The following is a 57,237-nucleotide window of genomic DNA, read 5'->3' as shown; positions in this document are numbered from 1 at the left end:
CCATCGGCCAGCGCCATGATGAAGTGCTGGCCCATCCGGCCCCAACTGGCCAGCAGCGGATTGTCCTGCTCGATCCAGTAATCGCCTGCGCCGGCGCTTTCCAGCCCGGCCAGTTCCTCTTCTCGGCGCTGCTGGATCTCCGCCACCGTGTTGCCCAGGCCACCCCAGTACTCACGGCAGGGATCGGGGACGTACATCGCCATCAGCCGGTGGCGGGCCGCGGCGCGGATCACCGCCAACTCGGACGGCGCCAGATGACTGACGCCAAAGACATGCAGCGCATCACCGCCACCGTCGTTGCGGTCCTGCAGTCGGTCGATGAGGCTGGCGACGACGTCGCCGCGGTGCGGCCCCAGCTGCGCGCGCAGATGCCGCCAAAGCGGCGCCAGCAGGCGCTGCTCGGTGGAACTCATGCGGGGATCGCCACCCTGACCGGTGACCGCGTCCAGGCGCCCGTGCTCCCAGGCGTTGAGCCAGTCCGGTCGGTAGACCAGGTACTGGGAATAGATCCGCGCCATGCGGTCGGCGAGCTGGAACCGGCGCCGCGCCACGTCAGCGCCGGCATGCCGCGCGTCGGCGTCCGCCGGCTGGAGGTAGGACGCGATGCGCGCATCGGTGACACCAATCGTATCCAGCCCGCTGCCGAGCAGTTCATGGATGTTCCAGCGCAGGTGCTCGCGCTGATAGCGCGGCAGCGACACCGCCTGCTGGCCCAGCTGCCGCTCCGCCAGGTTGCCGATCCACGTGCTCGGCAGCTGGATGTCGAGGTTGGCCACAATGCCTCCCGGTCCGTAGGCGCGGGCCAGCGCGCCGTTCAGCCACTGCTTCATGCCCGGATGCGCGGCGATGATGGTCTGCGGGGCCAGCACATTGGCCGGGCGGGTCACCGCCAGCAACTCGCGCAGCGGACCGAGCAGCATTTCCAGCCGGCTGGCACGGTAGATCACCAGACCGGTGGTCTGCGCCGCCCCCTCCACTTCCCGCAACTGTCCGCGCTTGTCGACTGACGTCACCGCACCGCCCCCCGGTCATGAGGCTCGAAGGATAGCGTCCGACGGTCGCAGCGGCTGAGACCTGGGTGGGCGGGCGTGACCTGTATACCTTCCCGGCGAATGTCCCCCGGCTTCCGCCTGCGGCGGATGCCTCCTCCTTTATTTCGCCCGGAAGATATACAGGCCCCGCCCGTGCTGGTCGGTTTGCGCTTTTACAAACTACCGCCACATCGGATCGGGGGTGAATGCCCTTGACGGCGAAATAAAGGAGGAGGCACCGGCTTCACCGGTGCCGGGGGACATTCGCAGGCAAGGGCATTCACCCCCGGCGCCCCGCTCACCCAATACCCCGCAGATGAGGCGGTCGGCACGCGAATCGCACAAGAAAAAACCCGGACCGACGTGGCAGCCCGGGTTTATGCAAGCGATGCGTCAGTAACCAACGCATCGCAATGCCAGGATCACCAGATGCGGACGCGATCCTCGGGCGCGATCCACAGCGCATCGCCCTGCTTGACGTCAAACGCGTCGTACCAGGCATCGATGTTGCGCAGCGGCGCGAACGCGCGGATGTGGCCCGGCGAGTGCGTGCCGTTGACCAGCTGCTGGCGCAGCGCATCGTCGCGCCACAGCGTCCGCCAGACCTGCGCCCAGCCCATGAAGAAGCGCTGCTCGCCGGTAAAGCCATCGATCACCGGTGCTTCCTTCCCATCCAGCGAGCGCCGGTAGGCTTCCAGCGCGATGGTCAGGCCACCCAGGTCACCGATGTTCTCGCCCATCGCGACCTTGCTGTTGATGTGCATGCCGGGCAATTGCGGGAACTCGTAGGACTCGTACTGCGCGCCGAGCTTGGCCGCCTGGGCCTCGAACTTCGCCGCATCCTCCGACGTCCACCAGTCGCGGAGCAGGCCGCTGCCGTCGGACTTGCGTCCCTGGTCGTCGAAGCCGTGGATGATCTCGTGGCCGATGACACCACCGATGCCGCCGTAGTTCACCGCCGGATCGGCGTCCGGATCAAAGAACGGTGGCTGCAGGATCGCGGCCGGGAACACGATCTCGTTCTTGACCGAGTTGTAGTAGGCGTTGACGGTGTGCGGGGTCATGCCCCACTCCGCCTTGTCGACCGGCTTGCCGATGCGCACGCGTCGGTAGTCCCACTCGAACTGCGCGGCGCGCACGGCATTACCCAGAACATCACCCTTGGCAACCTTGAGGTCGCTGTAGTCGCGCCATTCGTCGGGGTGGCCTATCTTCAGCCCGAAGCCCTTGAGCTTGGAGTGCGCTTCGGCCTTGGTGGCCGGGCTCATCCAGTCGAGCTGGTCCAGACGCGCACCCATGGCGGCCTTCACGTTGGCGACCAGCGCGTCCATCTTGGCCTTGGCGTCGGCGGGGAAATACAGCTTGACGTAGTCGCGCCCGATCGCCTCGCCCATCGCCGAGGACGTGTAGCTCACCGCCCGCTTCCAGCGCGCCGCCTGCTCGGGCTGGCCGGACAGGAACTTGCTGCGGAACTCGAACTCGGCGTCGGCAAACCGGCTCGACAGCATCGGTGCGGCGTTGTCGATGGTGTGGAACGCCTGCCAGGCCTTCAGCGTGTCCAGATCGCTGTCGGCAAAGATCTTCGCGATCTTCGGCAGCGCGGTGTCCTGGCGGATCACGCCGTCGGTCGCGTAGTCCAGGCCGGCGGCCGTCAGGTAGGTCTGCCAGGGGAAGCCGGCGGCGACGGTGTCGAGCTTGTCCAGTTCGACCGGGTTGTAGGTCTTGTCGCGGTCACGGCTTTCCGCGCGCGTCCAGTGGGCCTTGGCGATCTCGGTCTCCATCTTCATGATCGCGTCGGCATTCGCCTTGGGATCGGCCCAGCCGCCCAGCTCCAGCAGCTGTGCGATGTATTGGACATAGCGCTCGCGCTGCGGCGCGAACTTCTCGCCCAAGTACATTTCCCTGTCACCCAGGCCGAGGCCGGACTGGCTGAAGTACAGGGTGTAGACGTCGGGGTTGCGCTGGTCATCGGAGACGTAGCTGCCGAAGAAGCTGCGGCCCAGGCTGGCGCTGCTCTCGCCCATCAGGCGCGCAATCGCATCCTTGTCCCTGGCGTTGCGGACCGCGTCCAGATACGGCTGCAGCGGCTTGTCGTCGAGCGCCTCGACGGTCTTCTCGTCCAGGTAACCCTGATACAGCGCGGCCAGCTTGGCCGCGTCGCCGCCGGTGGCCGGATCGGCTTGGGGGTAGCTCTCCAGCAACTGGTGCACACGCTTCTCGGACAGGTCGCGCAGGCCCAGGAACGAGCCGTACATCGACTTGTCGGCCGGGATTTCGGTCTCTTCGGCCCACTTGCCACTGACGTAGCCGAAGAAGTCATCGCCCGGACGCAGATCGGTGTTCATGCCGTCGGTGTCGATGCCCCAGGTACCAAAACGACTCGCCGAGACGGCCGCCGTGTCGGCGCTGCCACCGGCGTTGGCGGGCGCGGCATACAGCGCGCGCAGGTCGCAGTTGGCGTCAAGGCAGCGGTCGGTGGCGTTGGCGGCCAGCGGCGCGCCCAGGGTCAGGGCGACAGCGGTCGCCGCAAAAAGCAGGGTCTTTTTCAAGGAGATCTCCGTAAATGAATTCAGATGACGCAAAAAGCCATGCCCCGTTCTAACCGACGAGGCCCGCAAACGTCAGTGCCAAAGGCTGGGGGCCGAGCCGTCCAGTGAGCCTGGAGGAGTGCCCGCTGGGCAGGAGCTCGCTCAGAACGCGTCTGCGGGTACCCTCACCCGGCCTTCCATCAACACGCGCGCGCTGCGGCTCATGATGGCCTTGGTGACCTGCCACTTGCCGTCCACCTGCACCGCTTCGGCGCCGACCCGGAGCGTTCCCGACGGATGGCCGAAGGTCACCGCCGTCCGATCGCCGCCGCCCGCCGCGAGGTTCACCAGGGTGCCCGGAACCGCTGCCGCGGTGCCAATGGCGACCGCCGCCGTGCCCATCATCGCGTGGTGCAGCTTGCCCATCGACATCGCGCGCACGTTGAGGTCGATGGCGTCGGCGGCGATGCCTTTGCCGCTGGACGCGGTATAGGCGGCCGGTGGTGCGACGATCGCGACCTTGGGCGTGTGCTGCCGGCCTGCAGCCTCGTCGATGCGCGCGATGAGGCCCATCCGCACCGCGCCGTAAGCACGGATGGTCTCGAACATGGCCAATGCCTTCGGGTCGCCATTGACCGCGTCCTGCAGCTCGGTGCCGGTGTAGCCGATCGAGTCGGCGTTGATGAAGATGGTCGGGATACCGGCGTTGATCAGTGTGGCCGGGAACGTGCCGACGCCGGGAACCTCCAGCTCATCGACGACGTTGCCGGTGGGGAACATCGCCCCGCCCTCTTCGCCGTCATCGGCCGGATCGAGGAACTCCACCGCGACCTCCGCCGCCGGGAAGGTCACCCCGTCCAGCTCGAAGTCGCCGGTCTCCTGCACCTCGCCCGCCGTCATCGGCACGTGGGCGATGATGGTTTTGCGGATGTTGGCCTGCCAGATGCGCACCGTGCAGATGCCGTCCGCCGGCACCCGGGCCGCATCCACGAGTCCGTTGCTGATCGCGAACGATCCGACCGCGGCGGTGAGGTTGCCGCAGTTGCCGCTCCAGTCGACAAACGGCTTGTCGATCGCGACCTGGCCAAAGAGGTAATCGACATCGTGATCCGGACGCGTGCTGGCGCTGACGATCACCGTCTTGCTGGTGCTAGAGGTCGCCCCGCCCATACCGTCGGTCTGCTTGCCGTAGGGATCGGGACTGCCGATCACCCGCAAAAGCAACGCGTCGCGGGCTGCGCCGGGCACACGTGCGACCTCCGGCAGGTCGTCAAGCCGGAAGAACACACCTTTGGAAGTGCCGCCACGCATGTAGGTGGCAGGAATGCGGATCTGGGATTCGTGGCTCATGGACGATTCCGGCTACTGGCGAGGAAGGAGGATGACCGGACCGGGGTCAGGCGTTTGCGGTGCTTACCGCTTCCGCGCTCTTGCCAGCGCTGCCGCCGGACGACGCCAGGAAGTCCTGGGCAAACCGCTGCAGCACCCCGCCCGCCTCGTAGATCAGCAACTCGTCATCGCTGTCCAGACGGCACATCACCGGCACTTCGATCCGGCCGCCGTTGGCGCGATGAATGACCAGCACCAACTCCGCGCCGGGCGCCGGCGCACCCATGACGTCAAACGTCTCGGTGCCATCGATCCCCAGCGTGTTGCGGTCGGTGCCGGGCTGGAACTGCAGCGGCAGCACGCCCATGCCGACCAGGTTGGTGCGGTGGATGCGCTCGAAGCCTTCGGCGACGATCACTTCCACGCCGGCCAGCCGCACGCCCTTGGCCGCCCAGTCGCGCGAGCTGCCCTGGCCGTAGTCGGCACCGGCGATGATGATCAGCGGCTGCTTGCGCTCCATATAGGTCTCGATGACGTCCCACATGCGCATCACCTTGCCTTCCGGCTCGAGCCGGGCCAGCGAGCCCTGGCGCACCGAGCCGTCCTCGTTGCGCACCATCTCGTTGAACAGCTTGGGGTTGGCGAACGTCGCGCGCTGCGCGGTCAGGTGGTCGCCGCGGTGGGTGGCGTACGAGTTGTAGTCCTCCTCGGGCACGCCCATCTTGGTCAGGTACTCGCCGGCCGCGCTGCTGGCCATGATCGCGTTGGATGGGGACAGGTGGTCGGTGGTGATGTTGTCGCCCAGCACCGCCAGCGGCCGCATTCCGGTCATGCTGCGCTCGCCGGCCAGCGCGCCTTCCCAGTACGGCGGACGACGGATGTAGGTGCTCATCGGGCGCCAGTCGTACAGCGGGTCGACCTGCAGCCCGGCTAGGCCGCTGCGCGCGAACATCGGGTCGTAGACCTGGCGGAACTGCTCGGGCTTGACGCTGGCAGCGACGATCGCATCGATCTCGGCATCGTCGGGCCACAGATCCTTGAGGGTGACCGCCACGCCGTCCTTGTCGATACCCAGCACATCCTTCTCGATGTCGAAACGAATGGTGCCGGCAATGGCGTAGGCGACCACCAGCGGCGGCGAGGCCAGGAACGCCTGCTTGGCATAGGGGTGGATGCGGCCGTCGAAGTTGCGGTTGCCCGACAGCACGGCGACCGAGTACAGGTCGCGCTCGATCAGTTCCTTCTGGATCACCGGGTCAAGCGCGCCGCTCATGCCGTTGCAGGTGGTGCATGCGAAGCCGACGATGCCGAACCCGAGCTGCTCCAGCTCCGGCAGAAGTTTGGAGTCCTCCAGATACAGCTGTACCGCCTTGGAACCCGGGGCCAGCGAGGATTTCACCCACGGTTTGCGGGTCAGCCCGCGGCGGTTCGCGTTGCGCGCTATGAGGCCGGCGGCGATGACGTTGCGCGGGTTTGAGGTGTTGGTGCAGCTGGTGATGGCGGCGATGATGACCGCGCCATCGGGCAGCAGGCCGTCGGCTTCCTGCGCCTGGGCCTTGTCCAGGTCCACCGCGATGCCGCGCGCGGCCAGATCCGACGTGGGCAGGCGCTTGTGCGGGTTGGACGGGCCGGCCATGGTCCGCACCACCACGGACAGGTCGAAAGTCAGCTTCCGCTCGTACTCGGCGGTCACCAGATCATCCGCCCACAGGCCCGTGTGGCGCGCGTAGGTTTCCACCAGCTTGACCTGCTCGTCGGCGCGGCCGGTCAGCTTCAGGTAGTCGATGGTCTGCTGGTCGATGTTGAACATCGCCGCGGTCGCCCCGAACTCCGGGGTCATGTTGGAGATCGTCGCGCGGTCGCCCAGCGTCAACGCCGTCGCGCCGTCGCCGAAGAACTCCAGATAGGCGCCGACCACGCGCTCGTTGCGCAGGAACTCGGTCAGCGCCAGCACGATATCGGTGGCGGTGATGCCCGGCTGCGGCTTGCCGGTCAGCTCGACGCCGATGATGTCCGGCAGGCGCATCCACGACGGCCGGCCCAGCATCACGCTCTCGGCTTCCAGACCGCCGACGCCGATCGCGATCACGCCCAGCGCGTTCACGTGCGGGGTGTGGCTGTCGGTGCCGACCAGCGTATCCGGCGAGGCCACGCCATCGACGGCCTGGATCACCGGCGACATCCGCTCCAGGTTGATCTGATGCATGATCCCGTTGCCCGGCGGGATCACATCGATGTTCTTGAACGCCTTCTTGGTCCAGTTGATGAAGTGGAACCGGTCAAAGTTGCGGCGGTCCTCGATCGCGCGGTTCTTGGCAAACGCGTCGCGGTCGAACCCGGCGTGCTCCACCGCCAGCGAGTGATCGACGATCAGCTGCGTCGGCACCACCGGATTGACCTGCGCGGGATCACCGCCCTGCTCTGCGATCGCATCGCGCAGGCCGGCCAGGTCCACTAGCGCGGTCTGGCCGAGGATGTCGTGGCAGACCACGCGCGAGGGAAACCACGGGAAATCCAGATCACTGCGTCGCTCGATCAGCTGCAGCAACGACGCGTCCAGGGTCTTCGGATCACAGCGCCGCACCAGGTTTTCCGCGAACACGCGCGAGCAGTACGGCAGCCGGGCGTAGGCACCGGGGCGCAGCGCATCCACGGCGGCGCGCGCATCGAAGTAGTCCAGATCGGTGCCCGGCAGGGGCTTGCGGTTGGCTGTGTTCATGGTCGGCGTTGGGGTCCTCGTTGGCGGATGGCGTATCGACGTCCGCGTGGCGCGCGGGACGGGTCGATGAACACCCGACAGTATAGTTGGCCTGCCCTGTATGGCCGGGGCCGGGACTTCCGGGCTCGGCTCCGCTTGGTCGTTCACGCCCTCTGGTGGTGGTCGATGACACCTTGGACCGCACCTTTCCTCATCGGGCAACCCTCATGCGCGCAATCGCCTACGCCATCGCTGCTGCCATGGTTCTGGCTCCGGGCGCCGGCAAGACCCAGACATCGACCTCCGCCGGAACAGGCGCACCATTGGAGAACGTCCCGGTCACGGCGTTGGAGCTGGATCGATACCTCGGCCAGTGGCACGAGATCGCCCACCTGCCAATGTTTTTCCAGCGCAAATGCGTGGCCGACACCACCGCCACCTACACGCTGAAGGAGAACGACCGGATCGAGGTCCGCAACGCGTGCCGAACCAGGGACGATTCCCGGACCGAATCGGTCGGTGAGGCAAGGACCGTCGACGGCAGCCCAGGCGCGCTCAAAGTGCGATTCGCGCCCGCGTGGCTGGGCTGGGTCCCCGGTATCTGGGCCGACTACTGGGTCCTGGATGTCGATCCGGAGTACCGCTGGGCGGTGGTCGGCGGTCCCAGCCGGAAGTACCTGTGGATCCTGTCGCGCGAACCGTCGATGGACGCGGCGCTGTTCAATCGGCTGAAAGCGGATGCGACGGCACGTGGCTACGAGCTCGATGACTTGGTAGTTGGCGCGCCGATCAAGTGACCCACCCGCATCACGATGCCGGCATGAGTGTTCCACGCACCGACGCCGCGGCGGATCTTTCTTCCTGGCTGGAAAATTACCGCTCGGTCTTCGTGCTCACCGGCGCCGGCGTCAGCACCAATTCGGGTATCCCCGACTATCGCGGAGCCGATGGCCAGTGGAAGGGCCGCTCTCCGATCACCTATCAGCAGTTCGTTGGCGATCCGGCCATGCGCGCGCGGTATTGGGCGCGCAGCTTTGTCGGTTGGCCTGCGGTTGCGCGGGCGCAGCCCAACGGTGCGCATACGGCGCTGGCGACCTTGGAATCGCGCGGCGTCCTCTCCTCCCTGGTCACCCAGAACGTGGACGGGCTGCACGCCCGCGCCGGTCACCGCACCGTGGTCGACCTGCACGGCCGGCTCGGCGTGGTCGCCTGCCTGCAGTGCGATCGACGAATGGACCGGGCGCTGGTCCAACAGGACCTGAAAGCCCGTTACCCGCACTGGAGCCGCCACACGGCGGCCACTGCACCGGACGGGGACGCAGATCTGGAAGGCGTGGACCTGAGCGGATTCGAGCCGTCTGCCTGCCCCCATTGCGGCGGCATGCTCAAGCCTGACGTCGTATTTTTCGGCGAGAACGTCCCCCGGCAGCGGCTTGCGCGCGCCGTGGAAGCCCTCGAGCAGTCCGACGCGGTGCTCGTGGTCGGATCATCACTGATGGTCTATTCCGGGTTCCGTTTTGCGCGCATGGCCCACGAACGCGCATTGCCGTTGGCAATCCTGACCCGCGGGGTCACCCGCGCCGACGAGCTGGCCACCCTGAAGCTGGATGCGGACACCGGGGCGACCTTGGTAAATGCCGTCGGTTGAGCCTGGGAGTCCTCTAGCCGACCCTGAAGCGCATATCCGATCTGCACGCTCCGGTTGTTTCTCCGGAATGTCCGGATACCCCGTGCAGCGGCGTGCATTGGGGCAGTGAAGGAATGCTTCCTTCCGGTTTTGCATGTGCTTTCAGTCAACCAACTACCTACCGGGAAGACCAACATGATTCATAACTCACGTCGCCGCTTCGCGTCCGCACGCCCTATTGCTGCTACCCGCACTCCGATCGCCCTGGCCTTGGCAGTGTTGCTGAGCGCGCCGTTTTCCGTCTGGGCAGCTGACCCTGTGTGCCTTAATCCCGACGGGTCGCAAAACCCAGGGCAAAGCACAGATCAGGGCGCTGAAAACAGCGGCCACGACAACTCCACCTGCTCTCCCGATTCCGTGGCGTTTGGCAAGAAAAATTACTCCAACGGCGGCAACGCAATTGGTTCGAACAACCGAGCTACCGAAAATTTCAGCACGGCAGTAGGCAATCAAAACCAAGCTACAGCCGCGTACAGCACCGCTGTTGGCGCATTCAATATCACTTCGGGCGCAGGCAGTAGCACCTTCGGCTACTTTAACCGCGCGTCTGGCTACCGATCTTCGGCCATGGGCTTCAACAGCGACGCGAGCGGAGATAGCAGCGTCGCCGTCGGCGTCTGGGGGGACATCAATGGCAATGGCGCAGTGGATCCCGGCGAAACTACCCGCGCCGATGGTTTTCAATCCAGTGCCTTCGGAGTTGCGTCCGAGGCTCTGGGCGACTTCAGCAGTGCCGCGGGCCACACGAACAGTGCACGGGGTGAGTCCAGCAGCGCTTATGGGTATGGAAATAGCGCGACTGGCGAGAGCAGCAGCGCTGTGGGCAGTAGCAACAGCTCCAGTGCGGTGCGCAGTAGCGCAATCGGGGTTGGCAACGACGCTGACGGCCGGGGGAGCAGCGCACTTGGCTACTACAACACCGCAACTGGCAACGTCAGCGTTGCAGTGGGGAACTCCAATACTGCAATCGGCAGCAGTGCCAATGCGTTGGGATATTTCAACGACGCGGCCGGTGACAATAGCGCTGCGATCGGCTATCGCAACACGGCAGTGGGTGCAGACAGCAGCGCGATCGGGGTTCATAACCAGACAATCGGGCAACACAGCGTCGCGTTTGGCATCGCGAACCGCGCTGAAGGCGACCAGTCAGCCGCACTCGGCGTTCTGAGCCTTGCAAGCGGTCCGGACAGCATCGCAATAGGCACCTGGCTTGATGACAACGGTGATGGCATCCCCGACGCCAACGAAATTACACTTGCAAGCGGCGCCAACGCCAACGCGTTCGGCAGCGGCGCGCAGGCGAAGGGTGACCACAGCAGCGCGATTGGCACGGGAACCCTGGCCACCGGCAATGCCAGTGCAGCGTTCGGCCCGCAAGCCATCGCAAGCGGCGGCCTCAGCGCCGCAATCGGCCCGGCTTCCATCGCCAGCGCTCTGCAAAGTTCCGCATTTGGCTCCGGCGCCCAGGCCAGCGCCGCTGGCAGCAGTGCGATCGGCAGCTCGGCGCGCGCGAGCGTCGCTGACAGCGTCGCGCTGGGTTCGAACTCCGTCGCCGACCGGGTGAACACGGTGTCCGTCGGCAGCCTCGGCAGCGAGCGCCAGATCGTCAACGTCGCCGACGCGACCGCCGATACCGATGCCGTCAACCTGCGCCAGATGCAGGCGGCGTTAGGCGGCGTGGGCGGGATCACCATGGCCCAGGTCCAGGCCGTCGCGGACGCAGGCGATGCGTTGACCCTGTCGGATGCGAACGCGTACACCGATGCGCAGATCATTGCCGCTGGGAGCATCACCCCGGCACAGGTGCAGGCGATCGCCGATGCCGGCGACGCGCAGACGCTGACTGACGCGAATGCCTACACCGACGCCAGTTCCACGCAAACGCTCTTGGATGCGAACGCCTATACCGATTCGCAGATCATCGCCGCGGGCAGCATCACGCCCGGGCACGTCCAGGCGATTGCAGATGCGGGGGATGCACAGACGCTTGCCGACGCAAACGCCTACTCGGATGCTGGCGACACGCAGACCCTTGCCAGTGCGAACGCCTACTCCAATGCCGGCGACGCCCGCACCCTGACCGACGCCCGGGCCTACACGACCAGCACCGCTACGCAGACACTGCAGACGGCCAACACCTACGCAGACACCGGCGATGCCGCCACGCTGCGGTCTGCGAACGCGTACACGGATCAGCAGGTGGCCCGCTTCAACTACGGGCTGGATGAGTTCCGCATGGAAATGGACGATCGCTTCCACACGCTGGACCGCCGTATCGATCGCATGGGCGCCACCAGCGCCGCCTACGCCGGGCTCGCGGCCAACACGGCAGGACTGGGCGGCGCCAACAACATCGGCGTGGGCATCGGGTCCCAGGGTGGCCAGCAGGCTTTGGCTATCGGCTATCGCCGCGCCATCGGCGCTCGCGCGAGCGTGTCGCTGGGCGGCGCCATTGCCGGCGGTGAGAGCAGCGTGTCCGCAGGTGCCGGCTTCAGCTGGTAAGCCTCGACCCAGGCACGCGCCAGGCGCCCCGCATCCAACCCAGGTTGGTGCGGGGCGCTTTTGCCTGTAGTCCGAGCAGGCGCGAGAGGCAGGGCTCGGCACCCGATCGAAGACGTTACCTGCACGTTAGGCGAACTTGTGCTATTATACGGGGCTCACCGCCCTAAAGCCTGCCACTGCATGGCTTGATCAACTTGAGCAACGTTGATCCGGGGACGGGGTTCACGGCATCGGCATCACCGCAGCCCGCGGTGGCGCGCCGCTATCTGCCGGCTGTGCCGTCCCGCGTCGGACGGCCCACTTCCAGGAGAAGCAATGTCAAGCACGTCGACCAAGCCCGCCAGCACCACCACCCGCACTCCCAGCCGCGCGGCAAGCGCGCCGCTGCGCCGCCGTTCCACCGGTAGCGCCAAGAACGCCAACAATGGCATCACCAGCGAGAGCATCGCCGCCGACCTCGCTGCGTTTCGCAAGCAAGGTGGCCGCGTCGAGGTCCTCGGCAACACGCCGATCCGGCCCCGTGTCAACGCGACAGCTTTCCGTTCGCGCGGCAACACGGCGCGCAAGGCGGCCACCAAGACCGCTGGCAGTGGCACCAAGGGCTGACATCGCCGACACCCTCTTCGTGATCGGACGGCGCAATCGCGTCGTCCGCTCCTAGAAGTTTTCGACCAACAGGCCTTTGGCGCACGCGATCCAGCGCTGGTCCAGATCCTCGACGCGCATGCCGCCGGTGAAGGCCGAAAAAGCGGGCAGCACCATCTGATCCAGCGCAAGCACGAACGCCGGATAGCGCCCTGGCAAACCGGGCAGGTTCACCACAGGATGCAGATGCCCGCACAGCACGTAGTCCTGGGCGTCACCCCCGGGGGTACGCGGATGGTGGCGGAACCGGAACGGACCATCGCAAACGTCCTCCTGAAGCAGTTCCACCCCCAGCGCGTCGGGAACCAGGGCGCGATCGTGGTTGCCACCGACCACGCTCACGCCAACAAGCGGATGCCCCGCCAGCAGCGCTCTCCACGCGCTCTCGACGGCCACACTCCGCCTGCCGTGCAGGAAGTCGCCAAGAACCCACAGCTCCGCGGCGCCAGTCGCGCGTAGCAGCGTGTCCAGCCGCGCCAGGTCATGCGCGGTGCCGCCGGTGGGCACCGGGATTCCCGCCGCCCGCATCACGTCGCCCTTGCCCAGGTGGAGGTCGGCGATCAGCAGGCGCTTGCGTGATGGCCAGAACACCGCGCGATCCGCGTGGAAGTGCAGCGCCTCACCCGCCACCTCGCGTTCAAGCATTCCGGGCATGCCGCTGCTCCAGCTGTTGCGCGACGCGCTTCACACGGGTGCGCCAGTCCTCGGTGCTGAGCTGGCCGCGGATGGCCTCGGCCCATAGCGGGAACCCGAGCGGCGTCAGGCTGCGCGGACGCCGAAATGCCAGCGGCCGTTCACCGCATCGGGTCAGGACGGCGCGCAGGTGCTGGACGTCGAGTTGCGCCTCCATCACCTCGCGCTCAGCCTGGGCCAGCAGCACGTGGCCCGGATCATGCTGGCGCAAGACGTCAAACAGCAGGCTGCTTGAGGCCTGCAGTTGCCGCAGCGACCGGGCCGCACGCCCCGGAAGGGAGGGCGGCAGCAGGCCCGCCACCCGGGCAATCTCGCGGAACTGCCGACGCGCCAGTTCGGCAATATTGAGGCTCGCCAGCAAATCATCCAGCAAGCCCTCCGGCGCCAGCAGGCGCTGCATGAGCGGCGCATCCGGCCACGCCTCGGACTGCGCCGTCAGTACCAGCCCATAGTCGTTTACCGCCCAGCTGAAGGTGTTCGGCCTTTCGCGCCCCCAGCGCAGCGCCAGCAATGCGGCCAATCCCTCGTGTACGCCGCGTCCGGCGAACGGATAGACGAACAGGTGCCAGCCCTGGCGTGTCTTGATCGACTCGACCAGCAGGCTGTCGGGCCCCGGCAGTTCCGAAAGCTTCGCCTGCAACTGCAGCAAGGGTTGCAGCGCGCGCATCTCCGGGCTTTCGGCCGGCTCGTGCAGGATGGCTTCGACCTCGGCACCCAACTCGCTGGACAGCGGCATGCGCCCACCCTGCCAGCGCGGCACCCTGCCCTCACCGGCCTTGGCGATGCGCACAAACGCGGTCATGTCGCGCAGCTGGACCAGCTCCAGTGTCTTGCCGGCGAACTGGAAGCGCTCGCGCGGGCGCAGCCGGCTGATGAACGCCTCCTCCACCGAGCCCAGCCAGCCGCCTTTCATGTAGCGCACCTGCACGCTGCCATCGCTGGTGATGGTGCCGATCGATAGCCGGTGCCGGAACGCTACGCGGCGGTCGTGGACGCGATAGCAGCCGTCATCGTCGCGGATCACGCGGCGGTAATCGGGGTAGCTTTCCAGCGCGCTGCCGCCGCGGACGATGAAGTCGAGCACCGCGGTCCAGGCTTGCTCACGCAATGCCGCGAATGCGTCGGTGCCGCGGACCTCCTCCAGCAATTGCGCAGGTTCGAAGCCGCCGCCCAGCGCGAGGGTGACGCAGTGCTGCGCGAGCACGTCCAGCGACAGCCGCAAAGGGGGCCGCGACTCGACCCGCCCGTGGGCGAGCGCCACGCGCGCGGCCGCGTACTCGGCCAGCTCCAGCGCATGCGTCGGCACGCAGATCACCTTCCCCGCCTCGCCGGGACGATGGCGCGCGCGCCCGCCGCGTTGCCACAACCTCGCCATCCCCTTCGGGCTGCCAACCTGCAGGACCTGATCGACCGCGGGGAAATCCACGCCCAGGTCAAGGCTTGAGGTCGCGACCACGCAGCGGACGGTGCCATCCCGCAGGCCGGCCTCGGCGGCCGCACGCAGCGATGCGTCCAGGGATCCGTGGTGCAACGCGAGGGTTTTCGGGTCGTCCAGCCAGACCGATTGCAGCGCCCGGTGCCACAGCTCCGCCTGCGAACGGGTGTTGGTGAACAACAGGCTGGACCGCGCCTTCTGCAGCACCGCGGCGACGCGCGCCAGCTGCGAGAGGCCAAGATGCCCGGCCCAGGGAAAGCGTTCGCCTTCGTTGGGCAGCAGGGTCTGCAAGGTCATCCGCCGGCGGCGCGCAGACTGCAGGATCGGCGCGTCGGGGCGATGCGGCAGCAGCACATCGCGCGCCTCCTCCAGATTGCCCAGGGTGGCCGACAGACCCCAGACGGGCGCAGCCGGCACGATGCCGCGCAGCCGCGCGAGACACAACTGCAACAGCACCCCGCGTTTGTTGCCCAACAGCTCATGCCATTCATCGACCACCGCCCCGCGTACGCCGGCGAGCAGTTGCGCGGCGTCGGGGTAGGACAGCATCAGTGCGAACGATTCCGGCGTTGTGACCAGCACGTCCGACAGGCCTTTGCGGGCGAGGCGCTTGTCGCGTGCGCTGGCGTCGCCGGTGCGCATCGCGACCGTCCAGGGCACGCCGAGGGCAGCGATCGGTTCCTGCATCGAGCGCACGGTGTCGGCGGCCAGCGCGCGCAACGGGGTGATCCACAGCAGGCGCAGGCGCGGCGCGACAGCGACACCGCGCCTCGCTTTCGCCGGCGCATCGCCCAGCGCCAGTGCCTGCAGCAGCGGGCCGCCCAGAGCGGCGAGCGTCTTGCCACTCCCGGTCGGCGTCACCAGCAGGCCGGACTCGCCGGCCAGGTAGCGTCGCCAGGCCTCGCGCTGGAAAGGTGCTGGACGCCATCCGCGCGCTGCAAACCAGTCGGTCAGCGCTGCGTCACTGGCTCGCCGCCGGGGGCGCGCGGGCGCGTCGCTCACCGGGCAAGTGCCCGCAAGGTATCGACCCGGTCCGCCTCGGCGGCAGGCTTGTCGGTGCGCCATCGCACGATCCGCGGGAAGCGCACGGCAATCCCTGACTTGTGCCGGGTGGACACATTCACGCCCTCGAAGGCGATCTCGAACACCTGCTCGGCCGGTACCGAGCGCACCGGGCCGAACCGCTGCAGCGTGTTGCCGCGGATCCACCGGTCCAACTGCAGGATTTCCTTGTCGGTGAGTCCGGAATACGCCTTGGCAACCGGAACCAACGTGTCGCCGTCCCACAGGGCGAAGGTGTAGTCGGTGTACAACGTGCTGCGCCGGCCGGAGCCCGACTGCGCGTAGATCAGCACCGCATCCACGGAGAGCGGATCGACCTTCCACTTCCACCAGTCGCCGCGCTTGCGGCCGTGGCGATAGGGCGAACTGCGGCGCTTCAGCATCAGCCCTTCGACACCGAGTTCGCGGGATTGCTCGCGCAGCGCGGCAGCGTGCTCCCAATCGGCAGCCTCAACCGCAGAGGAAAGCTGCAACACCGGGTGGTCGACCGCATCAATGAGCTCTTCAAGCAGGGCTCGCCGCTCGTCCAGCGGGCGCTCGCGCAGGTCTTCGCCGTCCAGCTCGAGCAGGTCGTAGGCCGTCACCCGGACCGGGGTCGTGGCAAGCACCTTCGGTCCCGGCTTGAGGCGCTGGATCCGGGTCTGCAGGGCGGAGAACGGCAACGGCATGTCCTCGCCCGGTCGCCAGGCCAGCAGCTCCGCATCGATGACCGCATCGCGCGGCAGTTCGGCTGCGGCGGCTTCGATTTCCGGGAAGCGGCCGTCCATGCGCTCCTCACCGCGCGACCACAGCGCGATGTCGGGGCCGCGGCGGATCAGCTGCAGGCGGATGCCGTCCCACTTCCATTCCAGAAGCCAGTCCTCGACCGGACCCATATCCTCGGGAGGTCCTTCCAGCGGCGAGGCCAGGAAGAACGGGTACGGCAGCGCCGCGTCCCCGGGCTGGACTTCGTCGGAGAGCAGCTTTTCGAGGAAGTCCGCCGATGGCGTCCACCGCCCGAGCATGCGCTGCGCTATCCGCGCCACATCCAGCCCGGACGACTCCGCCAGCGCCTTCTGCACCAAGCCGGCAGAGACGCCCACCCGCAACGCTCCGGTCAGCAGCTTGTTGAACGCCAGACGTTCGCGGAAACACAGGCTGCGCCACGCATCCACCACCACCTCGCGGCGCGTCTCCGGGTCGGCATTGGCCACCGGCACCAGCCGCTGCTCGATCCATTCGGCCAGCCCGATATCGCCATCGGGCTGCGCGGGGTCGTCGAGGAGCAGAGCCAGCGTTTCCGCCAGATCACCTACGGCGTGGTGGCTCGCCTCGACAAGCCAGTCGGGATTGCCGCTTTCCTCGGCGACCCACGCACGCAGCTCGCCGGTGGTGGCGATACGGGCGCGGGTACCGCCGATTTTGCCTCCAGCCAGCAGCCACAGCGCCCATGCGGCATCGTGCGGCGGCGCAGCGCGGAAGTAATCCGCCAGCGCCGCGCGCTTGTCGGTGGTGCCGGTGGTCCGGTCGAGGCGCTCATACAGCGCTGCAAAACGCCGCATCAGTCCTCCTCGCCGTAGGCAGTCTGGAAGCCGCCGGCGTCGATGCCGGACTCACGCAGCACGCGCACCAAGGCATCGGTATCACCGTGCGTCGCGATCACGCGCCGTGCGCCGGTCTCGCGCACGGTACGCAGCAGGGACGGCCAATCGGCGTGGTCGGACAGCACGAAGCCGCGGTCGTAGTTGCGTCGGCGGCGGTTGCCACGGATCCGCATCCAGCCCGACGCGAATCCCTGCTGCGCGCGGCGGAAGCGCCGCGTCCACGCACTTCCCGCGGCAGACGGCGGAGCGATGATCAGCTCACCGGCGAAGTCGGTCCCGCGCGCCTCGTCCGCGACTTTTCTGGTGTCCAGCATCGGCACGCCCGCCGCGCGGTAGACCTGCACGCCCGCATCGATGGCGCCGTGCAGCCATGCGGGCCGGTCGGTGTGGGCCATCAGCTCAGCCAACACCCGCTGCGCCTTGCCCAGCGCATAGCAGTAGAGGATCGCAACCTCGCCGTTGGCGGCGCACTCCTCGCGCCACGCGACAATGTCGCGCGCCACATCCGACGCTGGTGGCCAGCGGAACACCGGCAGCCCGAACGTGGATTCGGTGACGAAGACATCGCAGGGCACCACCTCGAACGGCAGGCAGGTCGGGTCCGGATCGCGCTTGAAATCGCCCGACAGCACCCAAGTCTGTCCATCCGCCTCGATACGGACCTGAGTCGAGCCGAGTACGTGCCCCGCCGGGTGGAAGGACAGCGTGGCGCCGCCCAGTTGGAAGCGCTCGCCATGCGCTTGGACCCGGTAATCCTGATCACCGAGCCGCCATTGCAGGATCGGCAAACCCGCGTCGACCACGTGGTAGCAGCCCATGCCCCCGCGCGCGTGGTCGCCATGGCCGTGCGTGATCACCGCTCGGTCGACGGGTCGCCAGGGGTCGATATGGAAATCGCCGGTTGGGCAGTACAGCCCGTCGGGCGTATTGACCACCAGTTCGGACGCGCTTGCCAGAAACCACCCCGCTCCACGATGCCCTCGGGCAGAGGACCCAGTGGAGCAGTGGGGGCGTCATCGCGATGTCATCGGATGCAGCAGAGCGCGGGGACCCGACGTCCCGCGTTGACCTCAGGCTTGCTGGGCCAGCGCGTAATCAATGGCAGCACGAACCGCGGCGACCTGGGCATCGTTGCACTGCTGCGGCGTCGCCCGCGGGCTGTCGGGATACACCTCGGTGGTGGTGCGATAGCGCGCGTTGCTGACACCCGCGCACAGGCCCAGCGACTTGACCGGATAGTTGATCACTCCTGGAGCCACCATCTTCGTGCCAATGATCTCGCCACTCGCATCGGCCGGGGCGATATGGGTGACCTCGGCCACCGCGTCGATGATGGCCTGCTGGAACCCGGGTTGGGGATCCTCGCTGTCGCCGACCAGGTAAAAGCCGTCGGGAATCTCGCCAGGCTCGGAGGACTTGCCGTCGCGCGCCGCCAACGCGGGCCGGAATTCCGACTCGTCGGTGTCCGTGGTTTCGTGCAGGTCGACGTGCACGAGCAGCTTGTCACGCAGGGGTGCGACAAGTTCCATCACCGCCGCCGACTCGCCCGACGCACTGTCTTTGACGAACGAGCGATTGGGATCCACCGCATCCACGTTCCAGCGCTGGATCCGCTCGTAGGCCCACGGACTCACGCAGGGTGCCACCAGCAGGTTTACGCGGCCCGCGTACTCAGCGGCATGGCGATCGAGAAACTGCAACGCGCCGTGGACCCCGCTGGTCTCGTAGCCATGCACGCCGCCGGTCACCAGCACGCTGGGGAGTTGATCGTCCCAGTTGCGGCTGCGGACCGCGTAGAGCGGAAACGGGTCGGTGCCGTAGTCCAGTTGGCCATACTGCTCAACCTCGAACCGCTCGCGCAGCCGTTCGATGTTGCTCACCACGTCCTCTGCATAACTGCGCTGGACCTGCTGCTGCGCGCGCCACTGGTCGACCTCGGCCGGTCCCCAGGGCGTTCCGGGCGTCCCGATCGGATAGAACGGTTCTGCGTTCATGGCTGAGTTTCTCCTGCCGTTTCGGCCCACGTCATGCGTGTCCGATCCGCCCGCCATCAGGCCCGGTCACGCGACCGGCCTTGTCGACGAACCACGCGCGCGCCAGCGGGTACTCGGACAGCAACGGGCTCCGGTTCGCCGGCGGCACGATCGACAGCGTCGTGGAAAGCCCGTCCGCCAGTGTCGCGCGCGGGGCGGTGACGGAAACGGATCGATAGTGGTTGGCGCTGCGGCCGCTGTGCGGATCCATCAGGTGATGTACCCGGGGATCGGTGCCGAAGCGCGTGCCGTAGCCGCCGGAGGTTGCCAGCGCCGGGCTCTGACCTTGATCACTGCCGAGCCGCAGCTCGAACAGGCTGCGGTCCGGGTTGGCCGGGTCGGCCACCGCAGCGCGCCATGGCTGTCCATCCGGACCCCGCCCCAGCGCACGCCCTTCCCCAAGGTCAATCAACACGTTGCCAAAGCCATTGGCCAGCAACAGGTCGGCCACCCGGTCGGTGACAAACCCCTGCGCCACGCCGTTGAGGGTGATGGCCGCTCCTGGCCTTCCCAGGCGGATCCGTCGCCGGCCCACTTCGACATCGGCGAAACCGATGCGTTGGCGTGCCTGTGCAATGGCGTCCGCGGACGGGCCGGACGGCGATGCACCCGGCTTGGCAAAATGCGCAAAGTACAGGCTCAGCAGCGGCTGGACGGTGGGGTCGAAGGCACCATGGCTCGTCTGCGCCAGGGAAAGGCTGAAGGACACGAGCTCGACCAGTTCGGACGGCGGCTCCGCGAGCACGCCCGTGGCGTTGAGGCGTGACAGGGCGGAATCGGGGCGATACAGGCTGAACACCGATTCAAGCCGGTCAATTTCGGCCACGCACTGCTCGATCATGGCCTGCGCCAGTGGGCGGTCAGGATGGACCAGCGTCATCGACGCCAGCGCTCCCATCGCCGAGCCCTTCCAGACGACGGGCGACGGCGACGGCGACGAGTTCCCGCCCGCCAGTGCCAGCCGAACCGGCATCGAACCCATCGCGGCACAGGTGGCGGCAATCGTGAGAAAACGTCGGCGATTCACCATGGGGATGTCCTCAATGCTCAGGATGCGTCGGGTGCGCGTGCGCTTCCGCCGCGTCGTGGCCGTCAGCGCCGTGCATCTCAACCTCGTGGCCGTCAACGGCGCGATCCTTGCCGGCCGGATCGGGTTCATGCCCATCCATGCCGGGCATGGGGGATGAGAGGTCCACGGGCCCGAGCACGTAGGCATCGGGAATGTCGCCGAGGCGGGCGATGCTGCCGCCGTGCTTGGCGCGGAACGCCTCCGCCGCGGCTTCGGTCGAGAATGGCACAGCTTCGTTCGCGCCCATTCCGCCGCGCATGGCGCTGTCGAGAACGAACCACGCCGCGTTCGCATCGATCCAGGTGCCTGCTTCAGGCTCATCCCAGTGTTGCGCCTTGCCCATGTCGTTGACGTAGACGGCGGCAACATCCTTGGCCTCCTCGGGCAGGCGCAGGAACGCGATCGTGTCGCGCACCGACGAGAACCACAGCGGATCCGTGCGGCTGGCAAGGTGGATCTGGCCCTTCGGTCCCTCGTGATCGGCCAGCAGCATGCCGCAGTAATGCCCGGTCGCCTCGTCGGAGACCTCGGCGGGCGCCGGCGGCGGCACGTCGGGCGCGGCCTTGTTGCACCCTGCCAACATCAGGATGGCCAGGCCGATCGCGGCCCACGTTGTCCGACCGAATGTCATACCGATTTCCTCCTGAAGGCCAGCACGGCCAGCGCCAGCGGCGCCACGACCCAGGCGGCCAGCACCGCAAACAGCACGCCCGGGGACAGGGTGGCCGCGTTGCCGGGACCGGCCAGACCACTATAGATGGCCACGCCGTCGTTCGCGGTCATGTTGAATATCCGGTAGACGTCCGCCGGATTGAGCAGCAGCACCAGGTCCAGCGCGCCTTGGGTTACGTGCTTGCCCTGGTCGGCGACCAGGATGCCCAGCAGCGCGGTGTCGTAAAGCAGCACGAAGAACAGCCAGATTCCGACGGCCAGGCCCGCGGCGGTGGCGCGCTCGCGCACGATGGCGCTCGCCAGCACCCCCATCGATACGAACGCGGCCCCGAGCATGATCGAGGTCAGCACCATCCCGACGAAGGCGCCCCACGCCGGTGCGCCGATTTCGCTCTTGAGCGACAACGCGCCGGCCGCGACCCCGTAGCCGAGCAGCGTGGCGATCCCCAAAATGCAGATCTGTCCCAGCGCCTTGCCGAGGATGACCTCCCATCGCGAAACGGGGTAGGACAACAGCAGCATCAGGGTCCCGCGCTCCTGCTCGCCCACGATTGCATCAAACGACAACAGCAGCGCGATCAGCGGCACCAGGAAGATCGTCAGGCTGGCCAGACTGACCACGACCACCGCCAGCGGGTCGGCCTTGACGACGCCGGTCGGCGCGCTGCCCAGCAACACCAGCGACAGCGCGAGTGCGGCCAGCAGGAGCGTGGTGGCCACCACCCAGCGGTTGCGGAATCCGGCGCGTATTTCCTGCATTGCGAGCTTGAAGACGTTCATGCCGCGCTCGCCTCCTGCTGGACCAGCCGCCGGTACAGGTCCTCCAGCCCGGCGGTCACGGTGCGGATGTCCTCCACCGACTCGCCCAGCGATGCCAGGGCGCGCAGCGCCGCCATCTTGTCCGCGGCCGGCACGCCGAGCATGAGGGTGTCTTCGGTGCGGTCGGTGCATCGGATCCCGGGCGGAAGTGCGGCCAGCAGACGTTCCGTTTCGCAGTTGCGCACGCGCACCCGCAGCCCGACGTCCGGCACCACGCCCTGGCGCAAGTCCTCCAGTGTGCCTGCCGCCAGGAGATTGCCGCGATGCATGACCGCGACCCGGTCCACGCGGTTCTCGACTTCAGCCAACGCATGGGTACTGACCAGCACCGTCGCACCGCTGCCGCGGAGCATGTCGATCGTGTTGAACACATCAATCCGCGACGCCGGGTCCAGGCCACTGGTCGGCTCGTCGAACAGCAACAGGCGGGGCTCGCCGATCAAGGCCTGGGCGATGCCCAGGCGCTGGCGCATCCCCTTGGAGTAGGTCGACACGCGGCGGCCGGCGGCATCGGCGATGCCGACCAGCGCCAGCAATTCGCGGTTGCGCTTTGTCGAATGGCCCTTCAGCCCCGCATAGAAGGTCATCAACTCGTTGCCGGTCATGGCGCCGTGGAAGGCGACATTTTCGGGCAGGAAGCCCAGCGCGCGCCGGGCTTCCGCGCCCTGCGCGCCAGCCGGATCGATGCCCGACACGCGCACGGCGCCTTCCTCGGGGCGGATCAGCCCAAGAAGCAGCTTGATCAGCGTGGTCTTGCCCGCGCCGTTGTGACCCACCAGCGCGGTGGCCTCGCCCGGGTGCAGCGCCAGGTTCACATCGCGCACCGCGACCACGTTGCCATAGCGTTTGGTCACGCCATCCCACTGGGCAATCGCGCTCATGACGCGTCCGCCCGGGTCATCTGTGGCGGCCGCATGAGTGGCGCGCTGTCCACGACCCCACCGGGATAAAGCGCGGGAAAACGCGCCTGTGCCCAGCGGATCATCTGCACCGCCGGGCTGCTGACCAGCACCTTGGCCTGGGGCAGCGTCCACAGGATCTCGTCCATCACGTCATTGGGCCGATACGGTCGATCGGCGATGCCGTCGCCATCCAGGTCGTAGGCCGGATTGTCGCTCCAGTAGTTGCCGCGACCTTCCGAAGCCCAGTCCACGTAGCGCGTTCCCACGTACTTGACCTGCATCCGGTTGGCGACGAACGCGTTGCCGGTCATGACGTTGCCCTCGGAGCCGGCAGTGAAGTGGATGCCGATGGGGCACCCTTCAAACCAGTTCTCGACGATCCGGTTGACGTTCGCATTGTAGACAAAGGCGCATTTCTCCCCGCCGCCGCGGACGGTATTGCCGACCACCTGCGAGGCGTTGGTTGAATTGAGCATGAGACCGTGGTCGCGGTCGTTTTCGGAGACGTTGTTGCGGATCTCCAGGCGTTCGGAATACATGATCGCCCAGCCCACGTGGTTGCCGCGGGAGCGGTTGCCAATGATCCGGCTGTCGTGGGTGTACATGTAATGGATCGCAAAGCGCAGGTCCGAAAACGTATTGTTTTCAAAGGTGTTGTGCTTGCTGACCTTGACGAAAATGCCGTCGCGGCCATGGCTGATGGTGTTGCGAATCACCTTGGCATCAGGGGCGTTCCAGATCGACACGCCGTTGCCGGCCTCCGCCAGGCGAAGGTCCTTGCGTCCGGTGATGACGTTGTCCTGCACGATCGAACCCGCGGCGCCGTGCAGATAGACGCCGAACAGGTTGTCAACCAGATGGTTGTCCCGGATGTCGGCGCGCGGAGCGGATTCCTTGACCAGGATCGCCGAATCCATGGCTGGCACGTCCAGCCCGGAGCCGGTGATCTCCATCCCGCGGATCTGCACCTCCGGCGCGGTCACGGTCACAACGCTGCCCAAACCGGGCCCCGTCAGGACGGCTCCGGGCTCACCGACCAGCGACAGCGTGCGGTCGATGAGCAGCGGGCCGGCATGGCGCCCCGCCGCCAGACGGATGGTGTCGCCGGACGCCGCAGCCTCGATAATCGGCTGCAGCGACGTTCCGGGCTGCACCCGCAGTTCAGCTGTGTAGCCGGCCGGCGCCCACACCAGGGCACCGGCCGCCACGGCAACGCACGCCAACGCGTGCGCGGCGGCGGCGGCCTTGACGGGAAAGCCGACCCAGCCCAACGGGCGCCATGGCCCGAACCGGCCCATTGGCCGCCTCTCCCTCGGCAACCGTCTAGGCCTCGACCAGCATCCGCCCCTTCATTTCCATATGCAGGGCATGGCAGAACCACTGGCAGTAGTACCAGTACACGCCGGGGCGATCAGCGGTGAAGGTGACCGACGCGGTTGCCTGCGGCGCGACTTCCATGGCCACGCCGTAGTTGACCACCGTGAAGCCGTGGGTCAGATCCTCGACCGTGTCCTTGTTGGTCACGTAAACCGTGACCTCATCGCCACGCTTGACCTTGAAATCGGTGAGGCTGAAGGTCGGCGCTACCGAGGTCATGTAGACGCGGACCTTGTTGCCGTCACGGATCACGTCGGCGGCTGCATCCAGGTCGACACCGTCGGCCTCAGCCTGCTTGCGCGCGTCTTCCCAGGTTACGTCGCCACGGTCCCAGACATTGACCGGGTTGATCTTGGAGCGGTGGATGATCTCCAGGTCGTGCGGTTCGGCGAACGACGGGCCATCGTGCACCAGGATCATCTCGTCACCGGAGATGTCGATCAGCTGGTCATTCTCGGGCTTCAGCGGCCCGACGTTGAGGAACCGGTCCTTGGAGAACTTGTTCAAGGACATCAGCCACTTGCCGTCGGCTTCCTTGCTCTCCCCCATCGAGGTGTGGTTGTGGCCCGGCTGGTAGTGCACGTCGAGCTTCTGGATGATCGGCTCGACATCCTCGCCATTGAACTTGGCAACGGCCTTGGCGATGTCCCACTTGACGATCTGGCTGTCGATGAACAGCGTGGTGTAGGCATTGCCACGGCCATCAAACGCCGTGTGCAGCGGCCCCAGGCCCAGTTCGGGCTCGGCCACGACGGCGTCGCGCGGCTTGATCGTGCCGGCAAAGACCTCAGGGAACTTGCGCACGTCGAACACGGTGCAGGTCGGCGAGAGCTTGCCGTTGACCACGACGTGGATGCCGTCGGGCGCGGTGTTGATGCCGTGCGGGCTGTTCGGTACCGGGATGTAGCGCGTGTACGGCGAATTGGCTTCCTTGCGGCCGTCCAGCACCGGTACGCCGCTGATCATCTCGGCCTTGCCGTCCTTGACCGCTGCCTCGATCGCCTTGAGGTCGAAAACCGTTACCCAGTCCTGCTCCGCTGCGGTCATCTCCGCCAGGGTCACGCCTTCCTCGGAGTTGTAGCAGGTGGAGAACGCGTACAGGCCCTGATAGTCGCAGTCCACGTTGTCCAGGTTGCCGCTGACGATGATCTGCCAGGCCACCTCCATCGTATCGCCGTCAACCGCGGTGAAGATGCAGCGGTACTCGGACGGATCGTCCAGGTTCATGCCGTTGTTGGGAATCGGCACCGCGTCCTCACCGTTGCAGAAGACGTATCCCGTCTTGGGATACTTCTGCAGGCGCAAGCCATGCACGGTGTGCTGGTTGGGCAGCTCGATGATCTTGTCGCACTTCATGACATCGCAGCGGATGCGCGCGACGCGGGTGTTGGCCTTGTCGTTCATGAACAGGTAACGGCCGTCGTGGGCGCCATCGGTGAACGACAGGTGCGGGTGATGCAGGTCGCCGTTGATGTAGGTGCCGCCGCGGCTTTCCAGGTACTTCTTCGTCTCCGGCGTGAGCCCTTCGGTCAGGATCTTGAGGCTTTCGTTGGTCTGTCCCCAGCCGGTTGCGCTGCAGCGGTTGAACACCGGGACCCGCATAAGCACGCGCATCGACGGGATGCCCAGGATGCGCATCTCCCCGCTCTGACCGCCAGACAGGAAGCCGTAGTACTCGTCCAGCTCGCCCGGAGCGATGTGCGTCTTGGCGAACGCATCCGACGTTGCGTTCTTGCCCGCAGGCGGCGAACCGGCCGGAACCGCGCCACCGGCGGCTGGAGTCGCGGTCCTGTCACCACAGCCGGACAGGAAGCCGGTTGCCGCAACGCCGGCGGTCAACGCCATGACGCCGCCCGTCAATACGGCTCGGCGGCCGGAATCGGGCATACCGGCCTTGTCGACTGGCTCGGTCTTGGGTTTGCTCTTGTCGTCAATCACGTTGGTCTTCTCCATTTGAAGCGGTAGCGGGATGGATGCAGGTGGCGAGGGGTCAGGACGCCGGATCGGGTTGTGGCTCGGGACCGTCCTTGTCCGGCAGGACGGCAATCGGAATGCGCTGGGCAAACGCCTCACGCTTCTCGCGCTTCAGTCTGCGCTGGATCTTGACCGGGCACTTCTGTTCGCTGTGGTAGAGCACCTGGCAGTGCAGGCACTGGATGCATTCATTCGGGTTGATGTGCCCTTCCGGATGGATCGCCTCCACCGGGCATTCCTTGAAACAGCGCATGCACGGGTTGCCGCACTCGCGGTAGCGCTTCAGCCAGTTGAACATCCGCATGCGGCCGGGAATCGCCAGCGCGGCGCCCAGCGGGCACATGTAACGGCAGAAGAAGCGCTCGACAAACAGCCCGGCAACGATCAGCGAGACCGCGAACAGCACGAACCACCACTCGCGCAGGAAGTGCAGGATGATCGCCGTCTTGAACGGTTCCACCTCGGCCAGTTGCTCGGCGAAGGCAAGCGACCCCAGCGACACCGCAAACAGCGCCAGGAAGATGATGTATTTGATCGGCCACAGACGTTCGTGGATGGCCCAGGGGATCTTGAGTTGCGGCACCTTCAGCGCCTTGGCGATGCGGTTGCTCAGCTCCTGCAACGCGCCGAAGGGACACAGCCACCCGCAGAACGCACCGCGTCCCCAGAACAGCAGCGATACTGCCACCGAGCACCACAGGATGAAGATCAGCGGATCAATCAGGAACGAGGACCAGTTGAAGCCGGACCGCAGTGAGCTGGCAAAGGTCAGCACGTTGACCACCGACAGCTGCGCCTGAGCCACCCAGCCCAGCCAGAACAGTGTGGTCGCCAGATAGGCCAGGCGCACGCGATCGAACAGCTTCTCGTGCTTGACCAGTGCATCCTGGAAGAAAAATATCAGGGTCAGCACGCCAAGCATGATCCCCAGCATTGCAATGGCAACGACCTTGCTCTGCCAGACCCGCTTCCACAGCGGGTCGTCATCACCCTCATCGACCATCCACTGGCTCGCATCCGCCGGGCCGGCCTGCCCAGGCTGCGCTCCGGGCGCGCTGGCGCCAGCGGCGACTGCGGCAGTCGCTGCGCCTTCGCCCGACGCGGGTGCCGCCGACTGTGTGTAGCGAGCCGGGATCGTATAGGGGAGGTCAAAGGACTCGAAGACCTTCGTCAGCGCACCGGTGGAGCGCTGCACCAGCAACTGCAGGCGCCAGGGTGCCGCCGGATCGAACTCGCTGCCCTCCGGGATGACAAAGATGCCGATTTCCTTGAGTGGCGGCGCGCCGTCCGCGGCGATGGCACCCACGCGCCGGTGAAACTGGTCGCGGAAGCGGATCGTCTCGGCGCCCTGGACGAGCTCGATACGGTCGAAGATGCCGCCGCGCACGTATCCCGAACCCTTGAACGAATAGATGCCGTCGCCGGCAACCAGGATCGCCTGCTGATCTGGGGATAACATCTGCTGCATGCTGGCGTATTCGCTCTCGCCCAGCAGGCTGCGACCGATCGCCGGCTGCGAAACCAGCGCCACGTACAGATCGATGAACGGGTCATCGTCCCCGCCCGCCTGCGGGAACCGCGCCGCGGCGGGATCACCGCCCTCCAGGAACTTGCGGTTGACGTCGCCCACCGTCAGATGAAGGTGCTTGACGCCGCCCTCCTCCAGCAGACCCTGCCAGCTGGTGATCTCGCCGGCGCCGGTGTCGATGGAACGCGCAGCCGCCTGATTCACCGCGCCGCCCTCGCCGCCCAAGCCGAGCAGCCGCGCCACCCGCACCGCCGACCGGGTGATGCTCTCGCCCATGACCAACGCCGTCACGGTGGCGCCACTGACCAGGTTGACCTTTGGCGGACCGCTGCCCTCGGCTGCCGCCTTGAGCGGGTTGTAGCCGATGAAGGCCGACATGTAATCGATGACGCGCTTTTCGGGAATGCCGATCAGCACGATCGGCTCGCTGTGCGCCACCATTTTTATGCCGACGATGGTTCCGGCGGTGTCCAGCCCGACCATGATGTGGATCGGCTTGCTGGAATACCCGTCCGCGTTGACGTACTGGGAGTTCAGGTAGGCGTAACCGACCAGCTGGTCGCCGCGGAACACCTGCGCTACGGGCGGAGACTGCTGGGTGGGACCGAACCGGTCGGCTCCGGGCACCACCTCGCCGGGCGAGACCTGGCTGGCGAATGTATCGAAGGTCGCGGGCTGGGCGCTGGCCGGAAACCAGGGAGCGGCGGCGAGCAGCACAAGGGCAAGGACGACCGACCAGGACCAGGACACGCTTCTGGGATCTCTCAAAATCCAACCCCGGGATGCTTGTGGGATGATTGAATCTGCGCTGTCGCAGCCACCCTTCCGCTACAGCGTCGTTCGCGGCGAGTATATCCGAGGCACCTCCAATGCGCACCGACAACAAGACCCGAGGGTCCCTGGCGTTCGGCCAGAACACGCTCAACCGGCGCCGCGTCGGCGCCGCCGAGCACGCCCGGCGGCGGTCGCTGCTGCGCGACGACCCCGACATCGACGTGGTCGACATGCCCACCCTGGTCGGGATCGCCAAGGCCATCGAGGACGAGGCGGTCCGGCGCTACGGCTTCCTGGCCGACCTGATGGAGAGCCGCGGCGAACTGTCGACCGCCGCAGCGTTCCGCGTGATGCAGGAGGAGGAGCAGAGCCACGTCAAAGCCGTTGATCGGTGGGCGACGTCGGTCGGCGAGCCGTCAGTGTCGGCCGAGGATTTTGCCTGGCAGTTGCCAGCCGACCTCTCCAGCTCCTGGGACGAGGTTGCCGGGAGCGCGTTGTTGACCCCGTATCGCGCGTTTGCGCTGGCGGTCGAGAACGAGGAACGCGCGTTCTCCTTCTACGCCTACCTCGCCGCGCATGCGGAAAATGAGCAGATCCGCGCCGAAGCCGAAAAGCTGGGCGGCGAGGAACTCCGGCATGCCGCGTTGCTGCGCAAGTGGCGCCGCCGCGCCTACCACCGCGAACGGCGCGCCGTTCGCCCCGAGCCGGTGGAAATCGATTCCTTGGACGCGTTCCATCGTGTCCTGGCCGACCACCAAGCGGCGATCGCATCGGTTCATCGCGCCCTGGCACCACGCCTGAGGCACGCCGGCGACGAAGCGGGTGCGGCGTTGCTGGAGCGCTGGATTCGCGCCGCCCCGGAAGCCGCAGCCACTGATGCGCCGACCAATGCAGCGATTGAGCTGCCGGTGACTACCGAGACTGACGCGCCCCAGGAGTCGTCATCACATCCGGACGATGGCGGCAGCACGGAGCGGGAAACGCCGCGCCATCTACTGGTGGACGCGCAAAAACCGCTGGAGGCCCTCGCCGACGTGCTTGAGGACGTCATGGCGAACGCCGAAGGCGACCTGTTCGACGAGGCCGCCGCCGCGATGGGCCGCGTGGTTGAGCGGATCTCGCAGATTTCCCTGCAGATGAGCCACTGCTGACGGTCACGCCGCGCGAAAATCAGTGCCCGTTGAGCCGGCCGTGCACCGGCGCGTAAGCTGTCGGGTGGCCGGCGCCTTCACACGACGCAACACCGTGCGCGCCAACCATGTACCCATCCACCCCCCACCGGAGATTCTCCATGAACGTCAAGATCACTCTGTTGACCGCCGCCTGCGCGCTGGCGCTGGCCGCCTGCGGCGACAAATCACCGCCGGCCGCGCCTGCAGCGCCTGCGACGACCGCGCCTGCGACCACCACGCCGTCCACAACTGCCCCGGCTGAGACCGCACCGGCCGAGACCACTCCTGCTTCGACCACGCCAACCGCCGCGCCCGCGGGCGGTGCTGCGGTGGTGACCGACTGCGCCACTGAGATCGAGGGCAACGACGCGATGCAGTTCAACGTCAAGTCCATCACCGTGCCGGCGTCCTGCAGCGAGTTCAAGATCACGTTGAAGCACACCGGCAAGATGCCGGTCGCGGCGATGGGTCACAACGTGGTCATCACCACGCTGGACGACATGAAGAAGGTCGCCGCTGACGGCATGGGCGCCGGCATCGAGAACGATTACGTGAAGCCGGGCGACGATCGCGTCATCGCCCACACCAAGCTGATCGGCGGCGGCGAGTCCACTTCGGTGAGCTTTGATGTGAGCAAGATCAAGGGCAACGGCCCGTACGAGTTCTTCTGCAGCTTCCCGGGCCATTCGGCGCTGATGAAGGGCACCATCGCGGTCGAGTAATACCTGCGCGGCAGTCAAGCTGCAGCAGCGCGGAAGGCAGGGGTCGCAAAGCCCCTGCCTTTTTTCATGGCGTTCTCAGGCGGGTGCACGTGCGTTCCGGTGCATCGCCGTCGTTCTCGCGGCGCTGACAGCCCGCCTGATTCAATGACGATCCCTCCCACAGGAATCTCCCATGGCTGACGCGAAAGAACTCGAACAGAAATTCTGGAAGGCGCTCAGGAGCGACCGGACGGTGATGCTCGCCACCGATACGGTTCCGCCCAGGCCGATGACGGGAATCGCGGAGGATGAACGCTCCCCGCTGTGGTTCTTCACCTCCAGCCAGACCGATTTCGGCATGGCGCTGGAAGGCCGCACGGCGCAGCACGCGACGGGCACCCTGACGGCCAAGAACCACGAGGTGTTCGCCTCGTTTTCCGGCAACGTGGTGATCGACAATGACCGCGCGGTGATCGAACGACTGTGGAATCCGTTTGTCGGCGCGTGGTTCGAGGGCAAGGACGATCCGAAGCTTCGCCTGGTCCGCATGGATCTGGACAGTGCCCACGTGTGGCTCAACGAGCACACCATGGTCGCTGGCGTGAAGCTGCTGCTGGGCATCGACCCCAAGGAAAGTTACAAGGCCAAGGCAGGCGACGTCGACCTAGGCTGACGGGCGGGCGAACCCCGCGGTGTGCCGTTCGGTTCTGCGCCCACTACCTCCGATGAAAACAAAAGGCCGGCAAATACCGGCCTTTTGTCCTTCGAATGCGGCGATCATCCGGGGCGGTAGTAACGCCCGATCTGCTCACTGAAGGTCGGGTCGCTGAAGTCCGGCCAGTCGCTCTTGTCGAAGCCCGGTGCATCCTTCAGCTTTTCCTTGGGCACATTCAGGATCAGGCATTTGTTCTCATGATCCACTCGCAGCGATTGCCACGGCACGGCAAAAAGCTTCTCGCCCAGCCCCATGATCCCGCCGAAGGCGACGACGGCGTAGCTGATGGAGCCGGACCCCAGGTCGATCATCAGCTCCTTCAGGTCGCCGAGTGACTCACCCTGCGGGTTCCTGATGTCGTCACCGATGAGGCTGGTTGCGGACAGGTGTCGATTGGTATTGACCATGTCGTTTCTCCTTCAATTGGTGGACGCGATGTAGCGACAACCACCCTGCCCGACCAGTCGTGACAGCCGCGGCCAGATGACCTCGCGCACGCAGCTTTCATTCATCTTGGGCGCCACGTCAGGCACCATGTACCCTCGCAAGCCGGATCCGGACGTCGGATCGACACCACTCCAGGACATGCCATGAACGAGACAACCACGCCACCTCCCCGCCAGGGGCACCTCGTTTCCACCACGGCCATGCTCATCACGGCCGGCGTTTTCATCGTGATTGCAGGCGTGCTGTATTACGTCGGCTTGAGCCAGGGCCGCAAGGAGCTGGCGACCCAGAAGGTGCACTACGAGCAGCAGATCGAACAGGGCAACCAGACCCTGGGCGCCGCCAGGGCCGACCTGGCGAAAGTGCAGAACCGCAACCACCTGATGCGCGCGCGGGTGGACCTTTACCGCACGGCCGTCGATCTGGACCAGCGCAATTTCGGCATCGCCAACACGCGCTTGCACGAAGCCGCGGATTCGCTGGGTCAGATCCAGAAGGATGCAGGCGGAATTGACCTGGCTCGGGTTGCCACGCTGAAGGATGCGATCGAATCCAACGACTTCACGGTGGCGGCGGACCTGGAGGGCCAGCGCGCGAATGTGCTTGATTTCGCGGCGCAACTGGACGCGATCGCCGCCGACGCGGAGCTCGACGTCAAGTAATCCCCGCGGAACTGAAGGCACGCGGCCGGAAAACCAGTTCTCTGGCAGGCTGCTGATGCCGAAGTCGATTGGGCACGCCCCCGCTTGGCAGGCGCGCGTTCCGATTACTTGCGGTAGTCCAGCGGGGGGCTTTCTCGCTGCAGCAAGGGCTCGTAGCGGAAGTCCCTGCCGCGTCGGCGTTCGAACTCGGCCCGCGCCTGCTGCAGCAGCTGCGGCTCGGAGAACAACCGCATCGCCGTCAGGGACAGCGCCTTGGCCGCCACGACGGCGCCCTTGTGGCCGATCCCCATGCCCGACGCGGCAACCGCCTGCCAGCTGTGCGCGGGCGTGCCCGGAACCCAGGTCGCTGCGCCCATGCCGACCGTGGGTACCGCCCAGCTGACATCGCCGACGTCGGTCGATCCAAAGCCGTCGCCGTCAACCGAATACGGTGCGATCTTTGCCGCTTCGCTGATGTCGACCTGCTGCTCGAGATGCGTCTGCAGCTCTTTGGCGAACGCGGCATCCGCCGCGCTGTATTTCACCCCGCCCACCTGCTGCAGTGAGGCATGCATGACCTTGCCCAGGGTGTCGTTGGGCAGAAGGCTGAACACTCCGCCGGTCTGCTCGAATTCAAAGCTCGTGCCGGTGCCCAGCGCCGCGCCCTCGGCGGCATCGGTGAGGCGCTTGAACACGCTGCGCACCACCACCGGATCGGGGTGGCGAACGTAGTAGTAGGCCTCCGCCGATGCCGGCACCACGTTGGGCGCCGACCCGCCGCCGTTGCTGATGATGTAGTGGATGCGGGTTTCCTGCGGCACGTGCTCACGAAGCATGTTGGCCATGTGGTTCAGCGCTTCCACGCCGTCCAGCGCGGAGCGTCCACGCTCCGGCGCCATGGCCGCGTGCGAGGCTTGGCCGCTGAAGCGGAACTTGCCGCTGATGTTGGCCAGGCTGATGCTCTGCGCTGCGGAATTCCGCGAGTTCGGGTGCCAGTGCAGCACCACGTCGACGTCCTTGAACAGTCCGTCGCGGACCATGTACACCTTGCCCGAGCCGCCCTCCTCGGCCGGCGTGCCGAATACCCGGATCTCACCCTCGGTGCCAGTGCTGTCGAGCCATTCCTTCAACGCCACCGCCGCGCCCACCGCGCCGGCGCCAAACAGGTTATGACCGCAGGCGTGCCCCGGATCCTGGCCAGCGATGGCCTGCCGCCGCGGCGCCGCGGCCTGTGACATTCCCGGCAGCGCGTCCATTTCCGCCAGCAATCCGATCACCGGTCCCTTGCCGCGCTTGCCGGCGGTCGCCACGAAGGCTGTCGGCATCCCGGCCACCCCGGCGTCGATCTGGAAACCGTGGGCGCGCAACTCCTCCTGCATCAATGCCGATGATGCGTTTTCCAGATAGCCCAGCTCGGGTTGCTGCCACATCTGGTCGGCCATGCGGATGATCTGCGGTGCATAGGCGTCCAGACGCTGCAACATCGGCTGGCCCTGTGCGGCCGTGGTGCCCACGGGGGCACGATCGGCATTGGCGGGGTCGAGCTGCCCGGCGACGGCCGCGCCCTGCAGTGCCAGTGCGGCGAGGATTGCCACGGCTGTCTCGCTAATCGACTTCACATGTCGCTCCTGGTAGTGCCCGCAGCAAAAATACGAGCGCAAGGCTCAGTAGAACCGCACATTGTCGAGTTCAAACCACGGCATCTTCGCGCCGTCCCCTTCAACGATGAACTGCAGATCCGTGGCATCGTCACCGCGCCATGGGCGGTCCTCGCCCTCGACCACCCGATAGGGCGCGTACTCCAGCTGGCTGAAATCGACGCTGACCTGCTGCCACTGCGGCTGTACGCTGATCGCAGTCTTCCATCGCCCGCCTTCCAGGCCTTTGAGCATCAGCGCATGGCTTCCGTCTTCGCCGCGGATATCGAAACGCACGCCGCGATAGCCGCGCAGGTCCACCGGCTTTACCGAACCTCGGCTCAATGGAAGCACCACCGCGGCGTAGGCGCGATCCTTGCTGGACATCTGTGCCATGGTCCGCAGCGCGTGCCCGCCGCCGTCCCGCACCACGACCCGGGTCAATTGCCAGGTGCGGTCGTTGCCGCCGTCATTGTCATCGGTGCGCAGTGTGTCCAGCGCCGTGCGCTCGTCCGCGCGCTCGAAATCATCCACCAGCGGTCCGACGACACCCGGCTGCGGATATGGGCGCAGTTTGCTGGCCGGCAGTTGCAGGCCCGGGCCGAGCACCAGTCGACCGTCCAGCCAGACGCGGCTGAGCTTCTTGATGTCCTGGATGTTTTCCCAGGGTTTGCCGTCCACCAGCAGCAGGTCGGCGCGCTGGCCCTTGGCGATGCGGCCGCGATCGTCCTGCAGGCCCATGGCTGCCGCGCTGGTGGCGGTGCCTGCCTGCAGCGCTTCGGCCGGGGTCAGTCCCGCCTGGACGAGCAGTTCCAGCTCGCGCAAGGTGGCCGCGCCGTGGGGCGTGCCCGGCATGCCGGCGTCGGTGCCCAGCGCGACCGGGATACCGGCCTCATGCAGCACGCGGACGTTTTCCATCGCGTTGCGGAAATTGCGCTGGCGACTCAAAAACGCGGGCGACTCGGGATCGACCGGCGGCGAGCTGCCCATCTTGACCGGCTCGTAGACCGCCAGTGTCGGCGCGTAGAACGTACCACCGGCCTTCAGCCGCGCGATGGTGTCTGCATCCACCACGCGGTCCTGGATGCTGTGGGCGATCAGGTCGACCTTCGCGTCGCCGGCCCATCCCGCCCGTTCCGCGGTGACGGTGTGGGTGGCGACCTTGAGTCCGTTGGCGTGCGCCTCCTCGACCAGCGCCGTCAACGTCCACGGATCCATGCTGGTGTTGTCGGGCATGTGGCCGTAGCGCCAGCCATCGGTGAAGACCTTGATCAGGTCCGGCTGGTACGGCGCCAGCTCGCGGACAGCATGTCGCGCCGCCTCCGGCGAATTCACCCATCGCGTGGTCGCCGTGTCGGCCCAGTCGGCCCCGTGACCCAGTGGCGTGCTCATGCGCGCGGCAAAATTGACATGCGGCGCGGCCATGCTGCCCAGCCACTCGCGGCGGGGCGCGTAGGATTCGGGCGCCTGGTGGAAATCGTTGACGGTGGTGACTCCCGCCGCCAGATAGACCCCCGACAGGACCGCGCTGGAGGACGGGCTGGAGTTCGGCGTCCAGTGCGTATGCAGGTCGAACAGCCCCGGCATCAGCGTCTTGCCGTCTGCATCGATCACCACCGCGCCTTTGGGCACCTTCAGATCCGGGCCGACGTCGACGATGCGCTGGTTGCGGATCAGCACTGTCGCCGGATAGGCCGGTCTCCCGGTGCCGTCAAAGATCAGCGCGTTGGTGATTGCGGTCGTCTGGCCGGTGTCGCGAGCCAGGGCGGCGCCCGACATTCCAACGGCCAGCAGGAGCGCGAGCGATGCCGCCCTCCACGCGTTCGAGTACTTCCCCATGCAACTCCCCTTCAACGACGAAGGCCCGCATCGGCGGGCCGTTTTTCTGGTGGATCGCCAACATGCGGATCAATCTAACAGCGAAACCGAGGTGCGTCCGTTGCCGGGCCCGGCCGTTCGAGCGGTCGGGATGCTACCGGGAGCTGCCCCTCGAGCGGGGGCGATATGCCGCGGACGTCCCGGCGCGGACGGGGTTCCGAGGTAGAGTCTGCGGACGATATCTGGCCTGATCATGCTCGCCAGTGCAGGCAGGCCGCGATTGTCGACAGGTGTCAGGCCGCGAACACCGGCTCCAGCATGCGGAAGGTGCCGGCATCGGCGTCCATCTCTACCAATCCGCCCACCGGCACGATGAACTGCTGGCGGATATGCCCGATCATCGCGCCCCGGTAGGCCGGGATCTTCAGCGGCTTGAGATGATCGTCGAGGATCTGCGCCAGCGTCAGCGAGCCGTATCCGTTGCCGGGCTCGCAATCGCTGCACTCGCCGAAGATCACCCCGGCGATACCGTCCAGCGCGCCCATCAGTTTCAGCGTGGTGAGCATGCGGTCGATGCGGTACGGCGCCTCGGAGACATCCTCGAGGAACAGGATCTTGCCGGTGAAATCCGGCAGGTACGGCGATCCCGCCAGGGCCACCAGCACCGACAGGTTGCCACCGACGAGCTCGCCGGAAGCCTTGCCGCCAGTGACGGTGACGGTGCGGTTGCGACGCTGTACCAGCTCATCGCCGGCGTCCTGCACATTGCGGTACTGCATGAGTTCGCGCTTGAAGAAGACGCGCTCGAACTGGTCGACGTTGAAACCGTTCCAGCTGCCGGAGCCATTGGGCCCGTGGAAGGTCACCAGGCCGGTCCGCGCGTGGATCGCGTTGTGCAGCGCGGTGATATCCGAATACCCCAGCAGTGCCTTGGGGTTGCGGCCGATCGCCTCGTAATCCAGCAGTGGCAGCAGCCGAGCGGCTCCCGAGCCGCCACGCGTGGCGATGACGGCCCTGACCTCGGGGTCGGAAAACATGGCGTTGATGTCACCGGCCCGCTCCTCGTCCGTCCCTGCCAGGTGACCCCGTCGCTGTGCGTAGTGCGCGCCGGTCTTGACCTTGAATCCCAGGGCTTCCATGACCTCCCGCGCCACCTGCAGGTCGAACTCGTCATTGAGTGCAGACGAGGGGCTGACCAGTCCGACCCAGTCGCCTTTTTTCAGCGGTACTGGCAGCAACTTGCCAGGCGCCGGCGCCCGGGCCGAAGCGCTGGCGGCCAGCACGTTTGCCGCCAGCGCGTTCGCAGAGCCCACGAATGGCAGAAGAAGTGCAGCGCCGGCTGCGTGCCCCAGAAACTGTCGCCTTTGCATGCTGCTGCCCGCCGATCAGAGTGCGGGCGAGCGTAGCAAACCGCCCCGGGAGCGACAATTCAACTCGCACGCGCGTCAGACCGCGAAGCGCGCAGCGCAGGTCAGGAAGCCGCGCCGGCGCGGCTGTCCCATCAAGGGATCAGCGCGGCGTCACCGTCAGAACTTGTGCGACACCCGTACGTAGAGATCGCGATCCACGCGCGCGCGCGTGCCGGCCGGATGCTCGAGCTCGCGGCGCTCGCGGACCCGTGCCTCCATCGAGGTTTTCGGCAGGAACTGCCACTGATACCTCACCTCCGCCGAGCTGTCGTTGGGTCGATAGTCCGGCGAGATCAGCCAGCCGGCATCTGCGCGGCCGATGGCCAGGCCGATGTTGTGCCTGGGCGCGAAGTCATACACGCTCGCCTGGACCTGCCATGCGAGCCCCCCGGTATCGCCGTTGCCGCCGGTGCCACTGACCGCGTCGAGCGGGGTTTCCAGGGCGTAGCCGACCTCGGCGCCGGTGACGAACTTCGCGCCTGTCGCGCCCATCGGCCACTCGGCGGCAATGCGCGCATCGACGGTCACGTAGTCCTGCCGCGACGGATCGCCCAGGCCGCGGTCGGCCAGACTCTCGGGCATCCAGGTCAGCGACAGCATGCGCTGGGTGATGGCACCCACGCGCTGCTTGTTTTCCATGCCCAGGAACAGCGTCGCGCGACTGCCACTATCGCTGAAATCCAGCGGCGCAGCGGTCACGCTGCTGCTTCCCTTGGCGTCCTGGTACTGGGCGATCACGTGGCCGCGCCATCCGCCGGCGACGGGCATGTCCAGGTGCACGCCGTCGGTCCAGTTCACTCCGATGTTGGGGCTGTCGTTGCGGTCCAGCCCCTTGGAGGCGACACCCGGAACCGCAAACGCGGTCTGCATGCGGCCTACCTTGAAGCGCAGCCCGTCATCGGGCGCCTGATAGCCGAAGTAGGCCTCGTCCAGGGTGATGTCGCCGAAATCCGCACCCCCACGGGTAGGTGCGTAGCTGTGCAGGTAGACGTCGAGATCGTCCTGTTCGCTGCTGAACCGGCCCGCGACGCGCGTGCGGAAGCGCCACGTCTCGTTGAGGCTGCGCTCGAAGGCGAGGCGCAGACGCGCGTTGAACGCATCCTCGTCGGATTCGGTTCCGTCACGCGCCGTCCGCTCGCTGGCGAAGTAACCGCCGCGGAAGTCGCCGCTGAATTGCCAGCCAGCGTCATCGGCTGGAGCGGGTGCGGCGCTGGCGGCGAAACTGCCCGCCAATGCGGATCCAGCGACCAGCAGCGCGACGCGGATCGCCGGACCCGGAGCTTTCTTGCGGGAGCGACAATCGGAAGTGCGGGGAGACATGACGTGATTACCTCGTGGGGAGAAGAGTCCAGGCACGCATCCAATCATCATTTGGGCGTCGCCGTACTGACGTGGATCAACATCCACCGTTCCAGCCCGCACACCAGATAGGAAAACAGCCGGTTGCCCGGCTGTCTCGATCGAAGAACCAGCCCTGGACTACTGCAGCGGAGGAACTCGCAGGACCTGGCCCGGGTAGATCTTGTCGGGGTCCGTCAGCATCGGCTTGTTGGCTTCGAAAATCTGCGGGTACTTGCTCGCGTCGCCGTACATCTCCTTGGCGATTTTGGACAGCGAGTCACCGGACTTCACCGTGTAGGTGCGCGATGCCCATCCCGTGGCCTCGGCATTCGTGCTTGCGGCCGAAGCGGGCTGCGTCGCGGTTGTGGCCGGCGCAGCGGCGACCGGCGCCGGGGTCGCATGCAACACCTGGATCCGGTCCTCGACGTTGCTGATGCCATCGATGTTGCCGGCGATGAGTACGGCTTTCTCGCGGGTCGCGGTATCGGCAGCGGTGCCTGTCAGCGTGGCCCTGTCGCCGTCCACCTCGACCTTGATGCCACTGATCCCGTACTTGGCGAGGTGCTTTTCAATGGCCGACTCGCGACGCGCCTCACCCGGCTTGAAGATCTTTTCGCCAGCGTTCTTTACAAAGTCAATAATATTCATGTGGGGCTCTTGCATTGCGGAAGCGACAATCTTGCAGAGCGCTCGTGAGCTTGGAATCAATATTGCCGCTGCGTCGCCGGTCTATTCAGCGACTGTGCGTCACCAGCGGCCAACCTAACGCTCCACCACGATCCGCTCCGCCAGCCACTGGTTGTTGCCGACGCGGCGCGCCTGGATGCGCACCTGGTCGCCGCGCTGCAGGTTCTCGGGGCGGTATCCGCGGCCCTGGTATTCCACCGTGGTGCGGGCGTCGTAGGAGACCTGTTGGCTGTTGCCGTAGCCGACGCCGTCGAGGCGGATCAGGCGCGCGCGCGTGTCGACGTAGTAGACCGAGCCGCGCAGGTCGTTGCCCTGGCCAACGCCGTAGGGGTCGTCGCCGTAGCCACCGCCATAGCCGCTGTCGCGGACATTGCTCACGACCTCGATCGATCGGGCCCAGAGCTCGCGCCCGGACGGGGCGGTTTCGACGCGGATCACATCGCCACGCTCCAGACCGTCGACCGGGTGCTGTCGGCCCTGGTAGAACAGACGGGTGTTCCGGTCGTAGCGCAGATCGGTCCGCTGCCTGCGTCCTGTGCGCGAATCATCGATGACCACCGATAGACGGCCGTAACGCGGATCCACGCTATCGACCGTACCCAGCAGCTGGCTGCCGTACTGGGAGGGGTATTGGGACGGGTACCCGGGGGCTGGGGACTCGTAGCCGCCGGGCACGCCGTAACCACCCTGGTTGCCGTAGCCGCCTTGCGACCCGTAGCCGCCAGGCGTCACGCAACCGGCCAGCAGCATCAACATGCCCGCGGCCGACAACATGGCGATGGTCCGGATTTGCTGCTTCATGGCGCACTCCCGATGACAGGTGACGTCATTTGGACGCATTGATGGTGAACGCGGCGTGGCTCATGACGGTCGACCGGGTTGCCGCGGGGGTCAACGTTTGCCGGCCTTGGTGTGCCGGAGGAAGAACCGCAGCATCTCGGCCGAGGCATCCGGGCCGCTGGCATCGGTGAAACTGCCCGCGGGATTTCCTCCGCTCCACGCGTGCCCTGCACCATGCAGGTCCCACAGCTCGACAATCGGCAGGCCCGAGTCGTCCGCGTGGATCTGCCGGGTGTAGGCCCGCCCGCCGGCCTGGGCTCGCACGGATTCGGAAGCAAGCCGGTCGGACGATTCGTGCGACGCGAGGATGTCGTCGACGATCGCCTGGCCATTGCTGGCGTTCACGGTGCGATCGGCGTCGCCGTGGAAGACGATGGTGGGAATGGGAACGGCCCGAGCTGACCGGCGGGCTGCAGCGGCGTTCGACTTCGCCCCTGCACCGGGGGTGGCTGCCCTGCCCTGCATCGCCGCAAAGGCGCCAGGCATGTCCGTCGCTGCTGCGAACGGCAGACCCGAGTGGGCGCCCACCGCGGCAAACACGTCCGGATACGTTCGCCCCAGGATCACCGCCATCGCAGCGCCCGCAGAGAGTCCGGCCACGTAGACGCGAGCCTGGTCGACCCGATGATCGGCCGCGATATCGGCAACGATCCCGGCGAGAATCGACGGCTCGCCGGCGCTGCGCGCCTGATCCTGGCCGCGGAACCAGTTCCAGCAGTTGGACCCGTTCGCGCGTGCGGTCTGCGCCGGGTACGCCACCAGCACGCCGAACTGGTCTGCCAGCGCATTCATGCCGGTCCCGGTGGCGAAGTCGTCGGGGTCTTGGGTGCAGCCGTGCAGCATCAACACCAGCGGCGCCGGGGTGGCCAGGTCGAGGCCGGGCGGAACGTAAAGCAGGTATGTGCGGGTGCCGGCGGCGTTCGTGTAGCTGCGTTCGAGCGTAATCCCGGCTGGCGCTTTGACCTGGCCCGCCGCGCCCTGCGTCTTCTTGGACGAACGCGAGGGCGGCGTCGGCGGAGTGCGGCGTGCGCTCGGTGTATCGGCGGGAGTGAAGCGCGCTGTCAAGTCAGGCATGGCAGGCACGGCACCGGCTAAAGCCGGGGCAGCATTCTTGTCGCGCTGCGGGAGCAGACCAGCAGACGTCAGTGCCTGGTTGATCGTCGCCGCGATCGAACGCAGGTTTCCGGCGGTCGCCGGATACGTCGGCCCGCGGTGTGGCACGGCGGACGCGCGCGAGGAATCTTTCAGGTGGTTTCAACACGAACTCCGGGATCAGGCGATATCAGGCGATGCACCTGCTGCAGTGCAGCATACGGCTTGGGCGTGAACGCCGGGTCGCTTCTCGTCGCGCCTCTGGCGGGTCCGCCGAACCGCTAATCGTCAGCGACCGCGTCCAGCGTGCCACCCAGCAGCGCGCCAAGGTCCTGATCCTTCTCCTGCCACAGGCCGTTGATCCACTGCTGGAAGCGGATGCGAAACGCGCGGTCGTTTTTGTAATCGCCACCCAACAGGTCTTCCGGGATGGCGCGTTGTCGCACCAGCACCTGCACCTCGGGCACGCGGTCGGCCACCAGATCCATCAAAGACGGTCGTCCGGCCGGATAGGCGATGGTGATGTCGAGGATCGCGTGCAGCCCCTGCCCCATTGCGTCGAGCACAAACGCCACGCCGCCGGACTTGGGTTTGAGCAGGTGACGGTAGGGTGAGCCCTGCTTGGCGTGCTTGGCCGGGGTGAAACGTGTCCCCTCGACGAAGTTCATGATCGACACCGGGATCTCGCGAAACTTCTCGCAGGCGCGGCGGGTGGCCTCGATATCGCGCCCCGCCAGCTCGGGGCGGCGCGCGATCTGCTTGGGCGTATGCCGCCCCATGAAGGGAAAATCCAGCGCCCACCACGCCAGTCCGAGCAGCGGCACCCAGAACAGCTGACGCTTCAGGAAGAACCGCAGCAACGGAATGCGCCGGTTGAACACCTTCTGCAGCACGATGATGTCGACCCAGCTCTGGTGGTTGGCGAGCACCAGGTAATGGCCGTCGCGCTGCAGGACCCCATCGTGCTGGACCTCGAAGCGCGTCTGGAAGAACCGCGCCACGATCCAGCTGTTGATGCCGATCCAGCTTTCCGCGATGCCGGTCAGCAAGGGGTTGCTGGCCTTGCGCAGGCGGTCGATCGGCAGCACGGCCTTGATCACGGCCACCGCCAGCAACGGCACCACATGCACGACGGTGCTGAGGGCTACCAGCAGGAAGATGAAGGCAATGCGCAACGGGACCATGCAGGGTCAGGTGTGTGGAGGGATCCCTATTGTGGCTGCAAACCGCCGCGCGCGACTCCGGCGTTTATCGGGGAATGTATAGTTCGGCAGATACGGCGGGCACGGTGCCCGCCCATGAATCGCGGAGAATCGGCATGGGTCTTGTGCAGGCAGTGGTGGGTGCGGTGGGCAGTGCGCTGGCGGACCAGTGGAAGGATTTCTACACGATTCCCGACGGCCTGCCGGCGACGGCGGCGTTGTTTGCCGCGGTACCCCGCGGCACCAACGCCGGTCGCGGCTCCAACACCCGCGGCTCGGAAAACATCATCACCAACGGCTCGAAGATCATCGTTCCCGAGGGTTACGGGCTGCTGCTTTTCCAGGACGGCGCGATCACCGGATTCGCCGCCGAGCCGGGCGGCTACGAGTGGCGCTCGGACCATCTGGATTCCCAGTCGATCTTCGCGGGTAACGGCATCGTCTCCCCGCTGATCAAGCAGAGCTGGGAGCGCTTCAAGTTTGGCGGCCAGCCCGGATCGCAGCAGGCCGCGTTCTTCGTCTCGCTGAAGGAACTGCCCGAGAACCGCTTTGGCACCCAGTCGGAAATCTACTGGGACGACGGCTTCCTGGGCACCCAGGTCGGCGCGGTGACGCGCGGTTCCTACACGCTGAAGATCATCGATCCGATCCTGTTCGTGAAGAATTTCGTCCCGGCGCGATACCTGCAGACGGGCGAGGTGTTCGATTTCACCGACATGGACAACGCCGCCGCCGGCCAGCTGTTCAATGAAGTGGTCGGCTCGCTCGCGCCGGCGTTCAGCCTGTACACCAACGATCCGGCCAAGGGCAATCGCATCACCAAGCTGCAGCAGGATTCGCTGGGATTCGCCCAGAGCCTGTCGGCCGCGGTCGAGAACGCGTACCAGTGGAAGTCCGATCGCGGCCTGGCGATCGTCAAGACCGCCATTGTCTCCATCGAGTACGACGAGAACACGCGGGAATTGCTCAAGACCGTGCAGCGTGCCGATGCGCTGGCCGGTTCACGCGGCAACTCCAACCTGCAGGCCAGCGTCGCCGCCGGCATGCAGTCGGCCGGCGAAAACAGCGGCGCAGCCGGGATCATGGGCCTGGGCATGGCATCGGGAATGATGGGCGGCATGGGCAGCCTGCAGCAGCCGGTGACGCCCGCCGCCCCGGCGGCACCCGCCGCTGCCGACGATCCCATCGCCAGGCTGACCAAGGCCAAGGAGATGCTCGATCTGGGCCTGATCACCCAGGCCGACTATGACGCGGCCAAGACCAAGGCGCTCGGTCTGTAAGCGGCGTTCCCGGAAGCGCCCATGCCCAGGCCTGATAACTCCTCCGCGCCGCAGACTGCGCCCACCGGTCCCGGCTCGCCGCGGGACGTGCCGCCGGCGCCGGGCAGCTTTCCGATCGATCCGGAGACGCTGCCCGACCCGATACGCGACGAGGTGCTGGCACCCGACCCCATCGCCATCGACACCTCGGCCGAGGAGCTCAAGGACGGCCTCAACCGCTGTCCGAAATGCGGCTCCACCGAGATCCGCCAGAAGCCCGGCAGCGACCTGCTCGTCTGCCTCTACTGCCGCAACGAATGGCACGGCCAGCGGGTGGAGGAGGAGTTCGGGCTCGGCACCGGGCTGGATGACCTGGAGGGCACGATCATCGCGTCGGGCGCGCAGAATATCGCCGCCGATGCCGCCAGCCTGATGAGCTTCAAGTGCAGCGGCTGCGGCGCCGAGGTCACGATCAATACCGACAACGCGATGACCGCGCGCTGCCACTGGTGCCGGCACGTTTTCGGCGTCAACGAGCAGGTGGCCAACGGCGCGGTGCCGGACGCGGTCCTGCCCTTCCACATCAAGAAGGACGACGCGGTCGCCCGCATCCGCCAGTTCGTGGACAAGCGGCGCATGTTCGCGCTGAAGGAATTCAAGGACGAGTTCACCCCGGAGAACGTCATCGGCGTGTACCTGCCGTACATGATCGTGGACGGCAAGGCGAGCGTGGATGTCGCCGGCCAGGGCGAGATCGAGACGCGACGCTATACGCGCCAGAACGGCAAGCAGAAGACGACCTACTACGATGCCGACGTCTACCAGGTCGAGCGGCATGTCGACTTCACGGTCGATGACCTGCCGCTGGAGTCTTCCACCGAGCGCGGCAACCTGGACACGGCCGCCAACACCAACAACATCATCAATACGATCCTGCCGTTCGACACCAAGAACGCGGTGAAGTGGAACGCGTCTTTCCTGTCCGGCTTCAGCTCGGAGAAGCGCGACCGCGACGTGGACCACCTGCACCCGCGCTTGGAGGACCAGCTGCTGTCGATCGCCCGCGCCCAGATCGAGAAATCTGTGGGCCGCTACGATCGCGGCGTGCGCTGGGACGAGGAGGACGTGCAGGTGCACGGCTCGCGATGGGTGTCGATGTACCTGCCGGTGTGGCTGTATTCCTACCAGCAGCCCGGCAGGAACGGCGGCATGCTGCACTACATCGCCGTGAACGGGCGCACCGGCGAGACGATGGGCAGCGTGCCGGTGCAGCAGTGGAAACTGTTGCTGGCCGCGCTCACCGTGGGCACCTTCATTGAAGGCTTCGTCATCACTTTCCTGGCATTCGCATCATGAGCGACGACAGCGGACTCTGGCTGCTCTCCCTCGGCCCCGCAGGCGCTGCGGGACTGTACTGGGCGCTCTACCGTTTCTACCGCAACACCGACAAGTCGCACGCGTTCGAGCACGAGACGGCGGTGGAGGCGAAGCCGGTGACCGGCTCGGACCACAAGATCAACGAGATCAAGGGCACGCAGCAGACCCGCATCAATGGCGACAACGTGCGTGCCTACCGCAAGCGCGTGCGCCGGCTGCGGCGTCGTGACCCCGGATAGCTGACCGATTAACGGACCACCCGCTACCCTGAGCCTCTTTGTGCAAACAGCGCGAGGCAATCATGGGACTTCTGGTCGACGGTCAGTGGCACGACAAGTGGTACGACACCGGGGACACCGGCGGGCGCTTCGAGCGCTCCAAAAGCCAGTTCCGCAACTGGATCACCGCTGACGGCTCTGCCGGCCCCGACGGCAGGGACGGCTTCAAGGCCGAGAGCGGCCGCTATCACCTGTACGTGTCCTACGCCTGCCCGTGGGCACACCGGACGCTGCTAATGCGGGCGTGGAAGGGACTGGAGCAGGACATCGGGGTGTCGGTGGTCCATCCGTTGATGCTCGAGAGCGGCTGGGAACTGCGCACGGATTTCGACGGCGCCACCGGCGACCCGCTGTACGGCTTCGACAAGACCTACCAGCTCTACCTCAAGGCCGACCCGCACTACAGCGGCCGGGTGACGGTGCCGACGCTGTGGGACAGGCAGCGCGAGACCATCGTCAGCAACGAGTCCGCCGACATCATCCGCATGTTGAACAGCGCGTTCGACGGGGTCGGCGCGCAGCCCGGAGACTACTACCCGGCCGACCTGCGCGCGGAGATCGATCGCATCAACGACACGGTCTACGAGCACGTCAACAACGGGGTCTACAAGGCAGGGTTCTGCACCACCCAGTCCGCCTATGACGAGGCGGTATCGGCGCTGTTCGCCACACTGGAGGATCTGGAGCAGCGGCTTGGCAACAGCCGCTACCTGGTGGGCAACACTCTGACCGAAGCGGATCTTCGGCTATGGACGACGCTGGTGCGGTTTGATGCGGTGTACGTGACCCACTTCAAATGCGACCGCAAGCGCATCGTCGATTATCCAAACCTCAATGGCCTGCTGCGCGATATCTATCAGATGCCCGGCGTGGCCGGCACGGTCCATATGGACCACATTCGCCACCATTATTTCCGCAGTCACCCGACCATCAATCCGCACGGCATCGTCTCGATCGGTCCGGAGCTGGATTTCACCGCGCCGCATGACCGCGAGCGTCTGGGCAAGCGAGAGGTCCGAGGCACCTGAGGAGAAACGCCATGCTGCAAGTACGCAAAGCTGCGGACCGTGGAGTCGCCGAGCACGGTTGGCTCAGTTCGCGCCACACCTTTTCGTTTGCCGGCTACCACGATCCCCACCAGATCGGCTTTTCCGACCTGCGAGTGATCAACGAGGATCGCGTGGCACCGGGCAGGGGTTTCGGCGCCCATCCGCACAGCGACATGGAGATCTTCTCGTACGTCCTGGCGGGCGCGCTCGCGCACAACGACAGCCTGGGTACCGGCTCGAAGATCCTGCCCGGCGACGTGCAGCTGATGAGCGCCGGCACCGGCGTCACCCACAGCGAGTTCAACGGGTCCAACGATGAGTCCGTGCATTTCCTGCAGATCTGGATCATGCCAGCCCACGCCGGTGGCAAGCCGGTGTACCAGCAGCAGCACTTCAGCGACGACGACAAGCGCGGACGCCTGTGCCTGATCATTTCCCCCGACGGGGAGGACGGATCGCTACGCATCCAGCAGGACACCCGCATCTATGCCGGCACGTTTGACGGCGAGCAAAGCGCCACGTTGACGCTGGACAAGGAGCGCCACGCCTACGTGCATGTCGCCCGCGGCAGCGTGGCCCTCAACGGCGAGAAGCTGGAAGCCGGCGACGGCGTGCGCATGCGCAAACCCGAAACGCTGACCCTGGGTGGCGGCCAGGATGCCGAGGTGCTGGTGTTCGACCTGCGCCCGCACGAACTGCCGCAAATGCCACCAGCACGATGAGGTAACCGGTCGGCGCACGCCTGGCGTCCGGAATCCTACGAGACGCGTGTCTCGTGACGCCCTTCCGCGAACTCCTCGACGATCTTCTTGCAGAACGCGGGAAGATCGTCCGGATTGCGGCTCGACACCAGACCCTTGTCGGTCACCACTTCCTCGTCGACCACGTCGGCGCCGGCATTGCGCAGATCGGTACGCACGCTCGGCCACGCCGTCATGCGGCGGCCGCGCACCACGTCGGCCTCGACCATCGTCCACGCACCGTGGCAGATCACGCCGATCGGCTTGCCACTGCGGGTGAAGTCGCGCACAAACGCCACCGCGGCCTCATCCAGGCGCAGGGTGTCGGGATTGGCCACCCCGCCGGGCAGGATCAGCGCGTCGAACTCGTCGATATTGGCGTCGGCCACGAGGCCGTCGACCTTGAACCGGTCACCCGGCTTGTCGTGGTGCATGCCCTGGATTTCGCCATCCTTGATGGACAGCAGGCGGGTCGTTGCACCGGCCTGCTCGACGGCCTTTTTCGGTTCTGTCAGTTCGACCTGTTCAAAGCCGTCGGTGGCAAGGATGGCGACGGTCTTGTTGCGCAAAGCGTTACTCATGGGGCCTCCTGCAATTCTGGCGACGCGGCGTACGCCACGTCCGGAGGCACTACTTTGGCGCCTGGAGCGTTCGCGATGGGTGACTAAAACCTAGCCGTAGCGCTCCCGATGCCGCTTGAGCGTGCCTGCGACCTTGTCCAGTGCCGCTTCCATTTCCCTGGTGAAACCGCCGGGAGGCAGGTCTCGAACGGCCGAATGCGCTGCGCAGACGGTGGGGGTATCGGCCCAACGGGCCGCAAGCCCTCGCGCCCAGGCAGCGTAGGCGTCCGCGGCGCCCGCGACAGGGGTGAGCGCCCGCGACAGCATCGGGTGCATGCGCAGCGATGACTGCGGCAACAGCGGCCGCAAAATCCCCGGCGCCGCCATCACGTTGAGCGTGTCATCGACGTGGACGATGCGGCTCTGACGATGGCGCACCAGCACCGAGGCCACATGCACGCGCTCATCCCTGGTCACGAATTGGACACCGTCAGGTACCGACAGATCGAACACGTCCGCCAGCGGGTGATCCTCGCCCCACTCCTCCACCGGCGCGCCCGACCACGGCATCGTCGGCGCTTTCTGGCGATGTCGCGCGGTGCCGAACAGCGTCGCGTCAGGAAACAACCGCTGCGTCGTCTCCACGTGCAGCGTGTGGAACGGGTGCACGTGCACGACAGCATCCACGAGCTCGCCGCCGCCGGTGAGCGCCAGCATGGCGTCGCGTTGCTCAGCGTCCGGATCACAGCCGTCCACCACCACGAAGCGGCCGTTGCCCCGCTTCACCAGCGACATGTGCGTGCCGATGTCCAGCACACCGGCGACCCGGTACACACCGCGGATATTCCAGAACATTTCGGCGAGCTTTTTCATCCGCACAGCATAGGCTCGCTGCGTGAAGACGCCCGATACTTTGGCCGAGTCTGTAACGTTTTGCCCTTGCACGCGTACCGTTGGATATGGACGCGCAACTGAACTTCTCGGACATCTACCGCCAGCACGCCGGGGCGGTGTTCCGTCTTGCGTGGGTCCTGACCGGAAACCGCAGTGACGCCGAGGACCTGTGCTCGGAGGCATTTGCCAGGGCGCTGGCGGGTGGAGGACAAATCGTGCAATCGACCGTCCGCAGCTATCTGTACGCGATCGTGCGCAACCTCGCTGCCTCGCGATATCGGCGCCCGACGGTGGAGCTGGCCGCCCAGGACGAGCTTGTAGACGCTACCCCCTCGCCAGATCCAGGTCCCGAGCAGCAGGCCGAGCTGCGCCAGCAGATCACCCAGGCGAGCTCCGCGCTGTCCACCTTGAACGAGGGCGAGCGCCACGCGCTGCTCCTGTGCGCGCAGTACGGATTGTCCACCAGCGAGATCGCGCGGGCGCTGGGGCTGGCGCCGGGTCACGTGCGCGTCCGCCTGCACCGCGCACGCCGCCACCTTCAGGCAATTCTTGACCAACAGGAGAGACGACATGCCAGTCCATGACAACGTGATCCTTGACCTGCTGCCGCTCGTACGTGGCGGTTACGCCAGCAGCGAGAGCCAGCAACTGGTGGAAGAGCACCTGCGCGCGCACCCCGAGCTGGCCCTGATGGTCGCGGGGATCCCTTCCATGACACCGGAACTGGAACTGCGGGCGTTGCAGCGGACAAGAAAAGTGCTGCGCCATTCGACCTGGGAGAAGGCGGCGGCAATGTTCTTCACGGTGCTGCCGATGACCTTTGTATTCGATGACCGCCACGTCCGTTTCCTGTTCGCGGATTATCCGGGGCTGATCGTGGGAATGGCGGTCACGGCCACCGTGTTCTGGTTCCGCGCCTATTGGAGCAAGCGCTGCAACGAGGCGCTGGGCCGGTGACCGCGCTCTGCAATCCTCAAAAACTCACCTTGACAGACTCCGCGCTGCGCTGCGCGGGCCCGTGGTAGACCGCCTCGATATTGTTGCCGTCGGGGTCCAGGACGAACGCCGCGTAGTAGCCGGGGTGGTAGGGACGCTTGCCCGGGGCCCCGTGCTCAGTGCCGCCGTGCGCCAGCGCGGCCGCATGAAACGCGTCGACCATCGCCTCATCGGCGGCCTGGAAGGCCACGTGCGCGCGGCCGGTCAGCTCGCCCTGCGCGGCCGCGCTTTCCGCCGTTGAGACGCAGAACTCGTCGGCCCAGAAAAAATCGTCCTCCACCCCGCCCATCGGCACCTGCAGGATGTCGAAGACCGCGCTGTAAAAGTCCCGGCTCGCGTCAAGATCACGCACCACCAACTGCACGTGATCGATGAGGCGACCGCGATGAAGCTCGTTGATGTCCATGGCTCATTCCCGGCCGTTGCCAGTATGGGTATTCACCATCCATGGCACGCCGAACCGGTCGATCAGCGAGCCGTAGCCCGGTGACCAGAACGTCTTGTCGAAGTCCATGACCACCTTGCCGCCTTCCTTCAGGCCATCAAACCAGCGCCGCGCCTGGTCGATGTCGTCGGTGTGGAGGGTCACGTCGAAGCCGTTCTTGGGCCTGTCGACGTTGGGCGCCCAGTCGGTGTCCATGTCGGCGCCCATCAGCGACTGGTCGCCAACGTCGAGCCAGCAGTGCATCAGCCAATCGCGATACTTGGGATTGTCCGCCCCCATCTCAGGTGGCGCGTCGCTGTAGGGCATGGCGGCGGTGATCTTGCCGCCCAGGACTTTCGCGTAGAACTCGAATGCCTCGCGGCACTGGCCGCGGAAGCTGAGGCTGGTCACGATCTTCACGACACGTCTCCTGCGCTGTGGTAAGCGCAGGATTTCACGGGATTGTTTAAGAGCGCATGACGGACTGGCGCCGCCGCACGGCCTTCAAACTCCGGGCAGCGCCCGGAACTCCTCCTGCCCCTGCGTGGCAAGGCTGACGAAGTAGATCGCGGCCCAGGCGGCGGCGAAGCCGGGGATGATTTCGTAGACGCCGGCTCCGCCCAGGAAGCTCACGTCCCAGCCCATCAGGATCCAGCCGATGACCGTGGCCGCACCGACCACCAGACCTGCGACAGCGCCCGTGCCAGTCATCCTGCGCCAGGTCAGCGAGAGCACGATCAGTGGGCCGAACGCGGCACCAAACCCGGCCCACGCGTGGCTGACCAGGTCCAGGATCTTGGAGTCGGGATCCCACGCCAGGAATGCGGCAACGACGCCCACCAGCATCACGCTGATGCGACCCACCAGCACCGTCTCCCGGTCGCCCGCGTCCTTGCGCAGGAACAGCCGGTAAAAATCCTCGGTCAACGAGGACGACGCGACCAGCAACTGGCTGGAAATCGTGCTCATCACCGCAGCCAGCAGCGCCGCAAACAGGAAGCCGGTCACCAGCGGGTGGAACAGCAGGTCAGCCAGCACGATGAATATCGTCTCCGGGTCATCCACAACAAGCCCGTTACGGAGTGCATACGCGCGCCCGAAAATGCCCAGGCTGATCGAGCCCAGCACTGAGATCGCCATCCACGACATGCCGATGTTACGCGCCCGCGGCACGTCCTTGACCGAGCGCAGCGCCATGAAGCGCACGATGATGTGTGGCTGGCCGAAGTAGCCGAGCCCCCAGGCGACCGCCGACAGGAAACCGATGACCGACAGCCCGGAGAACCACGACAGGTACTCCGGGCCCAGCACGGCCAGGGTCTCGCGCGCCTGCGACAGTCCGCCGCCGCCGGGCCCCAGCAGCACCACCACGGGCATGATGATCAGGGCCAGCATCATGATCACGCCCTGCACGAAATCGGTCAGGCTCACCGCCAGAAAACCGCCGATGACGGTATAGGCCAGCACCACGCCCAGGGTCAGCGACACGCCCACGGCGTAATCGCTCATCAGGTCGAACTGGATCACGGCGCTGAACGCGCTCTGGGCCAGCTTGCCGCCCGCCACCAGGCCAGAGGCGGTGTAGACGGAGAAGAAAACCACCACGATCAATGCCGAGACCACGCGCAAGGCCATGGCGCGGCTGGGGAATCGGTTGGATAGGAACTGCGGGATCGTCAGGCTGTTGTCGTAACGCTCGGTCTGCTCACGCAGCCGGGGCGCGACCACGATCCAGTTCACCAACGCGCCAAGCGTCAGGCCGATGCCGATCCAGGCCGACACCAGCCCGCTGAGATAGAGCGCGCCCGGCAGGCCGAGCAGCAACCAGCCGCTCATGTCGGACGCGCCCGCGGACAGCGCTGCAACGGCCGGCGAGAGCCTGCGCCCGCCCAGGGTGTACTCCTCGGAGGACGAGGTCGAATTGCGGTAGGCGTAGAAGCCGATCCCCAGCATCAACGCGAAATACAGCCCCAAACTGATCCAGACACCAATCGCCATAAAACCCCACTTTCCACTGCGGCGGGCAGGCGCCCGCAAACGCGTCAGTCAATCACATCGTCTGCGGCCGACGCAAACCCTCCCCTGCCCGAGCGATATCCATCCGCGTTCACCAGTGCCTAACCCTTGCCCGCCGACTCTGCCATTTCTTCCCTACAGGTGATTGGCCATGCCACAACCCATCGAACCGGGCTTCATGGTGTTCCTCGCCGACGGCCAGACGGCTGCCGGCGCCGTACGCGAAGTGCAGGACGCGGACCAGCTTCTGGTCAACATCGAGAACGGCGGCGACTTCGTCATCTCGGCTGATGCGGTGCGCGACGTCCACGAGGGCAAGGTGATCCTCCACCTCGATCGCCTGCCGGAGCAGATGCAGGAAGCGCTGCGGCATCTGCACGATGCGGAGTACCCGATCTACCGCGCCGAGGATCCCGCTCAGGGGACGCCCGAGGACCCCGCGGCAAAAGACGGCGACGACGAGTAAGCGCACGCCATCACGCAGTCCAGACCTCTTAGGTACGCAGGTTCCCATGCCCAGATCACGCTACGCCCTGCTCCCTGCACTGCTTGCCGGCCTGCTGACGCTGGTCGGCTGCGTGGCGGGCGGCGATGTCACCAGGCCCGTGCCCACCACCTTTGTCGCCGCGCCGCAGCCGGCGCATCGGCTGGTGGTGATGCTGCCCGGACGTGGTGACAGCCTGCAGGGGCTCACCGACGTCGGGATCGCCACAATCATCCAGCAAAGCTGGCCGGACGCCGATGTGCTGCTGACCGGGCTGCCAGGCGCAAGGGGTACGCACAGGTGTGGCTGGCCGGTGTATCGCTCGGTGGAATGGGCGCGCTGCTGTACGACAGTCAGTACCCCGGCCAGATCGATGGCCTCCTGCTGCTCTCGCCCTATCTGGGCGACGACGCGATCCACGAGCAGATCCGCCAGGCCGGCGGCCTCGCGGCGTGGCAGGCTGGCCCGCCGCAGGCAATCGGGGCCGATACCTTCCAGCGCGAGTTGTGGCGCGCCCTGCAAAGCTGGTCGCAGCGCCCCCAGCGCACCGGGTCGACGTGGATTGCCTACGGCGCCGACGAGCCCTTCCGCCAATCAATCGAACTGATGACGCCGCTGCTGCCAGCCGATCTCGTCGTCATGTTGCCCGGCAGGCACAACTGGACGCTCTGGAAGCCGGCGATGCGGGAACTGCTGGAGCGTGAGAAAGGGCTCAGGGAACTCTGATTCTCAATCGAACCTTTTGATTTCCGCCGAGGTCATGGATGCGGCCTTCTGCAGCATGCCCGCGTAAAGTTTCCGACCCGGCCCCGCGTCCCGGGCGGCCGCCTCCAGCCCGTCGACAAAGGCCGAGAGCAACTCACGCGCGTTGTACTGATGGCCAAGGTCTTCGACCGTGCTCGCCACTTGATTGCGCACATGCCAGTCGACATTGACGCCCGTCTCGGCCTGATTGGCGAGATCGATGAGCCTCAGAAAATGCGGGGTGATCAGCCCGACGACGGTGTTTTTCACTTGCTCAACCTGATGTGCGACCAGCGCAGAAGATAGCGCGACTTCAGCGAGGGGACTCAGAGCGTTCCGACGAGACGGCCAGCAGGTCCGCCACCAGCCCCCGGTAAGCGGATTCGCGCGCCGCTGGTGGCTGGCGAAGCACCCACGCCGGATGCACGGTGGCCATCGCGCGCACGCCGTCGCCCAGGGTGTGCCAACGGCCCCGCTCCTGCGTCAGCTTGAAGGCATTGCCGAACACCGCTGACGCAGCGGTCGCGCCGAGGCACACCACGGTGTCGGGACGCACGGTGGCCAGTTCCTGCTGGAGCCAGACGTGGCAGGCACGTACGTGGCCGGCGTCAGGCCGCTTGTGCAGCCGCACCTTGCCTCGCTGCTCGAAGCGGAAATGCTTGACCGCATTGGTCAGATACGCCGCCGCCCGGTCGATCCCGGCGTCGGTGAACGCCCGGTCCAGCAGCGCGCCGGCCGGGCCGACGAACGGTCGACCGGTCAGGTCCTCGGCGTCGCCGGGCTGCTCGCCAATGAACATCACGCGCGCGTCTTGCGGCCCCTCGCCCCACACCGTCTGAGTGGGCGGTTCCCACAGCGGGCAGCGACGGCACTCCGCTGCCTGTGCCCGCGCGGCCGCCAGGCTGCCCAGGTCGACCGAGGCCGGCGTCGGCGCCGCAGCCCGCGCGGGAATCTTGCGTCGCGGCTGCTGCGCCTCGCGCTCGGCCATGTCGCGCACCCGGCTGCCGGCCTCGCGCAGCAGCGATGGCAGCAGCGCCGCCTCGGGCAGACCCTTCCAGTATTTCTGCGGCATCTCCTGCCGCATCATCGTCGGGTTGAGCCGGGCCGGATTGAAGATGTTGGCGTAGTAGGTAAGCCACAGGTCTTCGCGCGCGTCCTCGGCGGGCGCGTCGGCACGTACCCCGCCCGGCCCGAAGTCCAGCGCCGCGCCGTCCCAGCGCACGCTGCGGTACGGGGTAAGAATCGCCCAGCGCATGCCGGCAAAGCGTTTGGCGAAAAACGGCGCGACCCGATCAAGGATCCAGTGGTCGGGCTCGAACCAGGCCACGTACGCCTCCTCGCCCTCGCGGATCTGGCGGAAGCGCACGAACGCCTTCATCTTGTGGGTGTCGCGCCGGACCTCGGCTGCCAGCGCCGAGGCCGCCACGACGTCGGGGTCGGTGGCGCGCTCCAACAGGCGGCGTTCGCCCTTGACGATGCGCCACAGCAACCGGTACAGCAGGCCGTGTCGATTGGGGTCGCGGTGGCACAGCACCGCACTCGCCAGCTCGATGAACCGGCCGGGCACGACCAGGCCCGTGCCGGCTTCCGGCGCATCCGGCAGCGGCGCACCCAACGCCAGCCCCTGCTGCGCGTCGCCGTCCCATTGCAGATCTTCGGGCGGTACGCCCGCGGCGAGCGCGGCCCGTGCCCGTCCCCGCCATGCGTCCAGACTCCAGCCCGGCTCCACCTGTGTGCGAACCATGCCCGCGCCGCTCAGCCGAACAGGCCGGCCTGCACAGGCGGAGGCGCGAGCCGTGCACGCAGCCGCACGGGGTCATCCAGTTGCCGGCCCGGATGGTGATCCAGCAACTGCACAAACGGCATCAATTTGGTGATGGGCGCACGCAGCCGCGCCAGATCGGCGACGCGCAGGCCGCCGCTGCGGCGCGACTGGACGATCCGGCCCACGTTGCGCGTGCCCAGCCCTGGCACGCGCAGCAGCATTTCGCGCGGCGCGTGGTTGATGTCCACCGGGAACTGCTCCGGGTGGCGCAGCGCCCATGCCAGCTTGGGGTCGATGTCCAGATCGAGCATGCCGTTGCCGGCCCCAGTCGTGCTGTCCGGCGGCGCGATCTCGTCGACGTCGAAGCCATAGAAGCGCAGCAGCCAGTCGGCCTGATACAGGCGGTGCTCGCGCGCCAGCGGCGGTGCCACCAGCGGCAGCCGCGACGACGCATCGGGGATCGGACTGAAGGCCGAGTAGTACACCCGCCGCAGCTGGTAGTTGCCGTACAGATTGGCACTGGACTGCAGCACGCTGCGGTCATTGGCGTCGTCGGCGCCGATGATCATCTGGGTGCTCTGACCGGCCGGGGCGAACCGCGGCGGCTTGGCCGAACCGCGCCGCACCGCCTTGCGCGCCGCCTTGCCCTCCTCGATCCGCCAACGCACCTCGCCCATCGCGCCGCGGATCTTGCCCAGGTTCTTCTCCGGTGCCAGCGCGTCCAGCCCGGCCTGGGTCGGCAACTCGACGTTGATGCTGAGCCGGTCCGCGTAGCGACCGGCCGCCGCGAGCAGCTCGGGCGCCGCGTCGGGGATGGTCTTGAGGTGGATGTAGCCGCCGAAACGGTGGTCCTCGCGCAGGCTGCGGGCGACCTCCACCAGTTGCTCCATGGTGTAGTCGCCGCTGCGGATGATGCCGCTGGAGAGGAACAGGCCTTCGATGTAATTGCGCTTGTAGAAATCCAGCGTCAGCCGCACCACCTCGTCGGTGGTGAAGCGTGCGCGCCGCACATTGCTGGACACGCGGTTGACGCAGTACACGCAGTCGAAGACGCAGAAGTTGGTCAGCAGGATCTTCAGCAGCGACACGCAGCGCCCGTCCGGCGTGTAGGAATGGCAGATTCCCATGCCACCGGTGCTGCCCACGCCGCCGGTCTTGGACGAATCCCGCTTGGCCGCCCCGCTGGACGCGCAGGACGCGTCGTATTTGGCCGCATCGGCCAGCACGGCAAGTTTCTCGGTGACGTTCATCGCGCCACGTTCGCCGGTACCGGTCTCAGCACGTGAGACGGGCCGTGAACAGTTCAGCCTGGATCCGCTGAAGCGTCCCCGTGCTCCAGCGCTTGCCGTTGCTCACGGCTGATCACCTCCGGCGCGCGCAGAGGCTGCCCGTCGCGATCGAAGAACGGCGACGCGCGTTCACCGCGCAGGCGGGCGCCGACTATGCCGGCCAGTATCCGCAGCCCGCCCCACGCAAACGCCAGTGGCGTGGCGCGCACCGGGGCCGTGGCGGATGCGGTGTTGATCAGGCACCGCCCGGCCGGACCCACCGCCGCATCAAGTTGCTGTGGAGCGGCATCGATGCAGCTCGTCACCAGTCCCAGATACGGCAGCCGCGCATTACGCGAGGTATTGCCCAACGGCGTGCGGCAGCACCCGGCGTACCAGCGCAGCGTGCCCTTGGGGCTGAGCGACATGCAGGCCACATGCTCGACGCCCGCTGTCAGCCGCACCGTGGCCGGTGCCGTGGCCACGACCTCGGTGCCGCCCGCCTCATCCAACACACCGGGCACCCCGAGAAACCGCGCGTACGCCCGGCAGTCCTTGCAGTAGCAGCTGGCCCGGACAAATGCGCGCCGGGGCTGCATTTCGCCACGGACTGCGCCGCAGCGGCATTTCAGTGGCAGTGTCATGGCGTCCTCACAGGTCCGGGTGGGATCGGTGTTGGCGAGCTAGCGGATTGGAACCAGCCGGTGCGCCGCGGCCTCGCACACCACCAGCACGCCGTCGCCGGACGGCGCGCCGACCGCCTGCACGCGCATCCCGACGATCAATGCCGCCACATCAACGGGCTCCGCCTTGCACAGGTTCCAGCGCGCCGGCAGCTCGACGGCCGTACGCCCGCGGCCGTCAGCATCCACCCGCACGACCGCATTTCCGTCGTAGGCCCAGGGGTCGGTGTCGATGGAAACAATCGGTCCGACGATCGTCATCGCACCGTCGGCCGGCGGTTCGGCGCCGGTGGCGTCAGCGTCCGCCGGCGTGGTGCTGCAGGCGGCCGCGAGTGCTACCGAGCAGGCAAGCAGGACTTGGATCGAAGTGGTTCGCATGGGCGGTCCTGATGATCGGGTGGGCGACGACCGAGTGTAATTCGCGGCCATGTGATTGCAGCACGACGAGCGCGCCCGTCCGCCATACACGCCTTGGCCACGCAGCCTCGGCCAAGGTGCGTCCATGGAAAAATTCGAACAGCCCACCCCGCCCTGGTGGATCGTCCAACGCGGCGACGATCCGATCATCGCCACCGCGATCCACGACGGCCACGGCCTCGGCGCGCAGGCCGCCGCAGCGATGGCGCTCGACGACGCTGGCCGCCTTCGCGAGGAAGA

Annotated in this window: 53 protein-coding genes (2 of these 53 cut by a window edge); 18 read left to right on the top strand and 35 right to left on the bottom strand. The window is 66.6% G+C overall.

Annotated elements, in window-relative coordinates; genetic code table 11:
- From recC to acnD, 4 genes are all read right to left on the bottom strand, one after another.
- Positions 1-1,013, bottom strand: the 5' portion of a protein-coding gene (gene recC / locus INQ40_RS05890; protein ID WP_194342221.1) for an exodeoxyribonuclease V subunit gamma. 2,692 nt of this gene lie to the left of the window's left edge; only the first 1,013 of its 3,705 coding nucleotides appear in the window; it begins with the start codon at positions 1,011-1,013; its stop codon lies beyond the left edge, outside the window.
- A gap of 440 nt (positions 1,014-1,453) precedes the next feature.
- Positions 1,454-3,580 carry a M13-type metalloendopeptidase gene (locus tag INQ40_RS05885; RefSeq protein ID WP_194342220.1) on the bottom strand — a complete coding sequence of 709 codons (2,127 nt, stop codon included), beginning with the start codon at positions 3,578-3,580 and terminating at the stop codon, positions 1,454-1,456.
- A gap of 141 nt (positions 3,581-3,721) precedes the next feature.
- Positions 3,722-4,909: a 2-methylaconitate cis-trans isomerase PrpF gene (gene prpF / locus INQ40_RS05880; protein WP_194342219.1), complete on the bottom strand. Its 1,188-nt coding sequence runs from the start codon at positions 4,907-4,909 to the stop codon at positions 3,722-3,724.
- A 46-nt stretch (positions 4,910-4,955) separates the two neighbouring features.
- Complete coding sequence (acnD, locus tag INQ40_RS05875; protein WP_194342218.1) at positions 4,956-7,607, bottom strand: Fe/S-dependent 2-methylisocitrate dehydratase AcnD; 2,652 nt, start codon at positions 7,605-7,607, stop codon at positions 4,956-4,958.
- A 206-nt stretch (positions 7,608-7,813) separates the two neighbouring features.
- Between acnD and INQ40_RS05870 the strand changes: the two genes are divergently transcribed.
- From INQ40_RS05870 to INQ40_RS05855, 4 genes are all read left to right on the top strand, one after another.
- Positions 7,814-8,383, top strand: a complete 570-nt coding sequence (locus INQ40_RS05870; protein ID WP_194342217.1) for a lipocalin family protein — start codon at positions 7,814-7,816, stop codon at positions 8,381-8,383.
- Positions 8,384-8,406: 23 nt separating this feature from the next.
- Positions 8,407-9,234, top strand: coding sequence for an NAD-dependent protein deacetylase (locus tag INQ40_RS05865; RefSeq protein ID WP_194342216.1), 828 nt, complete (start codon positions 8,407-8,409; stop codon positions 9,232-9,234).
- A 105-nt stretch (positions 9,235-9,339) separates the two neighbouring features.
- A complete protein-coding gene (locus INQ40_RS05860; protein WP_194342215.1) occupies positions 9,340-11,775 on the top strand; it encodes a YadA-like family protein in 2,436 nt (811 codons plus the stop codon).
- Positions 11,776-12,090: 315 nt separating this feature from the next.
- On the top strand, positions 12,091-12,381 hold the full coding sequence (locus tag INQ40_RS05855; protein ID WP_228482144.1) for a hypothetical protein: 291 nt from the start codon (positions 12,091-12,093) through the stop codon (positions 12,379-12,381).
- 51 nt (positions 12,382-12,432) lie between these two features.
- On the opposite strand, the gene pdeM is transcribed toward INQ40_RS05855, so the two are convergent.
- From pdeM to INQ40_RS05795, 12 genes are all read right to left on the bottom strand, one after another.
- Positions 12,433-13,065 carry a ligase-associated DNA damage response endonuclease PdeM gene (gene pdeM, locus INQ40_RS05850; protein ID WP_228482143.1) on the bottom strand — a complete coding sequence of 211 codons (633 nt, stop codon included), beginning with the start codon at positions 13,063-13,065 and terminating at the stop codon, positions 12,433-12,435.
- Positions 13,058-15,550, bottom strand: a complete 2,493-nt coding sequence (locus INQ40_RS05845) for a ligase-associated DNA damage response DEXH box helicase (RefSeq protein WP_228482142.1) — start codon at positions 15,548-15,550, stop codon at positions 13,058-13,060. The genes pdeM and INQ40_RS05845 overlap by 8 nt, the downstream gene beginning before the upstream one ends.
- Positions 15,547-17,151: an ATP-dependent DNA ligase gene (locus INQ40_RS05840; RefSeq protein WP_194342212.1), complete on the bottom strand. Its 1,605-nt coding sequence runs from the start codon at positions 17,149-17,151 to the stop codon at positions 15,547-15,549. The genes INQ40_RS05845 and INQ40_RS05840 overlap by 4 nt, the downstream gene beginning before the upstream one ends.
- Positions 17,151-18,149 (bottom strand): ligase-associated DNA damage response exonuclease, encoded by a 999-nt coding sequence (locus INQ40_RS05835; protein ID WP_194342442.1) that lies wholly within the window; start codon positions 18,147-18,149, stop codon positions 17,151-17,153. Before INQ40_RS05835 ends, INQ40_RS05840 begins: the two co-directional genes overlap by 1 nt.
- Positions 18,150-18,263: 114 nt before the next feature.
- Complete coding sequence (locus INQ40_RS05830; RefSeq protein ID WP_194342211.1) at positions 18,264-19,187, bottom strand: M14 family metallocarboxypeptidase; 924 nt, start codon at positions 19,185-19,187, stop codon at positions 18,264-18,266.
- A 31-nt stretch (positions 19,188-19,218) separates the two neighbouring features.
- On the bottom strand, positions 19,219-20,385 hold the full coding sequence (locus tag INQ40_RS05825; RefSeq protein WP_228482141.1) for an FAD:protein FMN transferase: 1,167 nt from the start codon (positions 20,383-20,385) through the stop codon (positions 19,219-19,221).
- Positions 20,267-20,926 (bottom strand): nitrous oxide reductase accessory protein NosL, encoded by a 660-nt coding sequence (locus INQ40_RS05820; RefSeq protein ID WP_194342210.1) that lies wholly within the window; start codon positions 20,924-20,926, stop codon positions 20,267-20,269. The genes INQ40_RS05825 and INQ40_RS05820 overlap by 119 nt, the downstream gene beginning before the upstream one ends.
- Complete coding sequence (locus INQ40_RS05815; protein ID WP_194342209.1) at positions 20,923-21,747, bottom strand: ABC transporter permease; 825 nt, start codon at positions 21,745-21,747, stop codon at positions 20,923-20,925. Before INQ40_RS05815 ends, INQ40_RS05820 begins: the two co-directional genes overlap by 4 nt.
- Positions 21,744-22,667, bottom strand: coding sequence for an ABC transporter ATP-binding protein (locus INQ40_RS05810; protein ID WP_194342208.1), 924 nt, complete (start codon positions 22,665-22,667; stop codon positions 21,744-21,746). Before INQ40_RS05810 ends, INQ40_RS05815 begins: the two co-directional genes overlap by 4 nt.
- Complete coding sequence (locus INQ40_RS05805) at positions 22,664-23,986, bottom strand: nitrous oxide reductase family maturation protein NosD (RefSeq protein ID WP_194342207.1); 1,323 nt, start codon at positions 23,984-23,986, stop codon at positions 22,664-22,666. The genes INQ40_RS05810 and INQ40_RS05805 overlap by 4 nt, the downstream gene beginning before the upstream one ends.
- 25 nt (positions 23,987-24,011) lie before the next feature.
- Positions 24,012-26,003, bottom strand: a complete 1,992-nt coding sequence (gene nosZ / locus INQ40_RS05800; RefSeq protein WP_228482140.1) for a TAT-dependent nitrous-oxide reductase — start codon at positions 26,001-26,003, stop codon at positions 24,012-24,014.
- 52 nt (positions 26,004-26,055) lie between these two features.
- Positions 26,056-28,317 carry a NosR/NirI family protein gene (locus tag INQ40_RS05795; RefSeq protein WP_194342206.1) on the bottom strand — a complete coding sequence of 754 codons (2,262 nt, stop codon included), beginning with the start codon at positions 28,315-28,317 and terminating at the stop codon, positions 26,056-26,058.
- A 119-nt stretch (positions 28,318-28,436) separates the two neighbouring features.
- On the opposite strand from INQ40_RS05795, the gene INQ40_RS05790 reads away from it, so the two are divergent.
- From INQ40_RS05790 to INQ40_RS05780, 3 genes are all read left to right on the top strand, one after another.
- Positions 28,437-29,492: a ferritin family protein gene (locus INQ40_RS05790; RefSeq protein WP_194342205.1), complete on the top strand. Its 1,056-nt coding sequence runs from the start codon at positions 28,437-28,439 to the stop codon at positions 29,490-29,492.
- Between the two features lie 140 nt (positions 29,493-29,632).
- Positions 29,633-30,235, top strand: coding sequence for an azurin (gene azu, locus INQ40_RS05785; protein WP_194342204.1), 603 nt, complete (start codon positions 29,633-29,635; stop codon positions 30,233-30,235).
- 172 nt (positions 30,236-30,407) lie between these two features.
- On the top strand, positions 30,408-30,887 hold the full coding sequence (locus INQ40_RS05780) for a pyridoxamine 5'-phosphate oxidase family protein (RefSeq protein ID WP_194342203.1): 480 nt from the start codon (positions 30,408-30,410) through the stop codon (positions 30,885-30,887).
- Between the two features lie 104 nt (positions 30,888-30,991).
- On the opposite strand, the gene INQ40_RS05775 is transcribed toward INQ40_RS05780, so the two are convergent.
- Positions 30,992-31,336, bottom strand: a complete 345-nt coding sequence (locus INQ40_RS05775) for a PRC-barrel domain-containing protein (protein WP_193986973.1) — start codon at positions 31,334-31,336, stop codon at positions 30,992-30,994.
- Between the two features lie 183 nt (positions 31,337-31,519).
- Here INQ40_RS05775 and INQ40_RS05770 point away from each other — a divergent pair, with 183 nt between their 5' ends.
- On the top strand, positions 31,520-32,038 hold the full coding sequence (locus tag INQ40_RS05770) for a hypothetical protein (protein ID WP_194342202.1): 519 nt from the start codon (positions 31,520-31,522) through the stop codon (positions 32,036-32,038).
- Positions 32,039-32,142: 104 nt separating this feature from the next.
- Here the strand turns inward: INQ40_RS05770 and INQ40_RS05765 are convergent, their stop codons facing one another.
- The 8 genes from INQ40_RS05765 to INQ40_RS05730 form a co-directional block, all read right to left on the bottom strand.
- Positions 32,143-33,636: an amidohydrolase gene (locus INQ40_RS05765; RefSeq protein WP_228482139.1), complete on the bottom strand. Its 1,494-nt coding sequence runs from the start codon at positions 33,634-33,636 to the stop codon at positions 32,143-32,145.
- 45 nt (positions 33,637-33,681) lie between these two features.
- Entirely contained in the window at positions 33,682-35,493 is a 1,812-nt protein-coding gene (locus tag INQ40_RS05760) for an amidohydrolase family protein (protein ID WP_228482138.1), read from the bottom strand.
- Between the two features lie 272 nt (positions 35,494-35,765).
- A complete protein-coding gene (locus tag INQ40_RS05755; RefSeq protein ID WP_228482137.1) occupies positions 35,766-36,785 on the bottom strand; it encodes an LD-carboxypeptidase in 1,020 nt (339 codons plus the stop codon).
- Between the two features lie 213 nt (positions 36,786-36,998).
- Complete coding sequence (locus INQ40_RS05750) at positions 36,999-38,201, bottom strand: hypothetical protein (protein WP_194342200.1); 1,203 nt, start codon at positions 38,199-38,201, stop codon at positions 36,999-37,001.
- Positions 38,202-38,360: 159 nt separating this feature from the next.
- A complete protein-coding gene (gene lysM, locus INQ40_RS05745; protein WP_194342199.1) occupies positions 38,361-38,870 on the bottom strand; it encodes a peptidoglycan-binding protein LysM in 510 nt (169 codons plus the stop codon).
- A 114-nt stretch (positions 38,871-38,984) separates the two neighbouring features.
- Positions 38,985-39,710, bottom strand: coding sequence for a DUF5666 domain-containing protein (locus INQ40_RS05740; protein ID WP_194342198.1), 726 nt, complete (start codon positions 39,708-39,710; stop codon positions 38,985-38,987).
- 90 nt (positions 39,711-39,800) lie between these two features.
- On the bottom strand, positions 39,801-40,823 hold the full coding sequence (locus tag INQ40_RS05735; protein ID WP_194342197.1) for a PHB depolymerase family esterase: 1,023 nt from the start codon (positions 40,821-40,823) through the stop codon (positions 39,801-39,803).
- Between the two features lie 299 nt (positions 40,824-41,122).
- The gene (locus INQ40_RS05730; protein ID WP_194342196.1) at positions 41,123-42,025 is read right to left on the bottom strand and encodes an acyltransferase; all 903 of its coding nucleotides are present in this window, start codon (positions 42,023-42,025) and stop codon (positions 41,123-41,125) included.
- A gap of 134 nt (positions 42,026-42,159) precedes the next feature.
- On the opposite strand from INQ40_RS05730, the gene INQ40_RS05725 reads away from it, so the two are divergent.
- The 5 genes from INQ40_RS05725 to INQ40_RS05705 all read left to right on the top strand — a co-directional run bounded on the left by INQ40_RS05725 (position 42,160) and on the right by INQ40_RS05705 (position 46,728).
- Entirely contained in the window at positions 42,160-43,323 is a 1,164-nt protein-coding gene (locus INQ40_RS05725) for an SPFH domain-containing protein (protein WP_194342195.1), read from the top strand.
- Positions 43,324-43,344: 21 nt separating this feature from the next.
- Entirely contained in the window at positions 43,345-44,658 is a 1,314-nt protein-coding gene (locus INQ40_RS05720; protein WP_194342194.1) for a TFIIB-type zinc ribbon-containing protein, read from the top strand.
- Positions 44,655-44,918, top strand: coding sequence for a hypothetical protein (locus tag INQ40_RS05715; RefSeq protein ID WP_193986959.1), 264 nt, complete (start codon positions 44,655-44,657; stop codon positions 44,916-44,918). Before INQ40_RS05720 ends, INQ40_RS05715 begins: the two co-directional genes overlap by 4 nt.
- Before the next feature lie 62 nt (positions 44,919-44,980).
- The gene (locus tag INQ40_RS05710; protein WP_194342193.1) at positions 44,981-45,985 is read left to right on the top strand and encodes a glutathione S-transferase family protein; all 1,005 of its coding nucleotides are present in this window, start codon (positions 44,981-44,983) and stop codon (positions 45,983-45,985) included.
- Between the two features lie 11 nt (positions 45,986-45,996).
- Entirely contained in the window at positions 45,997-46,728 is a 732-nt protein-coding gene (locus tag INQ40_RS05705; RefSeq protein ID WP_194342192.1) for a pirin family protein, read from the top strand.
- Positions 46,729-46,763: 35 nt separating this feature from the next.
- Here INQ40_RS05705 and INQ40_RS05700 read toward each other — a convergent pair whose 3' ends face one another.
- On the bottom strand, positions 46,764-47,327 hold the full coding sequence (locus INQ40_RS05700; protein WP_194342191.1) for a type 1 glutamine amidotransferase domain-containing protein: 564 nt from the start codon (positions 47,325-47,327) through the stop codon (positions 46,764-46,766).
- 90 nt (positions 47,328-47,417) lie between these two features.
- Positions 47,418-48,251: a hypothetical protein gene (locus tag INQ40_RS05695; protein WP_228482136.1), complete on the bottom strand. Its 834-nt coding sequence runs from the start codon at positions 48,249-48,251 to the stop codon at positions 47,418-47,420.
- A gap of 14 nt (positions 48,252-48,265) precedes the next feature.
- Here INQ40_RS05695 and INQ40_RS05690 point away from each other — a divergent pair, with 14 nt between their 5' ends.
- Both INQ40_RS05690 and INQ40_RS05685 read left to right on the top strand, forming a co-directional pair.
- On the top strand, positions 48,266-48,784 hold the full coding sequence (locus tag INQ40_RS05690; protein WP_194342190.1) for a sigma-70 family RNA polymerase sigma factor: 519 nt from the start codon (positions 48,266-48,268) through the stop codon (positions 48,782-48,784).
- Positions 48,771-49,157, top strand: coding sequence for a hypothetical protein (locus tag INQ40_RS05685; RefSeq protein ID WP_194342189.1), 387 nt, complete (start codon positions 48,771-48,773; stop codon positions 49,155-49,157). The genes INQ40_RS05690 and INQ40_RS05685 overlap by 14 nt, the downstream gene beginning before the upstream one ends.
- A gap of 16 nt (positions 49,158-49,173) precedes the next feature.
- Here the strand turns inward: INQ40_RS05685 and INQ40_RS05680 are convergent, their stop codons facing one another.
- From INQ40_RS05680 to putP, 3 genes are all read right to left on the bottom strand, one after another.
- Positions 49,174-49,602, bottom strand: a complete 429-nt coding sequence (locus tag INQ40_RS05680) for a VOC family protein (protein ID WP_194342188.1) — start codon at positions 49,600-49,602, stop codon at positions 49,174-49,176.
- A gap of 3 nt (positions 49,603-49,605) precedes the next feature.
- Positions 49,606-50,040 (bottom strand): VOC family protein, encoded by a 435-nt coding sequence (locus tag INQ40_RS05675; RefSeq protein ID WP_194342187.1) that lies wholly within the window; start codon positions 50,038-50,040, stop codon positions 49,606-49,608.
- An 84-nt stretch (positions 50,041-50,124) separates the two neighbouring features.
- Positions 50,125-51,618 carry a sodium/proline symporter PutP gene (putP, locus tag INQ40_RS05670; protein ID WP_194342186.1) on the bottom strand — a complete coding sequence of 498 codons (1,494 nt, stop codon included), beginning with the start codon at positions 51,616-51,618 and terminating at the stop codon, positions 50,125-50,127.
- 169 nt (positions 51,619-51,787) lie between these two features.
- Here putP and INQ40_RS05665 point away from each other — a divergent pair, with 169 nt between their 5' ends.
- Together INQ40_RS05665 and INQ40_RS13025 are read left to right on the top strand one after the other, a co-directional pair.
- Positions 51,788-52,102, top strand: a complete 315-nt coding sequence (locus tag INQ40_RS05665) for a hypothetical protein (protein WP_228076722.1) — start codon at positions 51,788-51,790, stop codon at positions 52,100-52,102.
- A gap of 348 nt (positions 52,103-52,450) precedes the next feature.
- Positions 52,451-52,846, top strand: coding sequence for a hypothetical protein (locus INQ40_RS13025; RefSeq protein ID WP_255524298.1), 396 nt, complete (start codon positions 52,451-52,453; stop codon positions 52,844-52,846).
- 3 nt (positions 52,847-52,849) lie between these two features.
- On the opposite strand, the gene INQ40_RS05655 is transcribed toward INQ40_RS13025, so the two are convergent.
- Genes INQ40_RS05655 through INQ40_RS05635 form a run of 5 tightly spaced genes read right to left on the bottom strand, consistent with a single transcriptional unit; the run spans position 52,850 to position 56,958 of the window.
- Positions 52,850-53,134, bottom strand: a complete 285-nt coding sequence (locus INQ40_RS05655; RefSeq protein WP_194342185.1) for a hypothetical protein — start codon at positions 53,132-53,134, stop codon at positions 52,850-52,852.
- A gap of 43 nt (positions 53,135-53,177) precedes the next feature.
- Positions 53,178-54,608 carry a UdgX family uracil-DNA binding protein gene (locus INQ40_RS05650; RefSeq protein WP_194342184.1) on the bottom strand — a complete coding sequence of 477 codons (1,431 nt, stop codon included), beginning with the start codon at positions 54,606-54,608 and terminating at the stop codon, positions 53,178-53,180.
- An 11-nt stretch (positions 54,609-54,619) separates the two neighbouring features.
- Positions 54,620-55,879 carry a putative DNA modification/repair radical SAM protein gene (locus INQ40_RS05645; protein WP_194342183.1) on the bottom strand — a complete coding sequence of 420 codons (1,260 nt, stop codon included), beginning with the start codon at positions 55,877-55,879 and terminating at the stop codon, positions 54,620-54,622.
- Between the two features lie 53 nt (positions 55,880-55,932).
- Positions 55,933-56,541: a DUF6151 family protein gene (locus tag INQ40_RS05640; protein WP_194342182.1), complete on the bottom strand. Its 609-nt coding sequence runs from the start codon at positions 56,539-56,541 to the stop codon at positions 55,933-55,935.
- A 39-nt stretch (positions 56,542-56,580) separates the two neighbouring features.
- Positions 56,581-56,958, bottom strand: a complete 378-nt coding sequence (locus tag INQ40_RS05635; RefSeq protein WP_194342181.1) for a hypothetical protein — start codon at positions 56,956-56,958, stop codon at positions 56,581-56,583.
- Between the two features lie 124 nt (positions 56,959-57,082).
- Here INQ40_RS05635 and INQ40_RS05630 point away from each other — a divergent pair, with 124 nt between their 5' ends.
- Positions 57,083-57,237, top strand: the 5' portion of a protein-coding gene (locus tag INQ40_RS05630) for an N-formylglutamate amidohydrolase (protein ID WP_194342180.1). Its footprint extends 652 nt past the window's final position; 155 of the gene's 807 nt are visible here — the first part of the coding sequence; it begins with the start codon at positions 57,083-57,085; its stop codon lies off the right edge, out of view.

The sequence above is a fragment of the Lysobacter sp. H21R4 genome (assembly GCF_015277535.1).
Taxonomy (GTDB): Bacteria; Pseudomonadota; Gammaproteobacteria; order Xanthomonadales; family Xanthomonadaceae; genus Novilysobacter; species Novilysobacter ciconiae.
The sequence above is the reverse complement of the archived record's forward strand: the minus strand, read 5'-3'. Positions and strand labels throughout refer to the sequence as shown.

Excerpts from the sequence above, each read along its gene's own strand:
- prpF (WP_194342219.1), bottom strand. The coding sequence starts at position 4,909 with ATGAGCCACGAATCCCAGATCCGCATTCCTGCCACCTACATGCGTGGC.
- acnD (WP_194342218.1), bottom strand. The coding sequence starts at position 7,607 with ATGAACACAGCCAACCGCAAGCCCCTGCCGGGCACCGATCTGGACTAC.
- INQ40_RS05870 (WP_194342217.1), top strand. The coding sequence starts at position 7,814 with ATGCGCGCAATCGCCTACGCCATCGCTGCTGCCATGGTTCTGGCTCCG.
- INQ40_RS05865 (WP_194342216.1), top strand. The coding sequence starts at position 8,407 with ATGAGTGTTCCACGCACCGACGCCGCGGCGGATCTTTCTTCCTGGCTG.
- INQ40_RS05855 (WP_228482144.1), top strand. The coding sequence starts at position 12,091 with ATGTCAAGCACGTCGACCAAGCCCGCCAGCACCACCACCCGCACTCCC.
- pdeM (WP_228482143.1), bottom strand. The coding sequence starts at position 13,065 with ATGCTTGAACGCGAGGTGGCGGGTGAGGCGCTGCACTTCCACGCGGAT.
- INQ40_RS05840 (WP_194342212.1), bottom strand. The coding sequence starts at position 17,151 with ATGCGGCGTTTTGCAGCGCTGTATGAGCGCCTCGACCGGACCACCGGC.
- INQ40_RS05830 (WP_194342211.1), bottom strand. The coding sequence starts at position 19,187 with ATGAACGCAGAACCGTTCTATCCGATCGGGACGCCCGGAACGCCCTGG.
- INQ40_RS05825 (WP_228482141.1), bottom strand. The coding sequence starts at position 20,385 with ATGAACCCGATCCGGCCGGCAAGGATCGCGCCGTTGACGGCCACGAGG.
- INQ40_RS05820 (WP_194342210.1), bottom strand. The coding sequence starts at position 20,926 with ATGACATTCGGTCGGACAACGTGGGCCGCGATCGGCCTGGCCATCCTG.
- INQ40_RS05815 (WP_194342209.1), bottom strand. The coding sequence starts at position 21,747 with ATGAACGTCTTCAAGCTCGCAATGCAGGAAATACGCGCCGGATTCCGC.
- INQ40_RS05810 (WP_194342208.1), bottom strand. The coding sequence starts at position 22,667 with ATGAGCGCGATTGCCCAGTGGGATGGCGTGACCAAACGCTATGGCAAC.
- INQ40_RS05805 (WP_194342207.1), bottom strand. The coding sequence starts at position 23,986 with ATGGGCCGGTTCGGGCCATGGCGCCCGTTGGGCTGGGTCGGCTTTCCC.
- INQ40_RS05790 (WP_194342205.1), top strand. The coding sequence starts at position 28,437 with ATGCGCACCGACAACAAGACCCGAGGGTCCCTGGCGTTCGGCCAGAAC.
- azu (WP_194342204.1), top strand. The coding sequence starts at position 29,633 with ATGAACGTCAAGATCACTCTGTTGACCGCCGCCTGCGCGCTGGCGCTG.
- INQ40_RS05780 (WP_194342203.1), top strand. The coding sequence starts at position 30,408 with ATGGCTGACGCGAAAGAACTCGAACAGAAATTCTGGAAGGCGCTCAGG.
- INQ40_RS05775 (WP_193986973.1), bottom strand. The coding sequence starts at position 31,336 with ATGGTCAATACCAATCGACACCTGTCCGCAACCAGCCTCATCGGTGAC.
- INQ40_RS05770 (WP_194342202.1), top strand. The coding sequence starts at position 31,520 with ATGAACGAGACAACCACGCCACCTCCCCGCCAGGGGCACCTCGTTTCC.
- INQ40_RS05760 (WP_228482138.1), bottom strand. The coding sequence starts at position 35,493 with ATGGGGAAGTACTCGAACGCGTGGAGGGCGGCATCGCTCGCGCTCCTG.
- INQ40_RS05750 (WP_194342200.1), bottom strand. The coding sequence starts at position 38,201 with ATGTCTCCCCGCACTTCCGATTGTCGCTCCCGCAAGAAAGCTCCGGGT.
- lysM (WP_194342199.1), bottom strand. The coding sequence starts at position 38,870 with ATGAATATTATTGACTTTGTAAAGAACGCTGGCGAAAAGATCTTCAAG.
- INQ40_RS05740 (WP_194342198.1), bottom strand. The coding sequence starts at position 39,710 with ATGAAGCAGCAAATCCGGACCATCGCCATGTTGTCGGCCGCGGGCATG.
- INQ40_RS05735 (WP_194342197.1), bottom strand. The coding sequence starts at position 40,823 with ATGCCTGACTTGACAGCGCGCTTCACTCCCGCCGATACACCGAGCGCA.
- INQ40_RS05730 (WP_194342196.1), bottom strand. The coding sequence starts at position 42,025 with ATGGTCCCGTTGCGCATTGCCTTCATCTTCCTGCTGGTAGCCCTCAGC.
- INQ40_RS05725 (WP_194342195.1), top strand. The coding sequence starts at position 42,160 with ATGGGTCTTGTGCAGGCAGTGGTGGGTGCGGTGGGCAGTGCGCTGGCG.
- INQ40_RS05720 (WP_194342194.1), top strand. The coding sequence starts at position 43,345 with ATGCCCAGGCCTGATAACTCCTCCGCGCCGCAGACTGCGCCCACCGGT.
- INQ40_RS05715 (WP_193986959.1), top strand. The coding sequence starts at position 44,655 with ATGAGCGACGACAGCGGACTCTGGCTGCTCTCCCTCGGCCCCGCAGGC.
- INQ40_RS05710 (WP_194342193.1), top strand. The coding sequence starts at position 44,981 with ATGGGACTTCTGGTCGACGGTCAGTGGCACGACAAGTGGTACGACACC.
- INQ40_RS05705 (WP_194342192.1), top strand. The coding sequence starts at position 45,997 with ATGCTGCAAGTACGCAAAGCTGCGGACCGTGGAGTCGCCGAGCACGGT.
- INQ40_RS05700 (WP_194342191.1), bottom strand. The coding sequence starts at position 47,327 with ATGAGTAACGCTTTGCGCAACAAGACCGTCGCCATCCTTGCCACCGAC.
- INQ40_RS05690 (WP_194342190.1), top strand. The coding sequence starts at position 48,266 with ATGGACGCGCAACTGAACTTCTCGGACATCTACCGCCAGCACGCCGGG.
- INQ40_RS05685 (WP_194342189.1), top strand. The coding sequence starts at position 48,771 with ATGCCAGTCCATGACAACGTGATCCTTGACCTGCTGCCGCTCGTACGT.
- INQ40_RS05680 (WP_194342188.1), bottom strand. The coding sequence starts at position 49,602 with ATGGACATCAACGAGCTTCATCGCGGTCGCCTCATCGATCACGTGCAG.
- putP (WP_194342186.1), bottom strand. The coding sequence starts at position 51,618 with ATGGCGATTGGTGTCTGGATCAGTTTGGGGCTGTATTTCGCGTTGATG.
- INQ40_RS05665 (WP_228076722.1), top strand. The coding sequence starts at position 51,788 with ATGCCACAACCCATCGAACCGGGCTTCATGGTGTTCCTCGCCGACGGC.
- INQ40_RS13025 (WP_255524298.1), top strand. The coding sequence starts at position 52,451 with ATGGGCGCGCTGCTGTACGACAGTCAGTACCCCGGCCAGATCGATGGC.
- INQ40_RS05650 (WP_194342184.1), bottom strand. The coding sequence starts at position 54,608 with ATGGTTCGCACACAGGTGGAGCCGGGCTGGAGTCTGGACGCATGGCGG.
- INQ40_RS05645 (WP_194342183.1), bottom strand. The coding sequence starts at position 55,879 with ATGAACGTCACCGAGAAACTTGCCGTGCTGGCCGATGCGGCCAAATAC.
- INQ40_RS05640 (WP_194342182.1), bottom strand. The coding sequence starts at position 56,541 with ATGACACTGCCACTGAAATGCCGCTGCGGCGCAGTCCGTGGCGAAATG.
- INQ40_RS05635 (WP_194342181.1), bottom strand. The coding sequence starts at position 56,958 with ATGCGAACCACTTCGATCCAAGTCCTGCTTGCCTGCTCGGTAGCACTC.